Source organism: Acinetobacter sp. FY731, from assembly GCF_059515905.1.
Map to the genome: position 1 here is coordinate 115,344 of NZ_JCAKNB010000005.1, position 57,671 is coordinate 173,014.

The window sequence follows — 57,671 nt, forward strand, 5'->3', positions numbered from 1 at the left end:
TGATGACTTAAACCAAATTCATCATGAAAGCGTTGTAATGCCATCGCTTGATCAATTGGGTTTAAATCTTGGCGTTGAATGTTTTCAATTAACGCCAAAGCAATTGCAACTTGATCCGTTAAATCACGAACAATTGCAGGAACTTCCGTTAAACCTGCAAGTTGGGCTGCACGCCAACGACGTTCACCTGCAATAATTTCGTATGGATGTTTTTCATCATCTGTAGGACGAATAACAATAGGCTGCATAACACCATGTTTTTCAATAGATGCTGCTAGCTCTTGTAAATCTTGCTCATTAATAAAACGACGTGGTTGGTATTCACCACGCTTAAGCAAATGCACATCAATTTGTTTTAGCTGACCATGATCGATCGATTGAGCTTCAAGTTGCAATTTTTCTTTTTGGATTGACCCAAGTAAGGCATCCAAACCACGACCCTTGGCTAATCCGCGTTTTTTTGTGGTCATGCTTTACTTCCTTTTTTGACTTTGCTTTTCTTTAACATCTCAGCTGCAAGATTTAAATATGCAACCGCACCCTTAGAACTTTTTTCAAAATAGATAATTGGTAAGCCATGAGCTGGAGCTTCCGCCAAACGAATATTACGCGGAATTACCGTATCGTATAGTTTTTTTCCAAAATATTGTGATAATTCTTCAGAGACATCTTTGGTTAATGCGCTACGTGCATCATACATTGTGCGTAAAACGCCAATAATTTCTAGGTTTGGATTTAAGGCTTGCTGAATTCGATCAATGGTTTGTGTTAAATCGGCCAAACCTTCCAAAGCATAATATTCACATTGCATTGGAATCATCACCCCCTGAACTGCTGTAAGTGCATTCACGGTAATAAGGCTTAGACTTGGCGCACAATCGACAATAATATAGTCAAATGAGTTTTCTACTTCTTTTAATGCATTGCGTAAAATAAATTCACGTCCTTCTTGTTCTGCAATAACAAGCTCTACGCCAGCCAAATCTCGGTTTGACCCTAAAACTTTATAACCAACTTCAGATTTTGCAATTGCAGTTTCAATAGGCACTTCACCAAGTAACACATCAGTTACTGAATAAAGTAAATCATTTTTTTGAACGCCAGAACCCATTGTGGCATTACCTTGAGAATCCATATCCACAAGGAGTACACGTTTTTTTAATACCGCCAAAGATGCAGCTAAGTTTACCGCAGTCGTGGTTTTACCTACGCCACCTTTTTGGTTCGCAATCGCAATAATCTGCGCCATAAGTTTCCCCAATCCTTTGAATTTTTAAATTTGCTTTAAAATTAGTAAATGACGTTGCTCATCTAAACGTGGCACTTTTAGCTCAATAATGTCACAACTAAATTGATCTTTTAAAGCAATAATTTCTTCTTCTGGAATTAAACCTTTCATTGAAGCAATGATACTTTGCTCATGCATAAATGGTTTTGAAGCCGTTACAAAGTCTGTAAGCGATGCAAATGCACGACTTGTAATGATATCGAACTTACCTAACTCGTTAATACTGTCTTCATTTTCTACACGAGTTTGTACTGCAATTACATTTTGTAGTTTTAAATCTGCAATAAATTGTTTTAAGAAACGAATCTTTTTACCATTCGAATCTAAAAGTACGCATTGGCGCTCAGGCTGACATAACGCAATAATCATACCCGGCATACCACCACCTGTACCAATATCGAGCAAGCGACCCTGTGGTAAATCTTTTAAAATACTTAAACTATCTAAAAGATGTTTAACCAACATTTCTTTCGGATCACGAATTGCCGTTAAGTTATATGCTTTGTTCCACAACACCAAAGCATCTTGGTATTTTAGTAATAAATTTAAAGCTTCTTCGCTTAGCTCCAAACCTAAAGCCTGACTACCTTGCTTCAATTCTTGATAAAACGTATGCATAGCAAATAACAACTCGATTAAATTAAGTGGAAGTATACCGATTTATACCAATAGACACAGTATTATGTGCTTAGTGAATATTCAGTTAAGCAAAAACACCCTCTCTGATTTGTAAGTCCAATGCAGTTAAACGCTCAGGCGTTCCAACATCTACCCATGCTGCTTGCATTTTTTGAGCTGAAATTTGTCCATTTAACATGGCTTCTTTCAAAAGTGGCGCAAGCGGACGCTTACCCTGCTCTAAACCATCAAACATTTTAGGATCAATAACAGAAACACCACTAAAAGTTAGATTTTCACCTTCAACGTCCTGATCTAAAGTATAAACACGATTATCTTTTAACGTGAAATCACCTTTTGGATGCTGCGTCGGATTTTCAACTAAAATCAAATGTGCCAAATCATCTTGTAAATTCACTTGCAGCAAATCAGCAAAATCGAATGTTGTCCACACATCACCATTCACCAAAATAAAAGGCTGATCACCTAATAATGGTAAAGCGTTGATAATGCCGCCTGCGGTTTCCAAACCTTCGTCTTCTCGAGTCCAACGAATATTCACACCAAACTGAGAGCCATCACCCAATGCACCAATCAGCACATCAGCTAACCAAGCACTATTGATGATAATTTCCGTCACCCCTATGCTTTTTAGCTTTTCTATATGCCAAACAATTAGCGGTTTCCCACCAACTTCTAATAAAGGTTTTGGCTTATATAACGTTAATGGACGCATACGATTTCCCAATCCCGCGGCCAAAATCATCGCTTTCATTTATGCAACAACCTCATATTTGCCATATTTTTCTTCAAATTTAGGCATTACTTTTTCTTCGATATACTGCATAAATGGTTTTAACTCATTGTATGCTTTACTTTCTTCAATTAAATACCACATAACACGCGGTAAGTCTTTCAAATATCCAGATTTTCCATCACGCTCAAATAATCGAACAAAAATGCCTAAAATTTTAAGATGACGCTGAATTGCCATCATGTCTGCATCTTTTTTGAATTGTTCAAAATCACGATTTTCTTTAGATGCTTCTGGCAACATGTCATAAAAAACTTTAAACCATGAGTAAACACGATCTGCATTCCATTGCACGTATGCATCACGTGTAATTGAGATCAAATCATAAGTATCTGCACCAATCACAGCATCTTGAAAGTCGATAACACCAAGGTCTGTTTCGCCCTCAACTTTCATTAAATTACGACTGTGATAATCACGATGAACAATCACTTGTGGTTGAGCCACAGCAGCATTAGCTAAAATTGCAAACGTTCGCTTAATTAGCGCAAGCTCATCTGAAGTTGGCTTAATTTGTAAAGATGGAAGCATCCAATCTGTTAACAACTCCATTTCAGAAATCAGTTTATCGTAAGAGTATTCAGGAAAACTGGTTGATCCATCTATTTGCTGTAATTGGATTAACTGTTTAAAACTCTGTTCATAATAGGTATCTACAGTGGCATCATTTAACAATGTAGAAAGCAATACATCACCAAAATCCTCTAGCAATAAGAAGCCTTGAGTAAGATCCTTGAAAATAATTTGCGGTACTCGTACTCCATTTTCATGGAAAAACTCATCTATTGTCACAAAAGGTGCACAATCTTCTTTATCAGGTGGTGCATCCATGAGCATAAATGATTTATTATTAAAATGGATTCGTGCATAACGACGGAAGCTTGCATCGCCTGCTAAATAATTAATTTCAAATTGATCTGAACCGAGTACAGATGTAATCCATGATTGTATCAATTGTTCGCGTTGTATATTCATTTGCAATAAATTCTAAGACAGGCAGAGTTTTTTTGAAGTCTTAAGTGTAGCTACTTATAAACTTTTTCTCTATGATGCAACAATAATTAATTGCGATTAAGCACTCTTGGTTAATGAGACAAATGAAGCATCAGTTTAAATTTAATCCTTTAGCGACTGCGATCTTAACCCTTTTATGTGGCAGTACTGTCACGAGTTATGCTTCATCAGTAGATAGCACATCATCTTCGACAAATGAACAATTAAAAACTGCAATAAAAGACGTTTATCCAGGTCAACAATTTTTTGAACAATATTATGTAGATAAGTCTTCACCTGAAGCTCAGCAAAGGTTAGGTGGCAAACCAAGTTCTGCTTTTTGTAAAGGTACTTGGATTACACCCATCACGCCTGAAACAAAAACAGGTGATACAAGCACCGATAATTCAACGATTACTGCTGACTACGGACACTACAACCCTAATGGCGATTCTATATTAGAAGGCAACGTTGTTATTGAACAACAAGGTCGTTTAATTAATGCCAATGAAGTGACTATTGATAAAACACAAACTTTTGCACATGCAAAAGGTAATGTTCAAATGGCGCAAGGTGGTTTGCTATCTAAAAGTGATGAAATTAACTACAACTTAAAAAGCCAACAAGGTGATTTAAGTAATAGCTTATATATCTCAGAAACACAGCATGCGCATGGTAGTGCAGAAAAAATTGAAAGAACATCTAACAATATTACCGTACTTAACAACGCAAGTTACACAACCTGCCCACCAAGTGAATCACCAACTTGGAATATTAAAGCCAAAGAAATTACACTCAATCAGGCAACTGGTCGTGGTGAAACAAGAGGTACAAAGCTGTACGTAAAAAATGTACCCGTAATGGCTGTGCCTTATTTCAATTTCCCAATTGATGACCGCCGCACGACAGGTATTTTAACCCCTAGTTTTGGCTTTGCAAATAATAGCGGTTTAGAGCTTGCTGTTCCTATTTACTTAAACCTTGCGCCTAATTACGATGCCACGATTACACCTCGTTACCTAAGTGATCGTGGTAGTATGCTCCAAGGACAATTTCGTTACTTAACAGAGAATTTCGGCTCTGGTTTATTAAGTGGTGGATTCCTCGGTTCAGATAAAAAATATGATGACAAAGATCGTAAAGAATTTCACTTTGAACATTTCTGGCAAATTAACAACCAGTTTTCAACCAAAGCTGAATATAACTACGCTTCAGATAAAGACTATTTCTCTGATTTAAATAGCAGTCCAGATTCACGTACAAATTTAAATTTACGCCGTGCTTGGGAATTAAACTATAACAATGGTATTCCAGGCTTAAAAGCAAAACTTAAAGTAGAAGATTTCCAAACACTTGATCGTAGTGTTCCCGATGTCGATCGTCCTTATGCTCGTTTGCCACAATTTTTACTCAACTACAAAACAGGAAACCCTCAAGGCTTCCAAGTCGAGTTCAATAACGATACAGCTTATTTCAAGAAAAATATTTCAGACTATTCAGAGTCTGACAACACTGTTGAACCAAGTGGTACACGTATTTATAATGATTTTACTGTTCGTTACAACTACAGCAACCAATGGTCTTATATTCGCCCAGCAGCATCTATTCGTAACATAAGTACATTTTTCGATAAAGATACGAAGAATCTATACAACACAACAAGCGATAGCCAAAGTATTTCTGTAACTGTTCCTCAATTTACATTAGATACGGGGCTTATTTTCCAAAAAGAAGGTAAATACCTACAAACTATTACCCCTCGTGCATTCTATGCTTACGCACCATACAAAAATCAAAATGGAAACCCAAATTTCGACTCCATTTCTGCCTCGCTTGGTTATGATCAACTCTTTAGTCCTAACCGCTTCTATGGTCACGACCGTCTAGAAGACAACAACTTCGCATCTTTAGGTGTAAGTTATAGCATATTCGATGAAATTGGCTTAGAGCGCTTACGTGCAAGTGTCGGGCAAAGCTTCTTTTTTGAAGATCGTCGGGTAGTTTTAAACAATTCATACGATCAACTTGATACTCAAAAACGTACAGGGCCCGTTGTTAGCCTTTCTAGCCAAATCACACAAAACTTTAATGTAAGTGCAAATGGAACTTGGCTAGCCAATGGTGATAGTGCTCAACAAAGCATCTACTCTTACTACAGCAATGACAATGGTCAACTTTATAGTTTAGGTTATATCAATCGCAAAAAGTTGGGTGACCAACAATATGCATACGATCAAGTAGTCGCATCCTTCGCTCAACCTATTCACAATAATTGGCGTATTTTAGGTCATGCGCAATACGATATTGATAATCGTGTTACGCGCGATCTACTATTAGGGATTAACTACGAATCTTGCTGTTGGGGTATCTCTGTTTACGGTCGCTCATACTACAACGATCTAGACAATGTAAATTTACCTGATGTGAAACCAAATCGCGCTGTAATGGCCGAGCTAACCTTCAAAGGTCTAGGTAGTTTCAATAATAAACTTGCATCTTTACTAGAAAGCCGTATTTTAGGATTTAATAAAGTAAATCAATCTTGGACACAACGTTAATGAAGACGACAAAGATAAAATCATTATTTAAAGCAAGTGCACTTGCGATCAGTATTTCATTTGCAGCACCTGTATTTGCTCAAAACTCAAATGAGGTTGTTGCTGTCGTCGACAACAATATTATTTTAAGAAGTGATTTAGCTCAAAGTGTCGCTGAAATTCAACGTCGCTTTCAAGCACAAAAACAAGAACTACCTCCTCAACAAGTTCTAGAACAACAAGCTTTAGAACAACTGATTATTCGTCAAGCTCAACTTGAACAAGTTGCACGCTATAACGTCAAACCAGATGAAAAAGCTTTAAATGATGCTGTTCTTAGTGTTGCAGGTCAGTCTGGTATTAAAAGCTTAGCAGCATTCCAACAAAAGTTAGATGCTCAACATCCAGGTACATATGCTGCAATTCGTAGTCGTATTGCAGAAGAGTTGGCAATCAGCACTTTACGCCAACAAGTTGTTATGTCACGCATTAAAATTAGCGACAAAGATGTGGCAAACTTTTTAAAAACACCTCAAGGGCAAGCTGCTCTTGGAAACCAAGTCCATGTACTTCACATGCGTATTTCAGGTTCTGGTGATCTTCAGAGTGTTGCCCAACAAGTTCGCCAAGAACTAAGCAATAACAATGATGTAAATGCTATTGCTAAACAGTTTTCAAAAAATGATACAAAAGTTGATGGCGCAGATATGGGCTTTAGAAGCTTATCGAACATCCCTGCCGAACTAGCAGCCCGTGTTAGTCCTCTTAATGTTGGACAAACAACAGACCTAATCACAGTTCAAGATGGTGTTCATATCTTAAAACTGGTTGATCGAAAATCTAGCGAACAAAAAGCAATCGTTCCTCAATACCAAACACGACACATCCTTATTCAACCATCAGAAGTGGTTAGCCCTGAAAATGCTAAACAAAGTATTGATAGCATTTATAAGCGCTTAAAAGCAGGGGAAGATTTTGCTGTACTCGCTTCAACCTTCTCAAATGATACAGGTTCTGCACGTGATGGTGGTAGCCTTGGCTGGGTAACACCTGGCGTAATGGTTCCAGAATTTGAAGCGAAAATGAAAAACACTCCAAAGGGTCAAATTAGCGAACCATTCCAAACTCAATTTGGTTGGCATATCCTAGAGGTCACTGATACACGTCAACAAGACATGACTCAACAATATCAAGAACGCATGGCACGCCAAATTCTTGGAGAACGCCAGTACGATACAGAGCTAGATAGCTGGTTAAGAGAGGTACGTAACAATGCCTTTGTTGATATTAAAGATCCAAGTCTAGACCGTAAGAATAACGGAAAATAAACCAAATCCTCATAAACATAGCTTCATTATCGTAGCTATGTTTTGATTTAAGTTTGCTCTAGACATAAAAAAGCCTCTCAATCGAGAGGCTTTTTTACAATTCAAGAATTAACGATTGTTGTCATCTTCTTGAACATCATCAAATTTAGTTTCGCCAGCTTCAAAGCCACCTTGACCACCGAAGCCACCTTGACCACCGAAGCCACCTTGACCACCAAAGCCACCTTGACCGCCGAAGCCGCCTTGTTGACCGCCGAAGCCGCCTTGTTGACCGCCGAAGCCACCTTGACCGCCAAAGCCACCTTGACCACCGAAGCCACCTTGACCACCGAAGCCACCTTGACCACCGAAGCCAGCACCACCTTGTTGACCACCGAAGCCAGCAGCGCCACCTTGAGCACCAGCAGGAGCACCAGCAGGACGTGGATTACGCGCAGGAACAACTGTAGAAATTGCATGTTTGTAAACCATTTGGCTTACTGTGTTTTTCAATAAAACAACGTATTGGTCAAATGACTCAATATGACCTTGTAATTTAATACCATTTACAAGAAAAATAGAAACTGGAATACGTTCTTTACGGAGAGAATTTAAGAACGGATCTTGTAACGTTTGACCTTTAGACATGTTATAACTCCAAAAATTTTAAAAATATCAGCGCAAAAAACTGTCTTTATTTTTCAATTAAAAATTATAAAAAAGACAGTGGTGTAAATTCTGCTTTAATCATAAAAGTTTCGCAAGTCTTCTTGTGCTTGCTTTACTGTACAGAATGTTTGAATTTTATGCGTTTTTTGCAAAGAACGTAACCAAGTGTATTGACGTTTTGCAAGTTGTCGTGTCGCAAATAAGGATTTATCCTCCATCTCGGTCACCTTAGTGTGAGATTCATCACCATTTTTTAGAAATTCTAATACTTGGCGATATCCTACAGATCTCATTGAGGGTAAATTTTCATTTAAATCGTATTTTTCAATTAAGGCCTTAACCTCACTCAAAAAACCGATATCCCACATTATTTTCAATCTTTGCTCTATTCGCTTATGCAATTCTACACGATCAAGCATCAACGCGTAGTTATGAAAATTGTAACGATATGGTAAATTTTTAGGTTGTTCTGCTTGTAATTGCGTAATAGGTTGCCCTGTTAACTTATAAACCTCCAATGCTCGAATAATTCGCTGTTTATCACTTACATTGAATTTTTCACCTGCTAAAGGATCTATAGCGCACAATTCTGCATATACAACATCCCAACCTTCAAGTGCTGCCTTTTCTTCAATTTCATCTCGAATATCTTGATTTGCATCAGGCAAATTACTCGACAACCCCTCAAGTAAAGCTTTGAAGTAAAGCATTGTTCCACCTACCAATATAGGTGTTTTTCCTTTCGCGTGTATTTGGTCAATTAACAATGAAGCATCATCTACAAATTGCGCGGCAGAATAAACTTCTAGAGGAGAAATAATATCGATCAGATGGTGCGGATATTGCTCCTGTTCGGCTTTTGTAGGCTTTGCTGTACCAATATCCATATCTTGATAAACAAGCGCAGAATCAACAGAAATAAGCTCAAAACCACCCTTCTCATATAGCTCACATGCCAAAGCGGTTTTACCACTTGCAGTTGGTCCCATTAAATTGATGACCGGCAATTGATTTGACATGTACAGCTACTCTCCTCGAGCAAAAAGTTTATCTAGTTGAGCCAATGGAAAAGCACGCCAAGTTGGACGCCCATGATTACATTGACTTGCAAATTCTGTTTGCTCCATTTGACGAAGCAATGCATTCATTTCAGAAAGACTTAACAATCTATGTGCTCGTACCGCACTATGACATGCCATTCCTGCCAAAATTTGATCTCGCTTTTGTAACAAAGTCTGTGCTTCATCATTTGGATCTAAATCATTTAATAATTCAGGAACAAGTGATTCAAAGTCCGCCTTATGTAAAATTGCAGGAACCCCTCGAACAATGACTTGATTATCACCATATTGATCTATTTCTAGCCCTAAACGTGCAAGCTGTTCTTTTAAATCATCAATACGCATGGCTTGCATGCGGCTAATACTAATAATTTTAGGAATAAGCAATTGTTGCGATGTCCAAAACTCTGGCTTATCCCAAGCAGATTTCATTTGTTGCAATACAATACGCTCATGAGCTGCATGCATATCAACAATAATTAAGCCTTCAGTATTTTGAGCAAGAATATAAATCCCGTGTAATTGAGCTATAGCAATACCCAAAGGATGTTCATCGACCTTTGGTGATACGTCAAAATTACTCAATGCTTGATCTGAGGATATTTGATCTATATTTTCACGTAATGGTGCTAAATAGGTTTTAAGTACATTATTCAGTTGCTGAGAACCTGAATATGGTTCACGCATGTGTGTTGCATAATTTACTGTTGGTCGACTTGCATTAAACTCTGTCAATAAATCAGTAGATGCTTGTACAACTGAATGTTGTTGTGGCTCAACAACAGACTTATGTAAATCGAATTGTTCTTGATAACGAGGCTGAACTTGGTAAGGTTGTGCTTGTTCAGCAGCATCTAATTTCATAGCAGATGATAAATCTGCCGTAGCCGTTTGAAATTGAGCTAATGTATTTTTTGCATAATGACGTACAAACTCATGTACTTCACGCTGATTTAAAAAGCGAATTTCATGTTTTGTCGGATGCACATTAACATCAATATTTTCAGGTTCTACTTCTAAAAACAACAAATATGCAGCATGTTGATGCCCATGCAAAATTCCATCATAAGCCATACGAAGCGCATGAGAGATTGTTTTATCTTTCACAATACGCCCATTCACATATACATATTGTAAATCTGCTTGTGAGCGAGCATCCGACGGATGCCCCAACCAACCTGTTAAACGCATTGAAATACTATCTGAATCAATCCAGTATGCATTTTCAGTAAATTGACGCCCCAGTAACTGCTGAACTCGTTGATAACGTAATTCACCACTATCTGCGATAGGTAAATTCAATTTGATCGAGCTGTTATGTTCAAGCACAAATCGAATATCAAAGTGTGTTAGAGCTAAGCGTCGAACGATTTCTTCAATATGGCTAAATTCGGTACCTGGTTTTTTTAAAAACTTGCGACGTGCAGGTACATTAAAAAATAAATCTTGTACACGAATATGTGTGCCTTTTGGCGTTGCAACAGCCTGAATTTCTTGATGATCAAAGGCTGTTCCATTCACTTCAACTTGATAACCAATACCCTCATCATTTTGACTACTGGTTAAAGTTAAGCGAGAAACTGCAGCTATAGAAGCAAGTGCCTCTCCACGGAAGCCTAAACTTACAATTGCATGTAAATCTTCCGAGGTTTGAATTTTACTTGTCGCATGACGCATAACCGCCAAAGATAAATCATCGGGATGAATCCCCTTACCATTATCCATGATTTCAATAAGCGTACTTCCGCCTTGCTCAATACGAATAATGAGTTCCGTTGCTCCAGCATCAATAGCATTTTCAAGTAATTCTTTCACTACCGATGCAGGGCGTTCAATCACTTCACCTGCTGCAATTTGGTTGGCTAATGCAGGGTCTAATGTTCGAATACGACGTACGCTTAATTCATCACGCATGCTTAAAAGCACTCTCTAAGGCTTGTTGTAATTCAGAAGACGATGATGTAAGAGTCACGATACGTGTTAATTCATCCTCAGACTTTTCAATATTAATGACAAGTTCTGCTTCAGGAATTTCTTCACCACCTTTTGATGGCCATTCAAATAAAAATAACGCATTTTCAGTTTCTAAATAATCACGAATACCCATCAACTCTAATTCATAGGGATCATTTAACCGATATAAATCGAAATGAAAAACATCTTTACCTGAAATACTGTAAGGCTCAACCAATGTATATGTTGGACTTTTCACAGAACCTTGATGCCCCATACTTTGTAGTAAGTATCTCGTGAGCGTGGTTTTACCCGCACCCAAATCACCAATCAAATAAACCACACCTTTGTTAAAATGGGCTGCCAAAATTTGTGCTAAATTTTGGGTATCATTTTCACTATTAAGCTGTAAATTAAATGAATACTGCATAATACTCACGATATGAAACAAAAGAATAATTATGATAGCATCGCACCGCTTTAAAGCCTATGTAAACGAAGCGAAATGTATAATTTTAATACGTTATATTTTAACCAAACCCAAATAGTTTAATGCCAAAATGATGAAAACTCTCGAATTCTCACCACCCATGATCAATGGCGTGAGCGCAAGCAAGGCTTTTTTACCTAAAATTAAACCTAGCCCGATCAGTATTTTTCAATATTTATGCCAAGAATTCCAACATATTTCATCTATTGAATGGCAACAACGCTTTACAGATGGTTTAGTTTACGATGCTTCAGGTAATCAACTCACAATAGATTCAACATATATTGCAGAATCTCATGTGTTTTATTACCGTTTTTTGACGCACGAAATTCATGTGCCTTTTGAGCATCAAATTTTATTTGAAAATGAACATTTACTTGTTGTCGATAAACCACATTTTTTAACCATGAGCCCTACAGGAAAATATGTTCAGGAAACACTTTTAGTTCGTTTAAAAAAACAAACAAATAACGAACTTTTAACGCCTATTCATCGTTTAGATCGAGAAACAGCAGGTGTAGTTTTATTTTCCAAAAAAGCTGAAAGTCGAGGGATCTATCAACAAATGTTTGCAGAGCGTAATGTCCAAAAAACATATCATGCTATTGCACCCTATAACAAAGAACTCAATTTTCCATTAAATATTCAATTGCGCATGGAAAAAGGCGAACCATTTTATACAATGAAGACGGTTGATGGCATTCCAAATAGCGAAACTGATATTCAACTTATAGAACATAATAACAAGTGGGCAAAATACCAATTACAACCCAAAACAGGTAAACAGCATCAACTACGCGTTCATTTAAACTCACTTGATATTGCAATTAAAAATGACCCATTTTATCCCACATTAAAACATAAAGATGATGCCGACTTTTCTCAACCACTACAGCTTTTAGCTAAAGAAATATCCTTTATAGATCCTATATTATTCACACAAATGAACTTTAAGTCTCACTTTGAGCTTACATTGTAATTTTACTGTCATTACAGTGTTTAAAAATAAATCCTGTATATTTATTGAAATTACACTAAGTTCCTTTACAATAAACGCATAAAATTTAAGTAGTTTAATGTTTAAAAAAATCATGAGAAAAACTGAAGTTTATCAAATTCGCCTAGATTCCCAAGAAAAGAAGCAAGCATTTGCTGTATTTAAGCAGCTAGGGATTACGCCAGCTCAAGCGGTACGTTTGTTTTTTAAACAAGTCGTATTAACTAAATCTATCCCCTTTTCTATTGAAAATCAGAACATCAATCTTGAACAACTCATTAAGTTAAGAAAATTAAAGCAAGAACAAAAAACTTCAGAACAAGATGTTACCAATGGTACATCTGCAAATAATCATGAACTTATGTTAGATGATGATGACAGTGATCTATTTGAAGAGCTGAATGCTTTATTAGGCGATTCTGACAAAGTGTAATACTGGCTTATTTTACAATTTTTCTCATATTATTTTTATTGCACGTTATCTATCGAGAAATTTCATACATGGAGTAATTCAGAACTATTCTGAACCCTCCATATTTTCTATTATTAGATTTTCATATCTAGTTTCAAATAACAACGTAATCCACAGATTATTCATCTCTTTGCTTAGCAAGTTGAATTTGTGCTTCCGTCAAATAAATCCATTCACCTTCTGCAATACCACCCAAATCAAATTGCCCAATTTGCTGTCTGTGTAAACTTTCAACTTTATTTCCCACAGCAGCAAGCATGCGCTTCACTTGATGGTAAACACCTTGATGAACTGTCATTTGCAATTCATTTGAACTTAAACGCATAACATCTGTCGCCGCAAAAATACCTGTTTCATTACGCAGTTCTACCCCTGCTTCTAATTGTTGGATTTGCTCATTTGTAATTTCATCTGCGGTTAACATTTTATACACTTTAGGTACATGCTTTTTAGGATGAGTTAATGCTTGAAGAAATTGGCCATCATCAGTTAAAAGCAATAAACCTGTCGTATCTTGATCTAAACGACCAACGCACTGAATACCACGATTTAACAAAATATCATCAAATAAATCGAATACACTAAAATGATGCGTCGCCTGATGAGAACATTCATAGCCTTTAGGCTTATTGAGTGCAATATACACTTTCTCTCGGTAAGTATATTTCTCTTGGTAAACTTCAAACTCTAAATTATCGAGTTTTAATTTTTCTTTAGGATGATTAACCACAACACCGTTTATTGACACAGCACCATTTTTAATAAGTTGCTGACAATGTTTTCGTGCACCAAAACCCTGTGACTGCAGCATTTTCTCTAAAAACATAATCAACACCCAAACGTACATCAACATAAAATTTTGAGCATTTTATACCGAAATAATTTTTTAATCTTATCTTTCCACAACAATACAACTTCCTTAGTTAAAAACGGCTACAATTCAATTTCAACTTAAAGCCTAAACTATTTTTATGCTATCTCATTTAGATCTAAACTTAATTGTTTTACTTATATTATTAGCATGTGGCATTTTCAGCCATAACTCTGCTGTGACCATTGCAGCTGGGGTTCTCATCGTATTTAAAATTACCCCTTTAAGTGAATTCTTTCCTTATTTGCAAGCGCATGGTTTAAACATTGGTATTATTATTTTAACAATTGGTGTTTTAACCCCCATTGCGAGTGGCAAAATTTCAGGGGAAGCCATTTTACAATCTTTTATGAGCTGGAAGTCTTTAGTTGCTGTAGCAATTGGGCTTTTTGTTGCTTGGTTAGGTGGTCGTGGCGTTAGCTTAATGACGCATCAACCCAATGTTGTTGCAGGCTTACTTATTGGTACTATTGTAGGTGTCGCATTATTGCGTGGCGTACCTGTTGGCCCTTTAATTGCAGCAGGCATTCTCTCGCTTTTAATTGGAAAATCATAAAACATCTGCCTTATGATTTTCTTTTTCTAGCGTTTACTGCAACCTCAATACCCTTAAGATGAGTAATAGTGATTGCGCTTTTGTGAAAACTTCTCAAGTTGCTTTAAGAAACCCTCAAAATAGCTCTTATCTTTTTCATCTGTTCTAAATCCTGCATATAAAGTACGGCGTAAACCAATCTCAGATACGCAGTTTAAACGCTTTGAAGTCACCCATCCTTTTTGTTCATACTCATTCACCACCCAATCGGGTAATGCAGCAATACCTCGCCCACTTGCAACAAGCTGAATTAACATTTGCGTTAAGTCCGTAGTACGAATAGCTTTCGGCATAATATTCGCAGGAAGAAATAGCTTTGCCATAATATCTAAACGGTGCTTATCTACTGGATAAGTAATGAGCGTTTCTTCTGCCAACTCTTTCACTGTGATATTTTCTGCCCGTACCAAAGGATGCGTATTTGAAAGCACTAAACGAGATTCATATTCAAAAATAGGAAAATATTCAATTCCTTTTAACTCAATGGGATCTGCGGTAATAAGTAAATCAAATTCAGAGTTTTGTAATAATTCATGCGGATTGGCTTCAAAACCTGAGGCAAAATCTAGATCTACATCTGGATATTGCTGTCTATATTGATTTAATAGTGGCATTAACCAATCGAAACAACTATGACATTCGGATGAAAAAATAATGCGTCCCGTTTGTCCATGAACGATTCGAGTAATATCAGATTGTGTGAGCTGAATTTGCGGCAGAATATCATCTGCCAATTTCAACAACCTTTGCCCAACATTTGAAAACGTCACAGGACGACTACGTCTATTTACAACCTCTACGCCATACCACTGATCTAACTCTTTAAGTTGATGTGAGATTGCAGACGGTGTTAAACACAAGTCACTTGCAGCAGCAACCAATGAACCATGCTCTCGTAATGCTACTAGCGTTTTTAAATGACGAATTTCTAGCATTCAGTGATCCTATCCATATTACACTTGATGTGAATTTATCTCATCTTATCATAATTTTAATTAATTAAATTCATTTAAAAAATAATGTCATTTAAGGAATAAAAAAAGCCCCTATTTAGGAGCTTTTTTTATTTAGACTCTTACAATCTAAAAATTAAGAGACAGCAACAAATTTTGCACGTGCTGCATGTAATTTCTTATAGCTATCAATTAAACGTAAATGACGCTCTAAACCTTCAAGTTGCATATTAGTTTCCGTTAAACCATAGAAACGAATGCTTCCTTCCATTGACCCAATCACAGCATCCATACGCTCATCACCAAACATACGGCGGAAATTTGGTTCAAAATCATTTAGGTCTAATTCATCATCTAATTCCACTTCTAAGACAACATTCATACACTGATAAAACAAACCACGTTCAACTGTATTTGTATTGTATTGAAGGAACGTTTCTACCAACTCTTTTGCTTCTTCAAACTGTTGCAATGCAATATAAATGAGTAATTTAAGTTCAAGAATGGTCAACTGACCCCATACCGTATTATCATCAAACTCAATACCAATGAGCGTTACAATGTCGGTATAATCATCTGCTTCAACTTCTTCTAAACGCTCAACCAAAGCTTCTAACTGTTCATCTTCTAAACGGTGAATATTTAAAATATCTTCACGGAATAAAAGCGCTTTGTTGGTATTATCCCAAACTAAATCTTCTACTAAATAAATTTCAGAATAATCGGGTACTAAAATACGACAAGCCGTTGCACCTAAATGCTGATACACCGCCATGTAGGTTTCTTTGCCCATTTCTTCAAGAATTGAGAATAATGTAGCCGCTTCTTCTTTATTGGCATTTTCACCTTCACTTGAAAAATCCCATTCTACAAATTCGTAATCCGATTTTGCACTGAAGAAATGCCACGACACCACACCACTAGAATCGATAAAGTGTTCTACATAGTTATTTGGTTCCGTTACCGCATTTGAGCTAAAGGTTGGTTTTGGAAGATCATTTAAACCTTCAAAACTACGACCTTGTAGCAATTCCGTCAAACTACGCTCTAACGCAATTTCAAGTTTAGGATGTGCACCAAATGAAGCAAATACACCACCTGTACGTGGATTCATGAGCGTTACACACATTACAGGGAACTGACCACCTAAAGAGGCATCTTTCACCAATACAGGAAAACCTTGCTCTTCTAAGCCTTTAATGCCTTCAACAATACTAGGATATTTCGCTAAAACGTCTTCAGGAACATCAGGAAGGGTGAGTTCGCCTTCTAAAATTTCACGTTTTACAGCACGTTCAAAAATTTCAGACAGACATTGAACTTGAGCTTCTTCAAGTGTATTCCCTGCGCTCATCCCATTTGAAAGGTATAAGTTTTCAATTAAGTTTGATGGGAAATAAACTGTTTCATTATCTGACTGACGTACAAATGGTAATGAGCAAATACCACGTGCTGTATTACCTGAATTGGTATCGTATAAATGCGTACCTAATAATTCATCTTCAGGATTATAAATTTCTAAAGTGTATTCATCTAAAATTTCTTTTGGTAATTCACCATTTGGACCTGGTTGGAACCATTTTTCATCTGGATAATGAACAAATTCTGCATTGGCAATTTCCTCACCCCAGAATTGATCGTTATAAAAGAAGTTACAGTTTAAGCGTTCAATAAATTCGCCTAAGGCAGATGCCAAAGCACTTTCTTTAGTTGAGCCTTTACCATTGGTAAAGCACATTGGCGACTGAGCATCACGAATATGAAGCGACCACACATTTGGCACAATATTACGCCAAGATGCGATTTCAATTTTCATGCCCAAACCTGCCAAAATTGCAGACATATTGGCAATGGTTTCTTCTAATGGCTTATCTTTACCTAAAATATAGGTACTATTTTCAGAAGTTAGACTTGGCATAAGCAAAGCTTGAGCATCTGCATCGATGCTTTCTACTTCTTCAATAACAAATTCGGGACCTGTTTGAATGACTTTTTTAACCGTACAACGATCAATTGAACGTAAAATCCCTTGACGATCTTTTTCTGAAATATCAGCAGGTAATTCGACCTGAATTTTGAAAATTTGTTTATAGCGGTTTTCAGGGTCAACAATATTATTTTGAGATAAACGAATATTATCTGTAGGAATATCGCGTGCAGCACAATACACTTTTACAAAATATGCTGCGCATAATGCAGATGAAGCAAGAAAATAATCGAATGGACCTGGTGCTGAACCATCCCCTTTATAGCGGATTGGTTGATCGGCGATTACTGTAAAATCATCGAACTTTGCTTCTTGTCGAAGATTGTCGAGATAATTAACCTTTATTTCCATGCATGCACCTAAATATTTCTATATGCCCGCATAGACACATAAAAATTTAAATTTTGTAACTTAAGCCTATTCAAATAAATGAGTTTGACTTAAAAAAGATGTGATTTAGCCACTTTTAGTTTATGGCTTTCATCAAATTGGTGAGTATTATAAAGGGATTTGGAAAGATATATAACCGCTGTCTGGTATGATAATCGCCACGAAAAATATAAATACTTAATTCTATGTATCACGCTCATCACACTAAAAGCGTTGTTGAGCTTATTATTTTTATCCTTAAATTTAGTATCTAAGTATCATTTTAGTCGATGAAATAAAAATTGCTCAAACCTCATACAAGCGTTTGAGCAAAATATGTTTCCTTGTTATTTAAATCAGCATATTTAAATAACATCCCAAATACCTACAGTACTAGTTTGCAGGCATATTTGCTTGAATAAAGTTAACTAAACGCTGATTTTCTTGCACAATCGCTTCTGAATGGCTTGCACCTTTTACAGGAATAAACTGCACATCACTACCTAAAGCGACATACTCATTTTTAATTTTTTCAGTCATATAGTACGGAACTGCCATATCTTCCGTTCCCTGAATAATCATCAAAGGCACATCAATTTTAACAGAACCAGGATTACTGCCTTTCACAGCTTCAACAAACTCAGGGCTACTATAAAATACTTTGCTATTTAAAGTCGGATAGTCTGTAATGCTCTTGGTTGGATTTTCTTTTAAGAAATGTTTTATATCTTGAATGAAATGATAACGCACTCCTTTTTCAGGTTTATTCGCATTATTACTTTCTAGACATAAACCATTTTGACCATTTGTACCTGCTGAAAGTTTAGCAATATTTTTAACACGATCCGCTGGAAAAACATTTAAGTAGTCAAAATCAGAATGTTGTGCCTGAATTCCAATACCATAAAATGAAGCATAAGATAATAATGTCGCTAAAGCATGAATTGACCCATGCTCACGCTGATCAACATTTAAGCCCGCCAATTTTTCCTTTTTCTCAGCAGCTGCCAATGCTTGAGGTGCAATTTCAAAAATAATTTTATCTAAATTTGAAGCTGGTGCTGCAGCTACTGCGCCTTTGTAGTTTGGATCAGGATTCTTTGCAATATACTCAGCTGTTGCAAGTGATGCTTGTCCTCCTTGCGACTGACCTACAGACATCCATTCTGGACTAAGCAAATTTTTATATTTTTGGTGTGCCGCTTTTACTGCATATATACTCGATTTTGCCTCACTATCCATATTCAAGTATGGATGGATCCCTTCTCCACCCAAACCTTCATAGTCTGGTGCAACAATTACATAACCCGCTTGAAGTAAGCTTATTGCTAGTGGATTTTTAAAACGCGCATTTAATTTATTTTCTGTTGGTGCACAATCGTTTGATACACCTAAAGTACCATGTAACCAAACAACAACTTTATAACCGTTTTTTGGCTTTGGTGTTTGCGGAAATAAAACCAAAGCAGAGGTTTCTACTGTTTTACCATTTACATTGGGCATGTGGTAATTAAGTACTTTAATTGAGCCTGCTTCTGATAACTGTTCAACTTGATAAGGACGATCTAACAAAGCAACATTAGTCGCGACTGCATGCGAATCTACTTTAGATTGTTGATTTGTTGCACAACCAACCAAACCTAAAGCAACAGCACAACACAAACTTAGAATTTTCTTATCAAAATTCAGCATAACTCACCTCTAAAATATGCGATAAATATAATTTTTTATGCTGATTAGAGCAGCATACTGATTTACATGAATAGTGTTTTAAATATTTTATTTATCATAAAGCAAAAATAAAGTTAAAAACAATTCAGGAACGCATTGGAATTTGACAATACAAACACCATTAACAATATTTTCTTAATAAAACAAAATCAATATTAATATAAATTAAATGATTAATTTTGTATGCTCGATGCTGATAATTTTTAAAAATAATATTTTAAAAAATTAAATAGACTTGCCACCTATAATCATTTCTAGGGATAGCTAAAACATATTAAACCCAAATATTCTCGACTTCTATTCAGCTTTGTTTCACATCCCCAACTTGCTCAATAATACTTATTTTCTAGGAGGAACATATATTGTGAATCCTATTTTTTGAAGCTCTAACACATCAACATAAACTATTCCCAACTTAACTTACCATTTTAATATTTCTCAATAAAAAGACTTTGTGAGTATTTATAAAAACAATACAATAATATTATCCAAAGTGAAGTTGATATTCATCTGTAGTTACTTTTAACTTTAGACCTTTATATTTTCTTTTGGTAGAACTAATCGCTGACTCTGTAACTTCAGTATAAAATTTTGAATCATTCATAAGCTCAAAAAACAGCTTATACCCTATCCACAACTTACTAGAATCCTTATTTTCTTTAAAATTGGCTTCTATTAACTTATCTAAGTCTTTTACAGAAAAATTATGCATCATTATCCTCTATATTATCTTTCTGATAAAACACCATACAGGCTTAGCAAAAAAAATTAAAGATTTATTATATAATTGATATTTAGGTAATTAGTAAAGGTTAACCAACCACAATTATCCCAACTTATAACACATGTAATCGTAAACTAAATAGAATTACCAAAGCATTCCATGCTGATCTAGTAAAGGATAGCTTCAATCAATAATCTTAAATTTTGTTTGAAGTAAACATTAAAACTAACGAAAAACAGATTTCAGTTTAGATAAGCATTGATCACTCAGAATTGTTTAAATTAAATTTTTTTGATATTAAACCTAGTTTTATTTGAGTAGCAAATGCCCTCCTATTTTAATTTTAAAAATAAAGTCATTAACAGCATAAATGATTGCAATGCTTATACCCCATTAATGCATTTTCAAAGTATAAGTAATACATAAAAAAATATTAAGATAATTAATTTCAAGTAGGTTCAAACATAAACAAGTTAAAAATTATAGGGCTGTTGCAAATTTCAAACAAAATATTTTTCACATAATAACTATTTGTATATCCAAACAATCTAATAGCTGTAATAATGATCTTGATGTTTTATTAATAACCAATACTTTATCAAAAAAATCAAATCATTCATCCTATTAACAGTTCCATTGATCATAGGTCGTGAATCATTTAAATAGCAGAATATCAGCTGTAAATAACGAGGATGACAATATGCAGCCCATAGAAAGTAAGCCCAATAAAGTAACCTCTAATAATCAACAAACGCTACATACATTAAATGATGACGAAATTAAACAACAGTTGCTCACTCTAAAAACATCCGAGCAAGGTTTAAGTGAAGAAGAGGCTCAACAACGGCTAAAGCAATATGGCCTAAATGCCATCGAAGCACATGAAGAAAGTAAATGGAAAAAATTATTAGGTTATTTTTGGGGACCTATTCCATGGATGATTGAAGCAGCAGCAATCATTTCATTTTTCCGCCAAGATTGGCCCGATTTTATCGTGATTAGTATTTTATTACTCTATAACGCGATTGTCGGTTTCTGGCAAGATAATAAAGCAGCAAATGCTTTAGCTGCCTTAAAACAAGGTCTCGCTGCTAAAGCACACGTACTCAGAGATGGGCAATGGAAAGCAGTCGAAGCAACTCAATTGGTTCCTGGTGATATTGTTACTATTGCAGGTGGAGAAATTTTACCTGCCGACTTAATTTTAACATCAGGCAAATATCTATCTGTTGATCAAGCTGCTCTAACTGGTGAATCACTTCCTGTCTCTCGAAGCATTGGAGATACTGTATATTCTGGCTCTATTGCTCGCCAAGGCTCTATGACAGGTGTAGTTACTGCAACAGGGAACAAAACTTTCTTTGGACAAACAGCAACCCTTGTTGCCTCTGCAGGAAGTAAATCACATGCAGAAGAAGCTGTCTTAAAAATTGGTGATTTCCTTATTATTCTGGCCGTTGCTCTCGCAGTGATTTTAATTGGTGTACAAGTATATCGAGATATTATTACGGTTGGGCATTGGGAATGGAGTGAAGCTGGAAGCATTGCACAGTTTGTTTTAGTACTCTTGGTTGCCTCTGTACCAGTTGCTATGCCTGCGGTTATGTCTGTGACGAAAGCACTTGGAGCTATTACCTTATCCAAGCAAAAAGCAATTGTCTCTCGATTATCTGCTATTGAAGAATTAGCTGGTGTTGATATTCTTTGCTCGGATAAAACAGGTACATTAACGCTCAACCAACTGACACTACAACAACCGATTGCATTCAATCAAACACCTAACGATGACATTATTACAGCCGCGTGCTTAGCTTGCCAAAAACAAAGTACAGATGCTCTTGATCTAGCTGTACTCAAAGCACAAACCGATCCTAAACAACTTGAACAATACAGCAATGTTGACTTTGTTCCTTTTGACCCTGTGAATAAAAAAACCATTGGTATTGTTAAAGATATTCATGGAAAAATAATACAGTTTTCCAAAGGTGCTCCTCAGGCAATTGGACAAATATGTGGTCTTGGTGATCAAGCAAATGATGCACCTAATTCAAAACAGTATTATGACCAAGTTAGCCAACTTGCCGCACATGGTACACGTGCTTTAGGTGTTGCTCGCTCGGATGATGAAGGTAAAACATGGACTTTATTGGGGATCTTGGCATTACTTGATCCACCTCGCCCAGATGCAAAAGAAACAATTGCACGTGCAAAAGAACTAGGCTTATCAGTCAAAATGGTGACGGGTGATGATGTCGCAATTGGTTCAGAAATTTCACGCCAATTAGGACTTGGACAACACCTTTTAAATGCAAGTGATGTATTTAAAAAAGATAAAGATCCTAATCATATTCAAATTGATACTGCACGTGCTGTAGAAAATGCAGATGGCTTTGGTCGTGTATTCCCAGAACATAAATATGAAATTGTTAAAGCATTACAACAGCAAGGTCATATCGTGGCAATGACTGGTGATGGCGTGAATGATGCTCCTGCACTTAAACAAGCAGACTGTGGTGTAGCTGTCAGCGGTGCAACAGATGCTGCTCGTTCAGCTGCAGCAATTGTTCTTACAGCACCAGGGCTTTCTACTATTATTAGTGCCATTACAGAATCACGTAAAATATTTGAACGTATCACATCTTATGTGTATTACCGAATCGCAATGACCATTGCGATTATGTGTGTTGTGGTCTTATCTTATATTGTTTTTGATTTAAAACCATTAACAGCCATTATGATTGTCGTGTTGGCATTATTAGATGACATTCCAATTATGACCATTGCTTATGACAACGTCAGTGTAAGTAAGCAGCCTGTTCGTTGGAACATGCATCGTATTATTTCCTTCTCTTCAGTGATGGGCATTATTGCTCTTGCACAAAGTTTTGGTATGGTTTTACTTTGCCAGTATTGGATGAATAATCCAGCACTTATGTCTGACTTACCAATGACTATTGATCATCTACAAACAATGGTCTTTTTACAACTTGCAGCGGGTGGTCAATTACTCATTTTTGTTGTCCGTAATAAAGGCTCTTTATTTGCAAGACCTTTCCCACATCAAAAATTATTATGCGCTATTTTCTTAACGCAAGTCGTTGCCATTTTAATCTGTGCATTTGGTATTTTTGTCCCAGCCTTGCCACTTGAAATGATTGCTGTCGTTTGGATTTATGTATTAATTTGGCTCATTATCGCGAATTTAGCCAAAATTGCATATTACCGTTTTATGGATCGTCACCATTAACAAAAAGGCTGAAATCAATATTTCATTGGTTTCAGCCTTTTTTATTGAATTTCAATTGATAACATACTGTAGAGAACAAAAAACATGAGCTTATATAACGAACTAATTGTTAAACCGAATAGTAAAATCAGCCTTAAAAAAATTGATCCTTCATATCATGGTCAATATGAAAATGAAGAACATGCGAAAGCAACACTCGAAAAACATGTTCAAAAAATTGGAGAATTACAACGTAAATTATATGGTGAAAAAAAACATGCTTTACTAATTGTGTTACAAGGGATAGATGCTGCAGGGAAAGATGGTACATGCTGGCATGTTATGGATGCTATGAATGCCCAAGGAACTTCCGTACATGGTTTTAAACAACCTACATCAGAAGAAAAATTACATGATTTTTTATGGCGCATTCACCCCCACACCCCTGCTTTAGGTGAAGTTGCTATTTTTAACCGTTCACACTATGAAGATGTGCTGATTCAACGTGTACACAATATTGTGCCGAAAAAAGTGTGGTCTCAGCGCTATGAACATATTAACCACTTTGAAGAATTATTAGAAAATAGTCAGGTTACTATCCTAAAATTTTTCTTATACATTAGCCCAGAAGAACAATTAGAGCGCTTTAAACAGCGTCTAGATGATCCTGCACGTCAATGGAAAATTAGTGAATCGGACTATACTGAGCGCCAATATTGGGATCAATATATATCAGCTTACGAAGATATGCTGAATAAATGTTCTACTGAAAAAGCGCCTTGGTTTGTTATTCCATCCAATCATAAATGGTTCAGAAATTTTGCTATTTCAGAGATTATTCTTAAAACACTAGAAGGTCTAAAACTTAAACTTCCTGAACCTGAAGTGGATTTAGAAAAAATCCGTAGCGAATATCATCAAATCGCCGATGTTGAGCAACAACCCGTTGTTCGTAAAAAAGTGAAGAAAGCTTCAAAAAAATAGTTTAAGAATATCGCAACAAATCATTGGAGTGGTGTTTCAAAAAACCTTACACATACTTTTATACTAAATAAGTCTTCTTGGGGTACATTGAGCATACAAGTATTTGTTTAGTTCATTTTTGAAATACTGCTCCTACTTTATCCAAAGGTAATGTAAATGCAGATTACGCTTTTCATATTTTTATTAGTTTACCTTGCAATGGGGTTGGGTAAACTGCCATGGCTGAAAGTAGATCGAACAGGTGCAGCACTTGTAGGTGCTCTAGCAATGCTTGCTATTGGGAGTATCTCCCCACAAAATGCTTGGAATGCTATTGATTACAAAACAATTTGGCTACTCTTTGGACTTATGGTTGTATCAGGTGCTTTTGCTGTATCTGGATTTTATGCTTGGGCAGCAAATAAAGTAGCAACTTTAAACATTAGCCCACCTAAGTTACTTGCCGTTTTTATTGTTGTTAGCGGCATATTATCTTCAATCTTAACCAATGATGTTGTTGTTGTTGCTATGACACCATTATTAGTTTCAATTACATTAGCACGTGGATTAAATCCAATTCCATTTTTATTGGGTTTCTGTTTTGCTGCCAATACCGGTTCTGTTGGTACGCTCATCGGCAGCCCTCAAAACATGATTGCTGCACAAGCTCTTGATGTTTCATTTATTGAGTTACTTAAAGTTGCTGGGCTACCTGCTCTCATTTCACTGCCTATTGTTTGGGGAATTTTGGCATATTTATTCAAAGGCAAGTGGACAATAACAGCAACAAAAGTAACAACAAATACTCAAGCAACTAAACACCCTCAACTCGATATCCTTGAAACTATTAAAGCGCTGGTAGTGACCATTGCTATCGTTGTCTTATTTATTATAGATATTTGGCCTCAAGAGATCGTTGCACTTACAGCAGCAGGGATTTTATTACTCAATCGAAAAGTTGCTTCTGGTGATGTTCTAAAAGAAGTTGATGGTAATTTATTACTACTCATTATTGGCTTATTCATTGTCAATGCAGCTATGGCGACAACTGGCCTACCTCAAACACTACTCGGAGAACTAAATACATTGGGAGTTAATCTCAATGATCCATTATCTCTATTTTTCACTAGCGCATTACTCAGTAATATCGTCGGAAATAATCCTACAGTAATGCTATTAGTACCTTATTTAGAAGCGGGCTTACATAGTGATGTTTTATGTGCAGCACTAGCTCTAGGAACTGGCTTCTCAAGTAATATGGTGATTTTTGGTAGTTTGGCAGGAATTGTGGTTGTAGAACAGTCTAAAGCCTGCGGTGTTCAAATTTCGTTTATGGATTATGCAAAAGCAGGTTTTCCAGTTGCTATGGTCTGCTTAATTCTTTCTGCATTTTGGATTTATTGGCTTTAAATTTTAAGCACTTTGTTGCGTAAATTTACCTGTAAAGGCTTCTTCAAGAATACAGTTTAGAAATGAAGAAGCCTACCCCTAAAACCTATCGTACAACCAGTTTTAACCCTAAATGAGCAGTAGATGACACAAGCTTAATTAACTGAGAAAATCTTTTCATTTGGCTCAAAAAAAGTAAAAAGATCAAGAAACTCTAATACAAAAATGTGCCTACAAATTTTATAATGATTCCATTACTATAGTATTTCTATACTTTTAGATTAGCTAAGCCATGATTTTAAAATATAAATTTAGCTTAAACTATTTTCAAAAAAAACATCTAAAAAGAAAATATTACAGTTCATTTTTCTACGGACTATGCATTTTTCAATTAAGCACATTGACGACTGCTCAAGATAGCTTCCCACCTTATTCTTTTAATTATAACTCTGCACTTATGTCACAAATTGAAAAATTTGATACAGCTAAAAAAAACCAAGAAAAAATTAAAAAAATGCGCATTATGCATATTGATCTAGATTATTTGTATGATTCAGATAAAGCACAACAAAAACGTAATATTTCCGCACTTATACAACGCATACAACAGTTACAGCCCAATACAATTTTTCTTCAAGCTTTTGCAGACCCCGATGCAAATGGCTCGGCAAATTTAGTCTATTTTAATAACAGACATATTCCTGTTCTTGAGAACTTATTTGAACCCGTTGTGCAACAAATTAGAAAACAAAGCACTGTGCGTCATATTTATGCTTGGATGCCTTTACTCGCATGGGAACTTCCAAATTCTGAGCAAGTGCAATATGTAGAACATAGTCAGGGTAAAAAAGAGGGCTATATTCGACTTTCACCTTTTTCTGAAAAAAACCAACGTATTATTGCGGAAATATTTACCGATTTTATTCAAAATAGTTCCGTCGATGGTGTGCTCTATCATGATGATATTACATTAAGCGATTATGAGGATTCCTCTGAAACGGCGCTTATAATGTATAAAAAATGGGGCTTTAATAGTACCGATTTATTGAATAATCCATCACATCCAAATCAAATGGCATTTGCTCAAGCTAAAACAGCCTATTTAGATCAATTTGCAAATCACATTAGTGAAATCATGCACCAAACAAAACCTGAATTATTTATCGCACGTAATATGTATGCGCCTGTAGTGCTCAATGCAAAAAGTGAAAAATGGTTTAGTCAATCTATGAAAAGTACATATAAATACTATGATTACAATGCAATTATGGCTATGCCTTACATGGAAAAGGCACAAGATCATCGCAAATTTTATTTAGATTTAATTCAACAAGCAAAAAAATACGACCCAGATTTGAGTCGTACTATTTTTGAATTACAAACAACCAATTGGTTAAATCAAACACCTATTCCAACAGAAGAATTGGCAAATACAGTGAGTCTTTTAAAACAATACGGCGTTAAACATATTGGCTATTATCCAGATGACTTTATTCAACAACATCCTGATATTAAAAAACTTAAGCCTGCTTTTTCACCCTATCATCATTGATATCATACTGTTTAAGTAACCCATCATCTTGATAATGTAAGGTAATATTATTAGATTGATGTAGTGCTTCAATATCACTTATCGATAACTTAAAGCTCATCGCAAGCTGCTCATCACTCAATGATGCTAGGCTTTTACGGCGGTCTAAACCACGAAAGCGCGCCCAGTTATAACTTGCCCAAAGCCATAAAGATAATACCAATAAGCAAATAATTAATGCCATATTCAACAAGCTTAGTCCTTTCGATGATTGCTGTTCGACTACAATCAACTGCTCATAAATAACACTACCTTCAAACCACCAAAATATAAGTGTTAATACTGGTAAAAAAAGCCATATCCACAATATCCAACCTGCAAACAATAAACCATAACCTACGCTTTTATTTCTAACGTATTCAGGTTTATCAATATACTGAGGAAGTTCAAGCTTTGAAATATCGGTAATCAGTTGATTTTTTTGATTATTCATCATTTTCAATCGCCGCTCTAAAACCACGATCTGGGCTAACCCAACGTGCACGCTTTTGCGTTTTCATTAATGTTTTTGGTACCGCAAAAACCGTCGTGAGCATTGTTAATATCCAGAAAAATAATGGATACCAAATTACCCAAAAATAGTTACGTACCATACGTGAGCCGTCATAACGACGATCAATCATTAAACTTACAAAAAATTGTACAAGACAAGTACCGCCCAAAATTGCACCATACCACTGCGGCATTAAAGTCTGAATTGCCCACTCACCTGGTAATGAGAAAAATAGTCCGTAAAAATATAGTATGAATATGCCAAACATAACATAAGCCCAAACAACACTAATTACAGACTCAAAAACAACTAACCACATACGGCGTAAATGCCATTTAAAAAGTTTAGGAATGTATGCAAATAAAACTTCAATACCACCTTGTGCCCAACGTAACCGCTGTTTCCATAACCCATTTAATGTTTCAGGCATATAAATATAGCAAAGTGCTTGAGGTACATATTGAAGATCCCAATGATCAAATTGCAAGCGCCACGAAACATCAATATCTTCTGTAATCATGTCATCACGCCAATAGCCAATTCGATCTAATGCAACTTTCCGAAATCCAACAATTACGCCTGACACTGTATAAATACGACCATAGGTTCGTTGTGCTCGTTTAATTAAACCGATAATGGAAGAAAACTCACCGACCTGAATTTTACCAAGAATGCTAGAACGGTTGATAATTCTTGGATTTCCTGTAACCGCTCCAACACGTGGGAAGCGCGTTAATTGATTCATCATCCAAAGTACAGCATGTGGATGTAACAATGCATCACCATCAATACAAACTAAAAATTCATAACGACTTACCATTGAACCTGCACGTAAAGCATAAGCCTTACCCTGATTTTCGGCTAAATGCACAACCCGAAGTTTTGGATATTGCAATGCAAGTTGGTCTAAAATTTCACCAGTTTTATCTTTACTTCCGTCATTAACAGCAATGACTTCAAATTCAGGGTACTGACTTTGCATCGCATAACGAATGGTTTCATGAACCTGTGCTTCTTCATTGAAACACGGCACAATAATACTGCACCCTTCTGTGCTTGGTTCAGGCAAAGGTGGCTGCTTTAACTCACGTTTTAAATAAAACCAAATACCACCTGCAATCCAAACCCAAGCCATAAAAAGAGGATATAAAAATGCAAAACCAAAGAAAATATCACTGAACTGCATTATTTGCTCCCCCCAAGGTCATAAGGATTTCGATAGGTCAATGGACTATCATTTAGGCTCAAATTTTGATAAAAATAATGTTGAATTTTATCCCCTTGTCCAACGGCATAATTATTCACTCCAATTTTTTGAACCGATGCTTTGCGCAAACTTTGATAAATCTGTTGATACCTTTGCCACTGCTACTCTGTCATATCAGGCTGAACATCTAAACTTACAATGAGTCGCTGAACTTGTAATGGGCTCAACTGTTTTAATTGCTTTAACAGTGCATCAACCGATGATGGATAAAGAATCGGATTAATACTTAAATAAATAAAATCAGAGTTTTTTAAGCCTCGCTCAACAAGTGGTTTAAAACCATTTAACCGATCTGTTTTTAGCTCAAATTTAAGAGATGTCTGAGTTCTATTACTCACATTGGCATGATATTTTGCTGGTTTTTCACTCTGCTTCTTAATATCTAAAACTTGTTGAACTTTTTGTTCGCAAGGTATTGACCACGTTGCATTTTCCAATGCACAGGTCAACACATCTTCCGTATCAAACATTATTCCTTCAAGTGAACTGTTATTCTTTAACAAGTCAGTGCTGAGTTTTACTAACGAAACCCCTTGTTTTAATTCAAGGTTAATTGGAAGCTCCGCATACACACGGTTATTAATACGTGTACGCCCCTGCCACACCACTCTATTAACAATATCGTGCTGCAGTTTTATTTGAGTATTTGGGAAATATGCTAAATCATATAGACCATCACCATCGCTGTCTGCGACAACAGGAATTAACAAAGTATTAGTCTTTAAAGCCTGAATTTGATTTAACATTTGCCCCAATTTTTTATCAGACTCTTCCATAGAAGATGCCTGTAAATCATTTGGATTTATACGTAAAAAACTTTTGCGTTGTTTAAACGGTGCGCTTTCATCTTCTACAAAATTCTCCATGAGCTGATGAATTTGTTCAGCATTTGGATTATTCACAATTAATGCACGCTGATAGGTTTGTACCCGATCTGCTAAGCTCGCAACATGCCCTAAACTAAAAGACATCACTAAACCTGCTCGACGTGCTAATTCTTCGGCTTCCTGAGTCACTGCACCATAAGGCCAAAAAATAGCTTTGGTATGAATGCCTAACTCTTGATCCAAAATTCGTTTTGATGTTTTTAAATCGTCAACTATGCGTCTTTCATATTCAGCATCTGTTTCATAGCGTTCTTGCTGTGGTAGATACTCTCGAACAATTGCAGCGGGTTCCATATTTTTCTGAGGATTCGCTTGAATTCCGCGATGTAAATTATCCGAATGGGAAACAAATTCAACTAAATTGGACTTCTGCATCTCACGCATCTGATTCCAATTCATTAAATTACCTTCCCCATAAGCCTCATAAGCAGCTTGGGTATTACCATTAATCCAACTGGTAGGAATGGCAAATACAGCGGGAATATCATACTGTTTAAGTAAAGGAAATACTTTTTTGTAGCTACTGAGTGCACCATCATCAAAAGTCAATAAAACTGCTTTTTGAGGTAACGGTTGTTTATTTTGACGTGCTGCCAAAACATCTTCTAAACGAATAGGCTGCCACCCTTCGGCTTTAATCCATGCAAAATATTGTGCTAATTTTTTGGTGCTAATAGCATACATATCTCGATCAACTATGCCATCCACATCATCACGAACGTCATGAAATGTAAGTGTCACGAACTGATTTTCTTGTAAATTAATCACCGTTTTTTCAATTTTGACTTCGGCAGAACTTAATACTGGCAAAGCCAAAGTCGCCACCAAAAGTAAGGGTTTTAGGCTGTAACTCAATATTTTTTTATTCAAAACATTCATTAGAAACGCCCCTCAAATCCTGCCACTGCATAGGTTTTTTCTTCATCTTTACCATCGTAAGGATGTGAACCCCAGCCAATGCCATAATTCAGCTTCCATATTCGAGACACTTGCCATTCATGTTGATAAAAAATATTGTAAAGCGGTTTATTTGAATGATCCGTTTGTCCAAACGTTCCAATGGTGGCTTCAAAATATTGATTAAAATTACGATCATAACTGCGCCAAGTCATCCAGTTATGTTCTAACGTTAACTCTACGCTGTGGCTTTGTTTTGGGTTGAAATAAGGAGTATCAAGCTCTTTGTTTTGACTAAAATAACCACGCAATGTTGCATCGGTAATATGATGAGGTGCGACTTGCAAGCGCTGTCTAAAGTATGTACCAACTTCATGGCGAGTATTACCATCATCTATATCGGTTAACTGGTAACTTAATCCTGCTTTTCTAGATTCGTTAGCTTGCCAATTCACACCAAACTGATAAGACTGACCTTCATTGTTTAGTCGAACAGCTTGTAAAGGGATATCTGCTTGGCTGTTATACGCTACGCCATAATTCCAATAATCATTCAACCATTGAGACCAATTTAACTGCACACCAGAACGATTCCCGTGACTGTCTTGAGAAAAAAGGATGCTTCCTGCTTTTCTATCCTTTTGCCATTCAGTACCTAAACCAATCCGTTGTTCACGAAGTGTACCTGAATCATATTTAGCCCAACGATATTGATGATCTGCAAAGGCACGGAAATTATCTGCAAACCAAGGAGAATTTAGGCGCGTATGACTTTCTTTCTCACTAGAGCCTTTTAACTGTCCAAGCAACTCAGGACTATCAGAAGTACTTTTAGAGAAATTACTCTGATGTGTAATTGATGCATGATTTCGATCATTTAATTCCTGACGACTACGTTTAAACCCACTATCATCTGATAGAATTTTCTGTAAGCGTAAATCATCCGACTTCCAAGTTGAAATATCATTAAGCGCTTGTGCATTCTGCATTTGCCCTAACTGAATACCAAATTCTCTATCTGTTAGACCATTCCATACAGCCAAGTTTTCCTTAGAGATTTCTGGTTTTTCTCTCCAGCGCTGAATAAGTGCTAAATTATTTTGATAACTCGCATTACTTGGTGCCTCTGCAACCAATTTCTCGAAGTATTGTTCTGCTTTTTCATGTTCATTTCTATAAGCATAATTGAGCCCTTTAAGACTCAAAAATTCAATCCAATCTGGATGTGGCTCACGATCTACCCCTTTCGCTTGACTATAGCGATATTTTGGTAAAGTCTGCTCCATCTTTGTAATTAATAAGTTTGCTTCAGAAAATTTTTCTTGTTCAATGAGGCTATAATACAACCCAGCATACACATCATATTCTACAAACTTAGGTTCACTCAAAACACTTTTATAGAGTACTTCTGCTTGTTTAGGCTGTTCCGTTTTTAAATAACTTTCTGCTAAAACTAATCTTATGTACGTTGGCATATCTTGCTCATCTTTTTGCAGATGGGCACGCTCTTTTAAAACTTGCTTTGGTAAATTTCTGGCATTAAGCGCATACATATAATCAAATTGAAAACGCTCTTTTAAATCTGAAAAGTTTTCAAATTGAGGCGCATAATTTTGCATTTCTTGTAGCACTTGATCTAACAAAACATACGACTCAGCATGACGATTATTATTGTTTTTATGATATTGAATGCCAGACTGAATTTTCTGAGAAAACTGATTCAATTGAATAATAGCGGTCAATCGATTTTGTTGCTCAGTTTGTAAGCTTTCAGGCACATCATTAAAAATGCGCTGTGCTGCTGCATAGTCTGAAGTAGCCATTAAAGCTAAAATGGTTTGTTCACGGCTATCGAATGTCGGACTCTTTTGAAGTGCTTGTTTTGCTACCTGTAAACTTTCTACAGGCATATCAACTATTCTATAAACATAAGCCAACAAATTTAACGTATCCGCTGACAACGGATTCGAATCAATGTTTTTTAAAGTTTTTTTGATTTAACTATTTCACCCGATTCAGCTTGCAGTAATGCTTGCCACACCATCCATGATGTATCTGGTTGAATTGCATTAAATTGCTCAACCCATTTTTCCGCATCGTTATATTGTTTTAAATCCCGCAAGGTCTTAATTAAGCTAATACGACCATAATCTGGATACTGAGAAGCATTAATATTTTTTAGATACTTCTGATCTGATGCTAATAATTTTCCATTATAATAAGAACTTACAACATAGTCTGCGATAATATTTTGATCTTTTGGATACTGCTCTAATAGATGTTTTAGCTGTTGTAAACCTATATCAACCTGACCAGAACGAATCAATAAAATACTTTGCTCGCGTTGTTGATCTAACTCTGTTGCCATAACCATTGTTGGCCAACCAACAAGTACTGTCACAGCATAGCGTTTTAATAGAATGCTAAATTTTTTCATCAAAGATCACTAAAATCACATTAATTAAACAAAAAAAATGTGATAAAAATCACATTTTTTCAACATGGCGTTTTATTAAAACAATTCGCATTTAAAACTTTAAACACACACCACCTGTTCTTATTGATACTTAAAAAATAGCTAAACTATTAATAAATTTAAATAATATGATTAATTAAAAATTATTAACATCCCGATCAATTCAATTTTTTTTACTCTAAAATAAAATTTATTAAATTGACAAAAAAAATCATGGAGAGTATTTAGTACATATTTAAAACAATAATTAACATTAATTGTACGCTTTATGATCCCGGAAAACAATCACTTGATATTTCCATTTTTTATGAAAATAAGATCGCACGAATAAAATGGGGCATTTTTCAAAAAGTATGCTGAAAAAAGTAAATTAGATTTTGCAGAAATAAGGTATCGAATTAGACGTAACTTTAGAAGAAGCTGTAATTTTTTAAAAAGATTGAAAACCATTTTAAAAAACTTTCGATTTAGCCTTCTTTTACATCAATAATGGTTTCATTTAATGTCAGCATACTTTTACACCACCAAGATTTTAAAACATGACTTAGAGTTTCTAGCAAATTACAATTCAATCGACAGTGTTTTCACATTATATTTATGCACCATTGAGGAGTAATGATTAAACAGCACTGCTCTTCCTATGATTGCTGTTCATTCCGCTTACCATGTGCTAACTAAAATCTAAAAATAAAAAAACCTTACGATTAGTACACGTAAGGGTGTTTTTATAACGTTGTTTTTTCAATCAAATGACGTATTTAGCACCCCGACTCCATACCAGTTTTTTATTCAATTTTTACAACAATTTATCTTTTATAAACATCTTTATAATATCGTAGCGAGCTTATTATTAGCGAATACAAATTCTCCCCATATTAGGATTCATATTTTAAAACATCTCATCAAATGGCTGAGAATTTTATCAATTAACAGCCTAAAATCGACTAAGTCAGAGTTTCCTACTAATTCAGCACACATCAAAAAGTTTATGCATCAAACTTATGAAAGTGGAAATGAAATATCTTTCGACAATATATTTCAACACTTCTTACGGTACCCTGCTATATTTAGTTTTCATACACTCCTTAGAGTTTCTTACATGAAAAAAGTTATTACATTTATGTCAGTTTTAATTGTATTATCAGGATGTGCCGTAACTAACGATTACACTAAATTTAAAGGTATTGGATTAACATTTAACTCAAATATTCAAGACTTAGGTGATGGAAAATATTTAGCAGCAGTAGAAGCCGCTCCAGCAGCAGGTCGTAAAAGTGGTGCTCAAGGTTATGCGTTAGTGAATGCTACAAAATTCTGTGATGAACATGATAAAAGTGTAAAAGTTTTGGAGACAAAATTAAGCTCTCATTTACAAAATGGTGTTGCACACTTAACATTCTCTTGTATAGCGAACTAATAAAAAACAATGAAAGGAGGCTAAAGATGCTTCCTTTTTCATATCAAAACACTGCCCCTAATTTCCTATAAAAATATTAAAAAAGCCTCTAAATTTCTGCGTGCGAAGGCTTCGTTTTTATAATCTGTTTAGAAAATTATCAAATTTCACATTAGTAAGGCTTTGTTACACAAAGCCTATTACTTTCTAAATATTTCGCTTAAAACCAAATACTCCCCACTTCTGCACTTTTTTGTCGTGCTTTCGCCTGCTGATAAAAACGGAAAAATGCCAATGCAAAAGCAATCGCGATGAGATCAATCCACCACAGTAACATCGTAGTTTGATTCATTAAGCTTAGAATTAAACTCACAGGTGCAAGCGAAACCAAAATCAATGCAATACCCATTAAATATTGGGGCAATGCTTTTGCCGTACCAACCACAAAGCTATAAATCAGACAAAGGATAAATATCAGATAATAACTATATACCAATACGTGATTCATACTGTTTAGATCAAGAGTGATCAAACTACTCCATCGTCCAATGGCCATACTTGCAACAACAGCAAGAATACAGCCCAAACAAGCACCAATGGTTAAATTAGCAATAAACCGCACATCCTTACGCTGTCGAAGTACAGGCTGTTTAGCGTTTTTTTGGCGTTTAATACGAGATTCAATCCATAAAATATTGCCAGAATAAAATAGGAAAGCCCCAGCAATTCCAAAGACAAAATATAACCAACGGGTAAAATCCCCACCATAATTACCAAAGTGTAGACTAAACATCGAACGGATCACTTGATCCATTGCCGTTGCATGAGTATTTAAATTATTAGTTGCATAAGGTTTATCTTGATATGGATTAAAAACCATGACATCAAAATTATCCCCTCGTAACATTTGATCAGCACTATATAAATTGGCACGTGCAGATGCTTTCGATGGATTATCTAAATTATTAAAACTAATTGAACTAATTTGGTATTCAGGTGCTTGTTGTTGAATTTTAGCAAAGACTTTTTCAACATCAAGTGGTGCAACAGGTTCTACAATTTTTGTAGCAGTAGGTCGTGCAAATAAAGGTTTATCTTTTGATACTAAACCACCAAGCGCACTATAAATCACATCATGATATGCAAAAGAAATAACAGTGATACAAATAATAATATGAAATGGAAAACTAGTAATGCCAATAACATTGTGTGCATCAACCCAAAACCGTTTTTTATTTTTCCCTGTTCTAATGGCAAAATAGTCTTTCACCAATGTTGGTAATAATACGATCAACCCTGTCATCAATGCTAAGAAATATAAAACAGCAACAATTCCCATGATATACATACCAAGCGTATGATCACCTAGAGAGCCAGGAATTCCAGCAGTTTCATGTAGCTGTTCAATTAACCATCCCAATTTAGATAAATTGTCTTGTTCAACATGTATAGTTCCATCATCATTCAATGTCGCCAACATTGCATTTTGATGAATATCAATTCCATGCTCACCATCTTTTACTTGCTCTTTAGCTTTCCATTGCATCGGTGCATAGTGAAACTCTTTAGAGTCTAAGTTTAATTGAAAGCTTTTCAATGTCTCAGGATATTCAGTTTGAACTTGTTGAACTAGACTATTGTATTGCGTACTTGGAATGGCACTTAAACTTTGCCGTTCTGGTGTCGCCCACTTACTAAGGTCATGTTGAAACATACTTAAACCACCTGCAAAAAAGCAGATGAATAGTAAAATACCTGAAGTAATACCAACCCATGTATGTAATTCTTTGGCATGGCGAATAATATCGGTACGAACTTTCACAAATTTTATCCTCGAATGCCAAATAAAATGCTATAAGCAATTACATTTAAAACACTATAAATGAATAATGCTTGCCAACCTTTAGGTATAAAATAAGCAATAAAAATTAAAGGTAAATATAACCAAGGTACTGACCACATACCCACTTGTGGTGCTAAAGCTTTATCTAAATGATTTACTCCCCAAATGGTAATAAATGATGCACAGGCAATGGTCAAACTTAAACCCAAAACCCACCCTGTAAAACTTTTCAACCACCAATCAGGCTGAATTTTTTGTTGAACAAGAAGTTTCATGTGAGATATTTTTCTTAAATAAAGCAATAAATGGAAGTAATGACCATGTCACTATTAAAGCCATACTCCACATATAAATTGCGACAAGTTTCGGTACACTATAGAACAATAAAATAATCGAAATGATGAGTAAAAATAGGCCCATCAAAGCATAATATTTAGATAAATGTTTCTTGAATAAACTCTGATGATGATGGCTACAATATATAAATATACAACCAACTAGACATATCAACATGGCAATAATTTTCATTGAAAATTGCCTCTCCAACTAACGATAAAAGCTATGAATATTCTGAAAAAACATCATCAGAAATAAAAAACTTGGTCAAATTTTTATGAAATATTCATTGAATATAAAAATGAGACAGTCCCAATAAAAAGAACTGTCTCAAGTAAATTTCATATCATTGTTACAACATGAAATATAAATTTAGAAATCAAATGTCACGCCTAATTTATACGTACGACCTGCACCAATTGTTGTGAAACCGCTGTTAAATACACCCGCCCAATATTTTTCATTGGTCACGTTGTCCACATTGGCACGGAAAGTTGTTTCTACACCACCAACATTAGTTTTGTATTTCGCACCCAAATCAAACACGGTATAACTCGGTAATTCTAAAGTATTAATATTGTCTAAATATTGACTATCGACATAAGTACCGCGAGCATTCACACTTAAGCCATCAACAACAGGGAGTTTATATTCAACGCCTAATCCTGCAGTCCACTCAGGCTGCCCCTCGACAGTGTTCCCCGTAATATTTGTGACTTTCTTATTTATAACTGCAGATCCCTTTGTATATTTAACATCGATATAAGCAAGGTTACCCCAAACAATTACATCATCAGTAATATTACCTGAGAATCCATATTCCACACCTTTAGATTTCGTCTTACCACCATCAGTTGTAATTTGAGAAATACCATTCACTGTTGTTGGATAATTTATTGTAATTGTACTTGGCTTATCAATTTGGTAAGCAGCTAGAGTATGTAACCAAGAACCTTTTTGATACTTTGCCCCCACTTCATATTGCTTTGTTTGGAATGGTGCAAAAGTTGTACCGTTATTTGCATCTAGAGCATTATCGACGGTACTACCTTGAGATAAACCTTCAACATAGCTCGTATAGAAAGATAAATTATCTCCAAATGGTTTCACAACAACACCAACTGTTGGAGATAATTTATTTTCACTATATTTCACACCTGTATACGGATTTTTAATATCCATATCTTGGAATCTGGCACCTAGTATTAATTGTAGCTTGTCATCCAACATTGAAATTTGGTCTGTTAATGAGTAACTCAAGAAATCGTTATCTGCTTGCTTATACATCTTTGGTGCATCAGCAGGCATTGATCCAGTATTAGTAGGGCTATACAAATTAGTATTAAATGTCACAGGTGTAGAGCCTTGTCCTAAATGCTTTCTCGTTTCAATATTTAAAAAGTCAGTGCGTAAACCAACTTTATGTTCAAGTGCTCCTGTATTAAATGCCCACTCTAAACCTAAATTTGCAGACGTATTATGTTGTTTTAGTTTCACATGATAATACTGAGAAGTAGCATCACCAGCATCATTGCTCACAATCATACGTGTACCAAAAAGATGCCCTTGATACTTTTGTTCAACTGCACCAATACCTGCAATCACTTTTAAATTATCTCGTAACTTGTACTCACCAGAAAGACCAATATATTCCGCAGATTGACGACCATGAAGATTTGGGAAATAGTTGTTTTTTCCATCTGGTGCATCAAGTACTTTACCCAATTGTGCAAATGACACCATTGCAGGTGAACCACCTTCACGTTTATCATTGGTCACATAACTATCTAAATTAATTTTGAATTTATCTGTCGTCCAATCTAAACCCATAACGGCTGAAATATTTCGATCATCTAAACCGTCAACAATGTGTTGACCTTGACCCAAATTAGCACTAACTCGTGCACCATATTCTTTATCTTCACCAAAACGACGTGAAACATCAAAACCAGATTTATAATAACTACCATCTTCAAAATTGGCTGTTACACGTGTTAAATCCTTATCTGCACGTTTGGTATTTGCAATAATTACACCACCCACACTACCACCAGGTGCCATCCCAGCGACCAATGCATTTGGACCTTTTAAAACAGTAACTGAACTTAAAATATCTGTTGGAATACTCCCAGTTGGAGCCATACCATAGGCCCCATTTAAATTAAAATCTTCCCATGTAATACCAAATCCACGCATACTAAAGTTTTCATTAAGATGTCCAGTATTTGTTGTTGTCCGAATACTCGGATCTATTTTAAGAACATCCATCATTGATGATGCGTGGGAATCTTGAATTGCTTGATCACTATAGTTTCGAATCGTAAAAGGTGTATCTAATACGTCTTTTTCACCCAAAATATTCAGCGTTGCTTTAGTTTTTAATTTACCAGTCACATCAGTTTCTTGTGAATCTGCCTTGATGACAATCGTTGCTAATTGTATAGGTTCTTGAGCAACTGCGAAAAATGGGGTGGAAATTAAAGATAAAAATAATAGATTTCTTTTCAAGGGAATATCTCACATATTTGTGGTATTAATTTTGAACACATCATACACTGTATTAATGATAATGATTTCCATTAAGCAAACAATTATTATTTAAATTTACTTTTATTATTTTAAATTTCACAGTCAAATTCGATTAAAAAATATCTACTTATCCCAAAAATCAATTTGATAGAACTTTGTATAATCTTTTTTGCAAAAAGCTATTCATAAGGTCTAATTCAATAATATAAAGCCTGCCCCAAAAAACGATCGTATAAGCCATTAGCCTATATACAACCAAGCTCTCATTAATCGTGAGAATATTGTTATTCGGTTTAATCCTTAAAACTCAATGGCATGCTCAATCAAAAAATAAACATGGTTGAAATCAAACTTATTCTGATGCAACCATCCAGTGTTACTTAATGATTAAATTCTGTCGATTAGATTAGACAGCTCCGAATATCAGCGATATTCGTACACTACGCTTTGTAGAAGACAAGAGCATATTAATATTGCAATTAGCTATCAAAAAAGTGTAGAGGGCTAGCTTGCACAATATATTGCTATCAATGCTTAAAATCTGTACATACGTGCTGTATAGCTCATCACAAATAATGTTGGAAATTCGCAAGTACTCGGTGATTTACGCTCTCAAATTCTCTTAGATAAACCAATTAATTTACTCTACACCAATGGTACTGATGCCACGAAACACTGCAGACAAATCATTTTAGATCTAAATACACATGCGGTAATATAACCAAGAAAAAAATGCAAAATTCAACAAATAAACTAAATTCAACATTCGTAATAATGAGCACAATATCGAGTGATTTGAAGATATATAGCCGCTATTGACGACTGAATATTTGACAACTTTTAGAAATAACTAAAGAGGATTGTTCACATTTAGCATATTGCTCCATATTTTATGAATAATAAAAATACTTCATACCCTAAAGATGGTGCTTTTAAATTTTAGTACACACTTTATTTTCATCTCTTTTTTAATCCTAAAACATCAAACTTAATAATTTTCTTAAACTAAATTTACATCTCCTAAAATACAAAAGTCGCCCAAAATTAATTTCAATTTTGAGCGACTTAAAGTAATTTTTACTTCAATACTTATGCAATAAAATAATTCATTATGTTAAAAATTATATATTGCTACAGCATTTAAACGATTGTCTTCACCAGTTTTACTGCCATTTGGCACCACGGACTGAATTGCATGACGTTCACCATATACATATTCCAAACCAAAACTTACTGGCTTAACAAGACTATAGAAGACATTTGCCCAACCTTGCCAAAGTTGTTTATTCACCTCTGTCTTATTGGCTATGTTAGCTTTATAGCGATCACTGATTTCAGCATTCATATAACCAAAACCTAAAGTACCACGCCATTTTTCATTAAAGCTTTGCGTTAAACCTACAGTAATTGAGTCAAATTCATTTTCATCTACAATTTGACCATTCACATCTGTACTTAAACCAGGGTTTGCCCAAGATACAAAGCTAGCATCGCCTTTAACATGGTAATAGTCTGCTTTTAAAGTAGTACTAGGTGTGAGTTTATATTGCAAACCTAAGCCCACACCCCATGCTAAGGTCTTATCTGTATCCGTTTTTTTCTCATTGATCATTGCACGTAAGCTAATACGACCATCTTTATTAATTTGATGATTTAACCGTGCCGTAACAGCAGGAATACGCATTTTAGAAGTTGTATCATTTGGGTCTTCTGCTGCAAGCACTAAAGTCGTAGATGGGTTGAATGCCAAACTATAACGTACTTGCGGAGTACGTTTAACAGCACCACCTACATAGCCCAAGGCATCAATGGTTTCGGGCATATAATCAGGTACTGCAAAGTTTGACCATGTTTGACCAATCAACCAGTTTTCATAATTAATATACGCATGACGAATACGTAGAGTATCGAGATTCGCACCACCTAAAAAATCTGCTTCAAGTTTAGCAGTCACATCTTTGCCACTTACCTGACTTTTTAAATCAACCCCCAAGCGTGTTGCAGACAATGTAGACTTAAGTCTATCTCTTGCTTCACCATTTCCCTGTAGTGGTACTTTATTTATATTATTGTAAAGTCGTGATGCTGCACTCCCCTGCACCTGATAAGAGGCGTCCATACGAATATTGCCATAAAAGTTCACTTCCGCATTTGAAGCTAATGTTGGATTTGCAGATCTAGCTAAATTTTGATTTTTTGCTGCTTCTTGAATGTTTGAAATATCTAATAATGTTTGTTGTTGACTGGCTTGCTGTTGTTCAATAAGTAAACGTAATGCTTGTACTTCTTGACGTAACTGCAAAATTTCAGCGCTACCTTGTTCTTTAGCAGCAATAGCTGGCATAGCAGATATCATTGCTAAACTTAAAACACTAATTTTAAAGGTGTTTTTTAACGTGATCATCCTAATCTCACTTTTTTAAAGTTAAGTTTATAGGGAGATAGCTACACTGTAGTTATCTCTGCTTATAAAATTTAATGTGTTTTTATTTAAAGTATTATTCAGTGATTGGCGTTGCTGGTGCTGTTTTTTCCGATTCAACAGCTCCTTCAACAGACGTTTTTAGGTTCACTAAGAAAATTGCAAAAGCGGCAATAACACCAGGTATTGCAATTACAAGGAAGTTCATTTGATGTGGCAATTCCATTGTTAATAATGCTCCTGTTAATACAGGACCAACAATTGCACCAATACGACCTATACCTGAAGCCCACCCCATACCTGTCGAACGCACTGTTGACGGATAATATTGAGCTACGAACGTATAAAGTAGAATTTGCGAACCAATTGTTGCTGCACCAGCGACTGCAATTAAGCCATACAATACAAATTGCGGACTATTAAAGCCAAGTAAAATAAGTGCTGTTGCTCCGCAAATGAACATAATTGTAAGCACTTTTTTAATGTGGAATCGATCTGCTAAGTAACCGCCACCAATCGCACCAATCATTCCACCAATATTCAAGGCAAATAAGAAAATCATACTTGCACCTAGCGAATATCCTGCTTGAATCATAAGCTTAGGTAACCAGCTACCTAGTGCATAAACCATTAGTAGACACATGAAGAATGCAACCCAGAACATGAAAGTACTGAATGTACGACCCTTTTGGAATAACGCTTTTAATGGTGCTTCATCGCCTTTTTTCACTTCATTTAGAACAAATTCAGTTTTAGCATCAATTTGTTGTTCTGGTGACATTTTATTAATAATTTCACGAGCTTTATTGGTTTCTTTTTTCACCGTTAAATACATTAACGATTCTGGTAAAAACTTCCAAATGATTGGTAATGCAAGTAATGGAATACCTGCTATGTAGAACATAATTTTCCAACCAAATTGTGGTACTAACCATGCACCTAAAAGTGCTGAAGTCATACCGCCAATTGCATAGCCACTAAACATCAGTGCAACTAAAGTACTACGAATACGTTTTGGCGCATATTCTGTCATTAATGCCACAACATTAGGCATTACTCCGCCAATACCTAAGCCTGCTAAGAAACGTAAAATCCCAAATTCAACAGGTGAATTTGCAAATGGTCCTAAAAAGGTAAATCCACTAAAAATTGCTATACATAGCATAATGGTTTTTTTTCGACCAATCTTGTCCGATAAAGTACCAAAACTCATGGCACCAAACATCATGCCAAATAACGCAGTACTTGCGAGCATACCTGCTTGCACAGCCGATAAAGACCATTCTTGCATAAGTAAAGGTAGTGCAACACCATAAATAACCAAGTCATAACCATCAAAAATAATAATGATTAAACACCAAAGTAAAACACCCCAATGAAATGGCGTAAATTTAGCTTCATCGATGAGTGTATTTATATTCACCTTATTTGTAGACATCTCCACCTCCTAATTGTGAAGTTCAATTTATGAACACAACAATGAGGAAGTTATAAATAAATGTCCAAAACTGAATAGGCATGCCTTCATACCTATAAAGTCTAAGAATACATAGGTAATTGTTTTTTAAATTATTATTTTTAGTTAATTAATATTAATAATATTTTTAGAGCATTTAAAAGCAAATAGGGAGATAAATTTAAAATTTTATCTCCCTATTTAAACTTTAGTATAACTCTATGATTTTAAAAGACAGATCTATCAAACCTTATGCCTTCTAGTTCATAAACTTGATAAACACAATCGAATAACCAACGTAAATCTTCACTGTCATCTAAATTTCGAACCGCCATAAACACAGGGCTTACAGCCGATTCATCTAATAAAGGTATAAAGTTTAAATGTGCTAATTGAATTGTTCTTGCACTTTCTGGAACCAGTGAAATACCTTCACCTGCCGCAACAAAACCAAGAGCCATCTGTAATTCACGTACTTCTCTGAAATTTCTTGGCTCTAAACCATATTCAGAAAACACCCCTTTTATCTGTGTAGCAAAATTTGCTTTTCCCGTATTTGGGTAAATAAAAATTGTATGATCAACCAACTCAGACAAATATATACCATGCAAGCGATGCGCTAATGGATGACTTGAATGAGCTGCAACCATTAAACGCTCTTCACGAAGTAGTATTCTTTTTACAGCAGGATCTGAGATTCTTAAACGTCCAAATCCAACATCTATCCGCCCTTCTTTTAATGCTTGAATTTGTTCATGCGTAGTCATTTCTTGCATTTCAATTTTTAAATGTGGCTGTTGTTGTTTGAACAAATAAACAATTCTAGACAATAAACCAAATAATAAAGAACCCACAAAACCTATACGGATCGTTCGATCCGCCATGCCAATTCGTTTAGTCATGGACTTCACTTCTTCAGCATTAGATAGGATTTTAACGGCATGCTGATAAAAGAATTGCCCTGCTTCTGTCGTCTTTAAAGGACGACTTCCCCGTTCAAATAATTGAAGCTCTAGCTCTTGTTCTAAATTTTGTATCTGACGACTTAAAGGCGGTTGCGCTATAAATAGTTTTTCAGCTGCTTTGGTAAAGCTTTGTTCTTCTACAACAGCAACGAAATATCTTAAATGTCTAAGTTCCATGAGCTTCCATACCTTATATGTATATTAAAATGCAAAAATGGTCTTCGACACGCTTTTTACATTCTTTTAAGGTATACCACATGAAATAGATAAATCAAGAATGCGTAGAGTCCAAATGTATAAATCAATAGAAACTTTGCTCGTCGAAATTCCAACAATTCGCCCTCATAAGATGGCGGTTGCGACTATGCAAACCCAGACCTTAGTTCTTATTAAAATTGAAACTCTTGATGGTTTCATTGGCTGGGGTGAAGCGACTACGATTGGTGGACTTGGGTATGGAGAAGAAAGCCCAGAAAGTATTAAAGTTAATATTGATACTTACTTTACCCCTCTATTGAAATCATTATCAACCTTTAATGTTGCACAAACATTACAAGTTCTTGACAAAAATATTAATGGTAACCGTTTTGCTAAATGCGCTATTCAAACTGCGTTATTAGACATTCAAGCACAACGCTTAAATCTTCCACTTTCTGAAATTCTTGGTGGTCGCTTACGTGACAGCATTCCTGTTCTTTGGGTGTTAGCTTCAGGCGATACAGAGAAAGACATTGCTGAAGCACAAAAAATGCTAGCAGCAAAACGTCATAACTTTTTCAAATTAAAAATTGGTTCTCGTGCTGTCGAAGCAGATGTTGAACATGTTCTTGCCATTAAAAAAGCTTTAGGTTCAGAGGTTTCTATTCGTGTCGATGTGAACCGTGCTTGGTCAGAACTAGATGCAATTAAAGGTATTCAATTACTTCAAGATGGTGGAATTGACCTTATCGAACAACCTTGTGCAATTGACAATGTTGATGCAATGGAACGCCTTACACGCCGTTTTGATATCGCAATTATGGCTGACGAATCACTTACAGGCCCTGCAAGTGCTTACCAACTAGCAAAACGCAATGTTGCCTCTGTTTTTGCGGTGAAAGTTGCCCAATCTGGTGGCTTGATTGAAGGTCGTGATGTTTCAACTATCGCCAATCTTGCAGGAATAGATTTGTATGGTGGAACGATGCTTGAAGGCCCTGTAGGAACAATTGCATCTGCACATTTATTTTCCACATTCAAAAATTTGGCATACGGCACAGAATTATTTGGCCCGTTATTACTCACAGAAGAAATATTAAAAACACCACTTCAATACCAAGATTATGCACTACACCTGCCAAAAACGGCTGGTTTAGGTATTCAAGTTGATGAAGACAAATTAGACCGACTTCGCCGTAAATAATATTTTTGAATCAAGGAGATATAAATGCTGTTTCACGTACGAATGGACGTAAATATTCCACGCGACTTGCCTGAAGCTCAAGTTAATGAAATTAAAGCTGTAGAAAAAGCATATTCGCAAGAATTACAACGCCAAGGTAAATGGCGTCACATTTGGCGCATTACAGGCCAATACTCAAATATCAGTATTTTTGATGTTGAAAGCAATGAAGAACTTCACAACATTTTGCAAGGTCTTCCGCTTTATCCATTCATGAACATTGAAGTGATGGCGCTAAATCGTCACCCATCATCTGTTAAGGAAGATGACCGTTAACTCAAATAGAGATTGAGCTAAATACATTTGGCTCAATCCATTCTGAAAGCTACAGGCATTCAGAGGGTAATTAACAAGGAAGTGGCAGCAAAGTCTATCTAAAAGATATAGCCACCATTTATAAGCATACTTAAGGAGAAATAGTATGAATCGCCAAGAAATCGATGCATTAGTTAAAAAGATGAATGTAGACACAGCAACTGGTCCAGTTGATGCACGTACACAACAAATTGTGGTACGTCTTTTGTCTGATCTTTTCCAAGCGATTGAAGATTTAGATTTAAGCCAAACTGAAGTTTGGAAAGGTCTTGAATACTTTACAGATGCAGGTCAAGCCAATGAACTTGGTTTATTGGCAGCAGGTCTTGGTCTAGAGCATTTCTTAGACCTTCGTGCCGATGAAGCAGATGCAAAAGCAGGCGTTACTGGTGGTACACCACGTACCATTGAAGGCCCACTTTATGTAGCAGGCGCTCCTGAATCTGTTGGTTTTGCACGTATGGATGACGGCTCTGAAGTAGACAAAATCCCAACTTTAATTATTGAGGGGGTTGTTCGTGATGCTGAAGGCAACACGATTGAAGGTGCAAAAGTAGAAGTTTGGCATGCTAACAGCCTAGGTAACTACTCGTTCTTCGACAAGTCACAATCTGACTTCAACCTTCGTCGTTCAATTTTTTCTGCAGACAATGGTCAATACACTGCATTAACAACAATGCCTGTAGGTTATGGCTGTCCGCCTGAAGGTACAACTCAGTTTGTTTTAGACAAACTTGGGCGTCACGGTAACCGCCCTTCACACGTTCACTATTTCGTAACTGCACCTGGTTACCGCAAGCTAACCACTCAATTCAATATTGAGGGTGATGAATACTTATGGGATGACTTTGCATTCGCAACACGTGAAGGTTTAGTTGCAACTGCTATTGATATTACTGATGAAGCTGAAATTGCACGTCGTGGTTTAACAGATCCATTCAAGCACATTCAATTTGATATTGAACTTGTGAAAGACCTTGAAGGTACACCTTCAACTGAAGTTGAACGTCGTCGCGCAAGCGCTTAATTATGTGAAGCGAACTGATTGAGCTGAACAAGACGTTCAGCCTTTCAGGGACTTCCTCTCATTTTTGGAAAGTCGGAGAACGGATATGCCACGTATTCCAGTAATAAATACCAGCCATCTTGATCGTATTGACGAATTACTTGTAGATAACGCTGAAACAGGTGAATTTAAGCTTCATCGCTCTGTATTTACAGATCAAGCCCTTTTTGACCTAGAGATGAAATACATTTTTGAAGGTAACTGGGTTTACTTGGCACACGAAAGCCAAATTCCAAATAATAACGATTACTTCACTACGCATATTGGTCGTCAACCGATCATTATTGCACGTAACCGTAATGGTGAACTAAATGCAATGATTAATGCATGTTCACATCGCGGTGCTCAACTTTGCCGTAATAAAAAAGGCAATAAAGCAACATATACATGCCCTTTCCATGGTTGGACATTCAATAACTCAGGTAAATTACTTAAAGTTAAAGATCCAGCAGAAGCAGGCTATTCAGATTGCTTCAACAAAGAAGGTTCACACGATCTTAAAAAAGTGGCGAAATTTGAAAGCTATAAAGGCTTCTTATTTGGTAGCTTAAACCCAGATGTACCATCACTTGAAGAATACCTTGGTGAAACCTCAAAAATCATCGACATGATTGTAGGTCAATCTGACCAAGGTCTTGAAGTACTTCGTGGCGCATCTACCTATACATACGAAGGTAACTGGAAACTCACTGCTGAAAATGGTGCAGATGGTTACCATGTATCTGCGGTGCATTGGAACTATGCAGCAACAACACAACAGCGTAAAGAAAAAGAAGCTGGTGATGATATTCGTGCCATGAGCGCAGGCTCTTGGGGCAAACAAGGTGGTGGTTCTTACGGCTTTGACAATGGTCATATGCTGCTTTGGACACAATGGGCAAACCCTGAAGATCGTCCAAACTTCCCAAAAGCTGAAGAATATTCAGAAAAGTTTGGCGCAGCAATGTCTAAGTGGATGATTGAACGTTCACGTAACCTTTGTCTATATCCCAACGTATATTTGATGGATCAATTCGGTTCACAAATTCGAGTTTTACGTCCTATTTCAGTCAATAAAACAGAAGTAACAATTTACTGTATCGCGCCTGTAGGTGAAGAAGCAGAAGCACGTACACGTCGTATTCGCCAATATGAAGATTTCTTCAATGCTTCAGGTATGGCAACTCCAGACGATTTAGAAGAATTCCGTGCATGCCAAGCAGGTTATGCAGGTATTGAGCTTGAATGGAATGATATGTGCCGTGGCTCAAAACATTGGATTCATGGTCCAGATGAAGCTGCGAATGAAATCGGTTTAAAACCACAATTATCAGGCGTTAAAACTGAAGATGAAGGTTTATACCTTGCACAGCATCAACATTGGTTAGAAATGATGAAAATTGCAATTGCCAATGAAAAAGCACTTGCAGTGGCAGTAGCAGAACAAGGAGAAAATGCATGAGCACTCCAACAAACTTAGATGTCAATTTAGAAACGATTTCACAATTTTTGTTCAAAGAAGCTCGTTTTCTTGATGATGAACAATGGGATGAATGGCTTTCATGCTATGCGCCTACCGCTTCTTTTTGGATGCCAGCTTGGGATGACGATGACAAATTAGTGACGGATCCACAAACAGAAATTTCACTAATTTACTATCCAAACCGCCAAGGTTTAGAAGACCGCGTGTTCCGTATTAAAACTGAACGCTCTTCTGCAACTATGCCAGACACACGTACTTGCCACAATGTAAATAACATTGAAGTGCTTGAACGTGATGGTGACAAAGTAACGGTTCGCTTTAACTGGAATACCTTAAGTTTCCGTTATAAAACAGCGTACAGCTACTTTGGTATGTCACGTTATGAAATTGATTTTTCAGGTGAAAAACCACAAATTCTAAGCAAATACGTGGTGCTGAAAAACGATTACATCAACCAAGTCATTGACATCTACCACCTATAAACACTCCTGTGCCTAAACTCAGCCAAATGGAATTTTGGCTGAAGTTTCTCCCAAGTTTAAAAGATTTCAAAAGGATATTTAGCCATGTCTAGCCATAATATTGCACTTCAGTTCGAAGATGGTGTTACTCGTTTTATTAGCGTTACCCAAGGTGAAACCCTTTCGGACGCAGCTTATCGCCAAAAAATCAACATTCCTTTGGACTGCCGTGATGGTGCGTGCGGAACTTGTCGTGCATTCTGTGAATCTGGCTCATTTGACATGCCTGAAGAACTTTATATTGAAGATGCACTAACACCTGAAGAAGCAGAACAAGGCTATATTTTGGCATGCCAATGTCGCCCAACTTCCGATGCTGTTTTCCAAATTCAAGCTTCTTCTGACGTATGTAAAACTGAAATTCATACCTATCAAGGTACTTTGGCTCGCGTAGAAAATTTATCTGAATCTACTATTACCTTCGACATTCAGTTAGATGAAGGTCAGCCAGATATTAATTTCCTTGCAGGTCAATATGTAAATATTGGCATTCCGAATACATCTGAAACGCGTTCTTATTCATTTAGTTCTAAACCTGGAAGCCGCTTAACAGGTTTTGTGGTGCGTAATGTACCTAATGGGAAAATGTCGAGCTTCTTAAGCGCGAATGCTAAAGCAGGCGACAAAATGACTTTTACAGGTCCATTTGGTAGCTTCTATTTACGTAATGTTGTCCGCCCTGTCCTCATGCTTGCTGGTGGTACAGGTATTGCGCCATTTATGTCAATGCTACAAGTATTAGAAGAAAAAGGTTCTGAGCACCCTGTTCGTTTAGTGTTTGGCGTAACCAATGATTTCGATTTAGTTGCAATTGAACAACTCAATGCACTACAAGCCAAACTCCCTTGGTTTGAATACCGCACTGTTGTAGCAAGCCCTGAATCTGCACATGAGCGTAAAGGCTATGTGACAGGTCACATCGAAACTGAATGGCTAAATAATGGCGATGTCGATGTTTACCTATGCGGTCCTGTACCAATGGTGGATGCAGTTCGTGGTTGGTTAGATAGCGAAGGCGTAAAACCTGCAAACTTCTTATTCGAAAAATTCTCAGCAAATTAATAGAGGCGATTAACCATGTCAGATCGTCAAAGATTTTTAAATAAAGTGGTGATTGTCACTGGTGCGGCTCAAGGTATTGGACGCGGTGTTGCACTACAAGTTGCCAATGAAGGTGCACAAGTTATTCTTGCAGATCTTTCAGATTATGTACAAGAAACATTAGCTGAAATTGAAGCAAATGGTGGCGATGCCATTATTGTCAAAGCCAATCTTGAAACCTTTGCAGGCGCACAATCTGTTGTAGACAAAGCTATTAAAACCTATGGCCGTGTTGATGCTCTCATCAATAATGTAGGCGGTGCAATTTGGATGAAACCTTTTGAAGAGTTTTCTGAAGAAGAAATCATCAAAGAGGTTAATCGTTCACTTTTTCCAACATTATGGTGTTGCCGTGCTGTCCTTCCTGAAATGATCAAAAATCAGCAAGGAACCATTGTAAACGTATCTTCTATTGCAACTCGCGGTATTAATCGTGTGCCTTATTCAGCATCTAAAGGTGGTGTAAATGGCTTAACTGCATCACTTGCTTTTGAACATGCGAAAGACGGTATTCGTGTGAATGCAATTGCCACTGGTGGTACAGAAGCACCACCTCGTAAAGTCCCACGTAATACCAATCCATTAAGTGACAACGAAAAACAATGGATGCAAGAAGTAGTTGATCAAACCATTGATCGTACTTTCTTAGGTCGTTACGGCACGATTCAAGAGCAAGTCAACGCAATTGTATTTTTGGCTTCAGATGAGTCTTCATATATCACAGGTACTGTAGTTCCTGTAGGTGGTGGTGATCAGGGTTAATCCTGATCACATTTCAGGATCATTGCTGCAAGGAGGCATACACAATGGTAACCCTGTTTAAAACCTTAAAAGAGGATTGGTCGATTTCAGCTACTGTCGCAGGATTTTTGGCGGTGCTGATCTCATATTCAGGTCCTCTCATCATCTTTTTCCAAGCAGCGCAACAAGCCCAAGTTTCTTCAGACATGATGATTTCATGGATTTGGGGAATATCAATTGGTGCTGCTGTCGCTGGTATTTTACTGTCTATTAAATTCAAAGTACCTGTAGTCACCGCATGGTCTGCACCAGGTACAGCCTTACTCGTTACCCTGTTTCCACAACTTTCACTCAATGAAGCAATTGCAGCGTATATCGTTTCTGCTGTCGTTATTTTTATTATTGGTGTGAGCGGTTACTTTGACAAATTGCTCAAGTTTATTCCTCAAGCCATTGCAGCAGGAATGATGGCAGGTATTTTGTTTCAGTTTGGTTTAGGGCTATTTAACGCAACAGAAAAAATGCCTTGGATTGTACTAAGCATGTTGTTGATTTTCTTAATCAGTAAACGTTTATCACCACGCTATAGCATGCTTTGGGTTTTACTTACAGGTGTGGCTTTAAGCTTTATTTTGGGCAAAATGAATGCGACAGATGTCAGTTTTCAACTGGCAATTCCACAATTTATTGCCCCTGAATTTACATGGAATGCCATGTTAAATTTAGCCGTGCCTCTTACTTTAGTTAGCTTAACTGGACAGTTTTTACCAGGCATGGCGATATTTAAACTCAATGGTTATGACGTTCCTGCTAAACCCATTATTGCCACTACTAGTATCGCTTCTCTTGCAGTTGCTTGTGTGGGTGGTATTACCATCGTTTTAGCCTCTATTACAGCAGCGCTCTGTATGGGAAAAGATGCCCATGAAATGGCGAATAAACGCTATATCGCAGGCATTGCAAATGGTCTTTTTTATATTTTAGGTGGCTTGTTTGCCGGCAGCATTGTCATGCTGTTCAGCATGCTACCTGCAGAACTTGTGGCAGCCCTTGCAGGCTTGGCATTGCTTGGTGCAATTGGCACTAACATTTCCATTGCCATGAACAATGAATCTCAACGAGATGCAGCACTCATCACCTTTTTAGCCACTGCTTCAGGCATGCATTTTTTAGGTTTGAGCTCTGTATTCTGGGGGATTTGTATCGGGATTATCTCGCATTTGATTTTAAGCAAACGCGAAGCTCGATCATCTACTTTGCCTCCAACTCAACGTTCCAAAAGTTAATGGGCAAACCTTAGTCTAGGACATAATATGATTGATAAGAGCACAGCGTCTTTAACCGAAGCGCTATCACAAATTAAAGACGGTTCCACCATTATGATTGGTGGCTTTGGCACAGCAGGACAACCTGCCGAACTGATCGACGGCTTAATTGAACTGGGTATTAAAGATTTAGTCATCGTTAATAATAACGCAGGCAATGGTGACTATGGCTTGGCTAAATTATTAAAAACTGGAGCTGTTCGTAAAATCATCTGTTCTTTCCCACGTCAGTCAGATTCTTGGGTTTTTGATGAAATTTACCGTGCAGGTAAAATTGAATTGGAACTTGTTCCACAGGGTAACTTGGCTTGTCGTATTCAAGCGGCTGGTATGGGTTTAGGCCCAATTTACACACCTACAGGTTTTGGTACTTTGCTTGCTGAAGGCAAACCAACCATGAACTACGAAGGTAAAGACTACGTTTTAGAAAATCCTATTAAGGCTGACTTTGCACTAATTAAAGCATCTCAAGGCGACCGTTGGGGTAACTTGGTTTATCGTAAATCTGCTCGTAACTTTGGTCCAATTATGGCAATGGCTGCAGATGTGACCATTGCCCAAGTTGCAGAAGTGGTTGAGCTTGGTGCGTTAGATCCTGAACACATCATCACCGCAGGCATTTTTGTACAACACGTTGTACAAGTTAAACCTGCACAGTAATCACGGATTAGGAGAAAAGATATGAGCTATACAAAACTAACCCGTGACCAAATTGCTGAACGAGTTGCGCAAGATATTCCAGATGGTGCTTATGTAAACCTAGGTATTGGCTTACCAACTAAAATTTCCAGCTACTTGCCATCAGATAAAGATGTATTCTTACATTCTGAAAATGGCTTGCTTGCTTTTGGTCCACCACCTGCGGAAGAAGACCGTGATCCTGAGTTAATTAATGCAGGTAAAGAGTTTGTGACTTTGCTTGAAGGCGGTGCTTTCTTTCATCATGGTGACTCATTTGCCATGATGCGTGGCGGTCACTTAGACATTGCTGTACTTGGTGCATTCCAAGTGGCTGAAAATGGTGATCTTGCGAATTGGCATACAGGTGCACCTGATGCTATTCCTGCCGTTGGTGGTGCAATGGACTTGGCTGTTGGTGCGAAGAAAGTCTTTATTACCACAGATCATGTCACTAAAAAAGGCGAACCCAAAATCGTTGCAAAGCTTGACTACCCTGCAACAGGTCTGAAATGCGTAGATCGTATTTATACTGACCTTTGCGTAATTGATGTAACAAGCGAAGGCATGAAAGTCATTGAGAAAGTTGCAGGTTTGTCATTTGAAGAATTGCAGTCTATGACGGGTGCAACGTTGATTGATGCGACTCAAGGCTAATTTATCAATCCTCCCTAAATCCCTCCTTTATTAAAGGAGGGACTTTCCACCCAATTAATTTGAGGATTGGGATCTCCTCCCTTTTTTAAAGGGAGGTCGGGAGGGATTCAAAGATTTAGGACATAAATAAATGAAAAATGCATATATTATTGATGCCATTCGCACACCTTTCAGTCGTTATGCTGGTGGTTTAGCACCTGTACGTGCAGATGACTTAGGCTCATTACCAATCAAAGCCCTCATGGAACGCAACCCAAGCATCAATTGGGAAAAAGTTGACGATATTATTTTTGGCTGTGCCAACCAAGCTGGTGAAGACAATCGCAATGTAGGACGTATGTCAGCACTGCTTGCAGGCGTACCGTACCAAGTGCCTGCAACGACTGTGAACCGTCTTTGTGGTTCATCTTTAGATGCAGTTGCCATGGCAGCCCGTGTAATTAAAGCCGGTGAAGCTGACATGATTATTGCAGGTGGTGTAGAAAGCATGTCACGTGCACCTTTGGTGATGGGTAAACCAGAAAGCGCTTATGGCCGTAGTCAAAAACTTGAAGACACGACTATGGGTTGGCGCTTCATTAACCCGAAATTGAAAGAAATGTATGGTGTTGAAACCATGCCTCAAACCGCTGAGAACTTAGCTGAACAATTTAACATTAGCCGTGAAGACCAAGACAAATTTGCCTTCAACAGCCAACAACGTACAGCTGCAGCCCAAGCCAAAGGTTTCTTCAAAAATGAAATCGTGCCTGTGGTGATTCCACAGCGTAAAGGCGATGCTGTTGTTGTCGATACAGATGAACATCCACGTGCATCTACCACTTTAGAAGGCTTAACTAAGCTGAAACCTGTGGTGAAAGCAGACGGTACAATTACTGCAGGCAATGCATCAGGAATTAACGATGGTGCAGCTGCTATTTTAATTGCCTCTGATGAAGCTGTTCAACAATACGGTTTAAAGCCACGTGCCAAAGTGATTGGTGCAACTGTCGTTGGTGTTGAACCACGGATTATGGGCTTTGGTCCTGCACCTGCGATTGAAAAACTACTTGCTCAAACTGGTTTAAGTTTAGATCAAATAGATGTGATTGAACTAAACGAAGCATTCTCAGCACAAGCGTTGTCTGTAACACGTCATTTGGGCTTGGCAGATGATGCAGCACATGTGAATCCAAATGGTGGTGCAATTGCCATTGGTCACCCACTTGGTGCTTCAGGTGCTCGTTTAGTCATGACAGCACTGAACCAACTTGAACAAACAGGTGGCAAATATGCTCTCTGTTCAATGTGTATTGGTGTTGGTCAAGGCATCGCTTTGATTATTGAACGCATTTAATCCTTGATAGTCCCCCTTTTTAAAGGGGGATTTAGGAGGATTTATAAGATTAAGGATTTAAAATAATGCCAAAATTTACATCTCAAAATGCACAAATTAACTACCAAACTTTTGGTGAAATGTCAAAACCAGCCATTGTATTTTCAAACTCATTAGGTACGAAATACAGCATGTGGCAAGCACAAATTGATTTCTTTAAAGAAGATCATTTTGTGATTTGTTATGACACACGCGGTCATGGGGAGTCACAAGCTCCTCAAGGTTCTTACAATATTAATCAACTAGGTCAAGATCTTGTAAATCTACTCGATCACTTAAACATTGAAAAAACTGCATTTTGTGGGATTTCAATGGGTGGTTTAACAGGTCAATGGTTGGCTATTAATAGGCCTGAGTATTTTAGCCATGTTGTAGTGTGCAATACCGCGGCAAAAATTGGTCAAGAACAAGCATGGAATGATCGTGCTGCTTTAGTTCGTGAGCAAGGATTAGCACCCATTGCTTCAACAGCAGCGAGTCGATGGTTTACAGATTTATTTGTCCAAAATAATTCAAATGTTATTGAATCACTTTCAAATGATTTAGGCGCTGGTAGCCCAGAAGGTTATGCAAGTTGTTGTGAAGCTTTGGCAAAAGCAGATGTACGTGAGCAACTCAAAGACATTCGTATCCCTGTTTTAATTATTGCTGGTCAGCAAGACCCTATTACTACTGTTGTTGATGGTCAATTTATGTTAGAGCGTATTCCAAATGCTAAAATGTATGAAATCAATGCATCTCATATTTCAAATATTGAGTCGCCAAATGATTTTAATCGAGTATTGAAAGATTTTATAAGTGACTGAAATTATTTTACTTATTTAGATGAAAAGATAACACTTGTATAGATTTAAAAAAACCCCTTACGATTGATGCACGTAAGGGGTTGTTTTTATATGGTGGGCCCACACAGACTTGAACTGTGGACCAACGGATTATGAGTCCGCTGCTCTAACCAACTGAGCTATAGGCCCTATATATTGAAATTATTCATACAATAAGTTCAATCGCCAAGAATACTAACCAAGAAGAATATAAAACACAAGCTATTTTAGGAACAATTGAATATAAATAAACCAAGGATAAGACTATGAATTTCAATGATTTGATTAAACTTTAAGCATTTAATATTTTTTAGTTGGCATTAGAATTTTAAAATACATGAATCATAAAGTGTCTAATTAAAAAATAACTTACAACTTCAATATATTAAGACGGATATCTGTAAAATTATTATTAAATTTCAGGAGAATCTAAACATTCATCTTTACGGTTTTGTAAAGCAAATTCAACAACAGACCATAAAACAACAATAGTTAACATTGCTATAGCAAACACAAATGCTGGAAAATACGTCATTTACCACTCCAAAGAATGAATAGTCGAATTTAATTTGAACAGATAGATTTCATTTACGACAAAAGTCTAATAAGTATTTTTAAATTTGGATAGTAATAAATCACCACAACTAAGACTTATTTTATATTTAAAGTAATACTTTTTATATTAATTAACCATTCATGCTCCAAATTTAAAGCACAAAATTTCTCAAAACACTACTTTTACTACCATTCTATATCGCATTTATAAATTTAATGTTGACTGTTTTATTGAATAAGTAGAAATTAGGCATTTCGAGCTTACACGTTAAATTCATTCTTATGTTAAAAAAATTTCTTGGCGATACTGCATTCAAATTATCAGGCTGGACTTACAAAGTTGAAGACAATGTACTCGAAGATAAACAAGTGATTGTTGGCTTCGAACATACCTCAATGATGGATGCCGTACTTTCAATTGCCCTATTCCAAATTTACAATATAAAAATTCATACACTCATTAAAAAAGAATTATTTAAAGGACCATTCAAACCACTTTTAGATGCTGTGGGTGGTATTCCTGTCGACCGAAAATCGAGCAAAGATATCGTGTCACAAATGGTTGAGCATTTTGAAAAGAACGATAAGTTTAACTTAGTCATTGCACCAGAAGCGACCCGTGCAAAAAATGGTGAAGAACGCCGCCCTATTCGTACGGGTTTTTGGCATATTGCAAAAGCTGCAAATGTTCCTATTGTTTTAATGTATGCAGACTCAAAAAATAAGCGTGGCGGTATTTTAGGAAAAATCCATCCTACAGAAATTAACCATGACTTAGCCTTACTTAAACAGCTTTATAAAGATAAAGTGGGTCTAGATATCGTGATTCCAGAAGCAAAATAATAAATATGGGATATAAAACCTAAGCGCTTTATATCCCTTTTTCTTTTCAACTTTACATTTTCAAACCCTTTAACGATAAAAATAGCCGTTCATATTTTCTATTTTGTGTCAAAGGCACATATTTCAAAAAAAGTTTAACTAAACTGAACAAATCTTGATTTGAAACACTTTATCCGAAAAAACCGCTTATGGTAGAATTTGC

Annotated in this window: 49 protein-coding genes, 1 tRNA gene and 2 pseudogenes (1 of these 52 only partly in view); 25 read left to right on the forward strand and 27 right to left on the reverse strand. The window is 36.4% G+C overall.

Annotated elements, in window-relative coordinates:
- The 5 genes from AC5YC8_RS08630 to AC5YC8_RS08650 form a co-directional block, all read right to left on the reverse strand.
- Positions 1 to 470, reverse strand: partial view of a ParB/RepB/Spo0J family partition protein gene (locus AC5YC8_RS08630; RefSeq protein WP_496164225.1) — the 5' portion only. 418 nt of this gene lie to the left of the window's left edge; only the first 470 of its 888 coding nucleotides appear in the window; the start codon lies at positions 468 to 470; its stop codon lies beyond the left edge, outside the window.
- Positions 467 to 1,249 (reverse strand): ParA family protein, encoded by a 783-nt coding sequence (locus AC5YC8_RS08635; RefSeq protein WP_496119301.1) that lies wholly within the window; start codon positions 1,247 to 1,249, stop codon positions 467 to 469. Before AC5YC8_RS08635 ends, AC5YC8_RS08630 begins: the two co-directional genes overlap by 4 nt.
- A 24-nt stretch (positions 1,250 to 1,273) precedes the next feature.
- Positions 1,274 to 1,906, reverse strand: coding sequence for a 16S rRNA (guanine(527)-N(7))-methyltransferase RsmG (gene rsmG / locus AC5YC8_RS08640; protein ID WP_496164226.1), 633 nt, complete (start codon positions 1,904 to 1,906; stop codon positions 1,274 to 1,276).
- Between the two features lie 85 nt (positions 1,907 to 1,991).
- Positions 1,992 to 2,681 carry an N-acetylmuramate alpha-1-phosphate uridylyltransferase MurU gene (murU, locus tag AC5YC8_RS08645; RefSeq protein WP_496164227.1) on the reverse strand — a complete coding sequence of 230 codons (690 nt, stop codon included), beginning with the start codon at positions 2,679 to 2,681 and terminating at the stop codon, positions 1,992 to 1,994.
- Positions 2,682 to 3,695 (reverse strand): aminoglycoside phosphotransferase family protein, encoded by a 1,014-nt coding sequence (locus AC5YC8_RS08650; protein WP_496164228.1) that lies wholly within the window; start codon positions 3,693 to 3,695, stop codon positions 2,682 to 2,684.
- 122 nt (positions 3,696 to 3,817) lie between these two features.
- Here AC5YC8_RS08650 and AC5YC8_RS08655 point away from each other — a divergent pair, with 122 nt between their 5' ends.
- Together AC5YC8_RS08655 and AC5YC8_RS08660 are read left to right on the forward strand one after the other, a co-directional pair.
- Positions 3,818 to 6,271, forward strand: a complete 2,454-nt coding sequence (locus AC5YC8_RS08655) for an LPS-assembly protein LptD (protein ID WP_496164229.1) — start codon at positions 3,818 to 3,820, stop codon at positions 6,269 to 6,271.
- A complete protein-coding gene (locus AC5YC8_RS08660; RefSeq protein WP_496119291.1) occupies positions 6,271 to 7,578 on the forward strand; it encodes a peptidylprolyl isomerase in 1,308 nt (435 codons plus the stop codon). Before AC5YC8_RS08655 ends, AC5YC8_RS08660 begins: the two co-directional genes overlap by 1 nt.
- Before the next feature lie 108 nt (positions 7,579 to 7,686).
- Here the strand turns inward: AC5YC8_RS08660 and hfq are convergent, their stop codons facing one another.
- The 4 genes from hfq to tsaE all read right to left on the reverse strand — a co-directional run bounded on the left by hfq (position 7,687) and on the right by tsaE (position 11,670).
- Positions 7,687 to 8,205: an RNA chaperone Hfq gene (hfq, locus tag AC5YC8_RS08665; protein WP_496119289.1), complete on the reverse strand. Its 519-nt coding sequence runs from the start codon at positions 8,203 to 8,205 to the stop codon at positions 7,687 to 7,689.
- A 95-nt stretch (positions 8,206 to 8,300) separates the two neighbouring features.
- A complete protein-coding gene (gene miaA / locus AC5YC8_RS08670; protein WP_496164230.1) occupies positions 8,301 to 9,245 on the reverse strand; it encodes a tRNA (adenosine(37)-N6)-dimethylallyltransferase MiaA in 945 nt (314 codons plus the stop codon).
- Positions 9,246 to 9,251: 6 nt separating this feature from the next.
- Entirely contained in the window at positions 9,252 to 11,201 is a 1,950-nt protein-coding gene (mutL, locus tag AC5YC8_RS08675; RefSeq protein ID WP_496164231.1) for a DNA mismatch repair endonuclease MutL, read from the reverse strand.
- Positions 11,194 to 11,670 carry a tRNA (adenosine(37)-N6)-threonylcarbamoyltransferase complex ATPase subunit type 1 TsaE gene (tsaE, locus tag AC5YC8_RS08680; protein WP_496119283.1) on the reverse strand — a complete coding sequence of 159 codons (477 nt, stop codon included), beginning with the start codon at positions 11,668 to 11,670 and terminating at the stop codon, positions 11,194 to 11,196. The genes mutL and tsaE overlap by 8 nt, the downstream gene beginning before the upstream one ends.
- Positions 11,671 to 11,800: 130 nt before the next feature.
- Between tsaE and AC5YC8_RS08685 the strand changes: the two genes are divergently transcribed.
- Complete coding sequence (locus tag AC5YC8_RS08685; protein WP_496164232.1) at positions 11,801 to 12,709, forward strand: pseudouridine synthase; 909 nt, start codon at positions 11,801 to 11,803, stop codon at positions 12,707 to 12,709.
- 112 nt (positions 12,710 to 12,821) lie between these two features.
- Positions 12,822 to 13,160 carry a type II toxin-antitoxin system RelB/DinJ family antitoxin gene (locus tag AC5YC8_RS08690; protein ID WP_496164233.1) on the forward strand — a complete coding sequence of 113 codons (339 nt, stop codon included), beginning with the start codon at positions 12,822 to 12,824 and terminating at the stop codon, positions 13,158 to 13,160.
- Positions 13,161 to 13,317: 157 nt separating this feature from the next.
- Here AC5YC8_RS08690 and AC5YC8_RS08695 read toward each other — a convergent pair whose 3' ends face one another.
- On the reverse strand, positions 13,318 to 14,025 hold the full coding sequence (locus tag AC5YC8_RS08695) for a pseudouridine synthase (protein ID WP_496164234.1): 708 nt from the start codon (positions 14,023 to 14,025) through the stop codon (positions 13,318 to 13,320).
- A 145-nt stretch (positions 14,026 to 14,170) separates the two neighbouring features.
- On the opposite strand from AC5YC8_RS08695, the gene AC5YC8_RS08700 reads away from it, so the two are divergent.
- The gene (locus AC5YC8_RS08700; protein ID WP_496164235.1) at positions 14,171 to 14,626 is read left to right on the forward strand and encodes a DUF441 domain-containing protein; all 456 of its coding nucleotides are present in this window, start codon (positions 14,171 to 14,173) and stop codon (positions 14,624 to 14,626) included.
- A gap of 53 nt (positions 14,627 to 14,679) precedes the next feature.
- Here AC5YC8_RS08700 and AC5YC8_RS08705 read toward each other — a convergent pair whose 3' ends face one another.
- The 4 genes from AC5YC8_RS08705 to AC5YC8_RS08720 all read right to left on the reverse strand — a co-directional run bounded on the left by AC5YC8_RS08705 (position 14,680) and on the right by AC5YC8_RS08720 (position 20,417).
- Positions 14,680 to 15,600, reverse strand: coding sequence for a LysR family transcriptional regulator (locus AC5YC8_RS08705; protein ID WP_496164236.1), 921 nt, complete (start codon positions 15,598 to 15,600; stop codon positions 14,680 to 14,682).
- Between the two features lie 154 nt (positions 15,601 to 15,754).
- Positions 15,755 to 17,956 carry an OsmC domain/YcaO domain-containing protein gene (locus AC5YC8_RS08710; protein WP_496164237.1) on the reverse strand — a complete coding sequence of 734 codons (2,202 nt, stop codon included), beginning with the start codon at positions 17,954 to 17,956 and terminating at the stop codon, positions 15,755 to 15,757.
- 411 nt (positions 17,957 to 18,367) lie between these two features.
- Positions 18,368 to 19,666: an alpha/beta hydrolase family protein gene (locus AC5YC8_RS08715; protein ID WP_496164238.1), complete on the reverse strand. Its 1,299-nt coding sequence runs from the start codon at positions 19,664 to 19,666 to the stop codon at positions 18,368 to 18,370.
- Between the two features lie 523 nt (positions 19,667 to 20,189).
- Complete coding sequence (locus AC5YC8_RS08720; protein ID WP_496119268.1) at positions 20,190 to 20,417, reverse strand: hypothetical protein; 228 nt, start codon at positions 20,415 to 20,417, stop codon at positions 20,190 to 20,192.
- Positions 20,418 to 21,129: 712 nt separating this feature from the next.
- Here AC5YC8_RS08720 and AC5YC8_RS08725 point away from each other — a divergent pair.
- The 4 genes from AC5YC8_RS08725 (at position 21,130) to pgaB (AC5YC8_RS08740) (ending at position 27,559) form a co-directional block, all read left to right on the forward strand.
- Positions 21,130 to 23,676: a plasma-membrane proton-efflux P-type ATPase gene (locus AC5YC8_RS08725; protein ID WP_496119266.1), complete on the forward strand. Its 2,547-nt coding sequence runs from the start codon at positions 21,130 to 21,132 to the stop codon at positions 23,674 to 23,676.
- Positions 23,677 to 23,760: 84 nt separating this feature from the next.
- Positions 23,761 to 24,639, forward strand: a complete 879-nt coding sequence (locus AC5YC8_RS08730) for a polyphosphate kinase 2 family protein (protein WP_496119264.1) — start codon at positions 23,761 to 23,763, stop codon at positions 24,637 to 24,639.
- 156 nt (positions 24,640 to 24,795) lie between these two features.
- Complete coding sequence (locus tag AC5YC8_RS08735) at positions 24,796 to 26,028, forward strand: ArsB/NhaD family transporter (RefSeq protein ID WP_496119262.1); 1,233 nt, start codon at positions 24,796 to 24,798, stop codon at positions 26,026 to 26,028.
- 379 nt (positions 26,029 to 26,407) lie between these two features.
- Positions 26,408 to 27,559 carry a poly-beta-1,6-N-acetyl-D-glucosamine N-deacetylase PgaB gene (pgaB, locus tag AC5YC8_RS08740; RefSeq protein WP_496164239.1) on the forward strand — a complete coding sequence of 384 codons (1,152 nt, stop codon included), beginning with the start codon at positions 26,408 to 26,410 and terminating at the stop codon, positions 27,557 to 27,559.
- On the opposite strand, the gene pgaD is transcribed toward pgaB (AC5YC8_RS08740), so the two are convergent.
- The 5 genes from pgaD to AC5YC8_RS08765 all read right to left on the reverse strand — a co-directional run bounded on the left by pgaD (position 27,528) and on the right by AC5YC8_RS08765 (position 33,579).
- Entirely contained in the window at positions 27,528 to 28,034 is a 507-nt protein-coding gene (pgaD, locus tag AC5YC8_RS08745) for a poly-beta-1,6-N-acetyl-D-glucosamine biosynthesis protein PgaD (protein ID WP_496164240.1), read from the reverse strand. The genes pgaB (AC5YC8_RS08740) and pgaD overlap by 32 nt on opposite strands.
- Positions 28,024 to 29,277, reverse strand: coding sequence for a poly-beta-1,6-N-acetyl-D-glucosamine synthase (gene pgaC / locus AC5YC8_RS08750; RefSeq protein ID WP_496164241.1), 1,254 nt, complete (start codon positions 29,275 to 29,277; stop codon positions 28,024 to 28,026). Before pgaC ends, pgaD begins: the two co-directional genes overlap by 11 nt.
- Positions 29,278 to 29,459: 182 nt before the next feature.
- Positions 29,460 to 31,124 (reverse strand): poly-beta-1,6-N-acetyl-D-glucosamine N-deacetylase PgaB, encoded by a 1,665-nt coding sequence (pgaB, locus tag AC5YC8_RS08755; protein WP_496164242.1) that lies wholly within the window; start codon positions 31,122 to 31,124, stop codon positions 29,460 to 29,462.
- Positions 31,124 to 33,103: a poly-beta-1,6 N-acetyl-D-glucosamine export porin PgaA gene (gene pgaA, locus AC5YC8_RS08760; RefSeq protein ID WP_496164243.1), complete on the reverse strand. Its 1,980-nt coding sequence runs from the start codon at positions 33,101 to 33,103 to the stop codon at positions 31,124 to 31,126. Before pgaA ends, pgaB (AC5YC8_RS08755) begins: the two co-directional genes overlap by 1 nt.
- Before the next feature lie 20 nt (positions 33,104 to 33,123).
- Complete coding sequence (locus tag AC5YC8_RS08765; protein ID WP_496164244.1) at positions 33,124 to 33,579, reverse strand: hypothetical protein; 456 nt, start codon at positions 33,577 to 33,579, stop codon at positions 33,124 to 33,126.
- Positions 33,580 to 34,717: 1,138 nt separating this feature from the next.
- Here AC5YC8_RS08765 and yegR point away from each other — a divergent pair.
- Positions 34,718 to 35,035 (forward strand): lipoprotein YegR, encoded by a 318-nt coding sequence (gene yegR / locus AC5YC8_RS08770; protein ID WP_496164245.1) that lies wholly within the window; start codon positions 34,718 to 34,720, stop codon positions 35,033 to 35,035.
- A 199-nt stretch (positions 35,036 to 35,234) separates the two neighbouring features.
- On the opposite strand, the gene AC5YC8_RS08775 is transcribed toward yegR, so the two are convergent.
- From AC5YC8_RS08775 to AC5YC8_RS08785, 3 genes are all read right to left on the reverse strand, one after another.
- A complete protein-coding gene (locus tag AC5YC8_RS08775) occupies positions 35,235 to 36,836 on the reverse strand; it encodes a PepSY-associated TM helix domain-containing protein (protein WP_496164246.1) in 1,602 nt (533 codons plus the stop codon).
- 5 nt (positions 36,837 to 36,841) lie between these two features.
- The gene (locus AC5YC8_RS08780) at positions 36,842 to 37,132 is read right to left on the reverse strand and encodes a hypothetical protein (protein ID WP_496164247.1); all 291 of its coding nucleotides are present in this window, start codon (positions 37,130 to 37,132) and stop codon (positions 36,842 to 36,844) included.
- A gap of 433 nt (positions 37,133 to 37,565) precedes the next feature.
- Entirely contained in the window at positions 37,566 to 39,701 is a 2,136-nt protein-coding gene (locus tag AC5YC8_RS08785; protein WP_496164248.1) for a TonB-dependent receptor, read from the reverse strand.
- Positions 39,702 to 39,969: 268 nt separating this feature from the next.
- On the opposite strand from AC5YC8_RS08785, the pseudogene AC5YC8_RS08790 reads away from it, so the two are divergent.
- Positions 39,970 to 40,063, forward strand: a pseudogene (locus AC5YC8_RS08790) (IS5/IS1182 family transposase); the annotation flags it as partial.
- Positions 40,064 to 40,242: 179 nt separating this feature from the next.
- A pseudogene (locus tag AC5YC8_RS08795) lies at positions 40,243 to 40,440 on the forward strand (IS5/IS1182 family transposase); the annotation flags it as partial.
- A 396-nt stretch (positions 40,441 to 40,836) separates the two neighbouring features.
- Here AC5YC8_RS08795 and AC5YC8_RS08800 read toward each other — a convergent pair.
- The 3 genes from AC5YC8_RS08800 to AC5YC8_RS08810 all read right to left on the reverse strand — a co-directional run bounded on the left by AC5YC8_RS08800 (position 40,837) and on the right by AC5YC8_RS08810 (position 44,742).
- On the reverse strand, positions 40,837 to 42,126 hold the full coding sequence (locus tag AC5YC8_RS08800) for a DcaP family trimeric outer membrane transporter (RefSeq protein ID WP_496164249.1): 1,290 nt from the start codon (positions 42,124 to 42,126) through the stop codon (positions 40,837 to 40,839).
- A 94-nt stretch (positions 42,127 to 42,220) separates the two neighbouring features.
- Positions 42,221 to 43,582 carry an MFS transporter gene (locus AC5YC8_RS08805; RefSeq protein WP_496164250.1) on the reverse strand — a complete coding sequence of 454 codons (1,362 nt, stop codon included), beginning with the start codon at positions 43,580 to 43,582 and terminating at the stop codon, positions 42,221 to 42,223.
- A gap of 245 nt (positions 43,583 to 43,827) precedes the next feature.
- Positions 43,828 to 44,742 (reverse strand): LysR substrate-binding domain-containing protein, encoded by a 915-nt coding sequence (locus AC5YC8_RS08810; RefSeq protein WP_496164251.1) that lies wholly within the window; start codon positions 44,740 to 44,742, stop codon positions 43,828 to 43,830.
- A gap of 115 nt (positions 44,743 to 44,857) precedes the next feature.
- On the opposite strand from AC5YC8_RS08810, the gene AC5YC8_RS08815 reads away from it, so the two are divergent.
- From AC5YC8_RS08815 to pcaD, 12 genes are all read left to right on the forward strand, one after another.
- A complete protein-coding gene (locus AC5YC8_RS08815; protein ID WP_496164252.1) occupies positions 44,858 to 45,967 on the forward strand; it encodes a muconate/chloromuconate family cycloisomerase in 1,110 nt (369 codons plus the stop codon).
- A 24-nt stretch (positions 45,968 to 45,991) separates the two neighbouring features.
- Positions 45,992 to 46,282 (forward strand): muconolactone Delta-isomerase, encoded by a 291-nt coding sequence (gene catC / locus AC5YC8_RS08820; RefSeq protein ID WP_496164253.1) that lies wholly within the window; start codon positions 45,992 to 45,994, stop codon positions 46,280 to 46,282.
- Positions 46,283 to 46,427: 145 nt separating this feature from the next.
- Positions 46,428 to 47,348, forward strand: a complete 921-nt coding sequence (gene catA, locus AC5YC8_RS08825; protein ID WP_496164254.1) for a catechol 1,2-dioxygenase — start codon at positions 46,428 to 46,430, stop codon at positions 47,346 to 47,348.
- A gap of 85 nt (positions 47,349 to 47,433) precedes the next feature.
- Positions 47,434 to 48,828, forward strand: a complete 1,395-nt coding sequence (benA, locus tag AC5YC8_RS08830) for a benzoate 1,2-dioxygenase large subunit (RefSeq protein ID WP_496164255.1) — start codon at positions 47,434 to 47,436, stop codon at positions 48,826 to 48,828.
- Positions 48,825 to 49,331 carry a benzoate 1,2-dioxygenase small subunit gene (benB, locus tag AC5YC8_RS08835; protein ID WP_496164256.1) on the forward strand — a complete coding sequence of 169 codons (507 nt, stop codon included), beginning with the start codon at positions 48,825 to 48,827 and terminating at the stop codon, positions 49,329 to 49,331. The genes benA and benB overlap by 4 nt, the downstream gene beginning before the upstream one ends.
- 84 nt (positions 49,332 to 49,415) lie before the next feature.
- Positions 49,416 to 50,432, forward strand: coding sequence for a benzoate 1,2-dioxygenase electron transfer component BenC (gene benC / locus AC5YC8_RS08840; protein WP_496164257.1), 1,017 nt, complete (start codon positions 49,416 to 49,418; stop codon positions 50,430 to 50,432).
- Positions 50,433 to 50,447: 15 nt separating this feature from the next.
- A complete protein-coding gene (benD, locus tag AC5YC8_RS08845) occupies positions 50,448 to 51,233 on the forward strand; it encodes a benzoate diol dehydrogenase BenD (RefSeq protein ID WP_496164258.1) in 786 nt (261 codons plus the stop codon).
- A 44-nt stretch (positions 51,234 to 51,277) separates the two neighbouring features.
- The gene (gene benE, locus AC5YC8_RS08850) at positions 51,278 to 52,498 is read left to right on the forward strand and encodes a benzoate/H(+) symporter BenE (protein ID WP_496164259.1); all 1,221 of its coding nucleotides are present in this window, start codon (positions 51,278 to 51,280) and stop codon (positions 52,496 to 52,498) included.
- Positions 52,499 to 52,525: 27 nt separating this feature from the next.
- On the forward strand, positions 52,526 to 53,197 hold the full coding sequence (locus AC5YC8_RS08855) for a 3-oxoacid CoA-transferase subunit A (RefSeq protein WP_496164260.1): 672 nt from the start codon (positions 52,526 to 52,528) through the stop codon (positions 53,195 to 53,197).
- Positions 53,198 to 53,218: 21 nt separating this feature from the next.
- A complete protein-coding gene (locus tag AC5YC8_RS08860; RefSeq protein ID WP_496164261.1) occupies positions 53,219 to 53,872 on the forward strand; it encodes a 3-oxoacid CoA-transferase subunit B in 654 nt (217 codons plus the stop codon).
- A gap of 130 nt (positions 53,873 to 54,002) precedes the next feature.
- The gene (pcaF, locus tag AC5YC8_RS08865) at positions 54,003 to 55,208 is read left to right on the forward strand and encodes a 3-oxoadipyl-CoA thiolase (protein WP_496164263.1); all 1,206 of its coding nucleotides are present in this window, start codon (positions 54,003 to 54,005) and stop codon (positions 55,206 to 55,208) included.
- A 65-nt stretch (positions 55,209 to 55,273) separates the two neighbouring features.
- On the forward strand, positions 55,274 to 56,053 hold the full coding sequence (gene pcaD / locus AC5YC8_RS08870; RefSeq protein WP_496164265.1) for a 3-oxoadipate enol-lactonase: 780 nt from the start codon (positions 55,274 to 55,276) through the stop codon (positions 56,051 to 56,053).
- A gap of 91 nt (positions 56,054 to 56,144) precedes the next feature.
- On the opposite strand, the gene AC5YC8_RS08875 is transcribed toward pcaD, so the two are convergent.
- Positions 56,145 to 56,221, reverse strand: a tRNA-Ile gene (locus AC5YC8_RS08875).
- A 262-nt stretch (positions 56,222 to 56,483) separates the two neighbouring features.
- Positions 56,484 to 56,606 (reverse strand): hypothetical protein, encoded by a 123-nt coding sequence (locus tag AC5YC8_RS08880; protein WP_496118745.1) that lies wholly within the window; start codon positions 56,604 to 56,606, stop codon positions 56,484 to 56,486.
- Between the two features lie 302 nt (positions 56,607 to 56,908).
- On the opposite strand from AC5YC8_RS08880, the gene AC5YC8_RS08885 reads away from it, so the two are divergent.
- Positions 56,909 to 57,469, forward strand: a complete 561-nt coding sequence (locus tag AC5YC8_RS08885; protein ID WP_496164266.1) for a 1-acyl-sn-glycerol-3-phosphate acyltransferase — start codon at positions 56,909 to 56,911, stop codon at positions 57,467 to 57,469.
- The last annotated feature ends 202 nt before the right edge of the window (positions 57,470 to 57,671 follow it).

Coding starts and splice junctions, on each gene's coding strand:
- AC5YC8_RS08635 (WP_496119301.1), bottom strand. CDS start 1,249: ATGGCGCAGATTATTGCGATTGCGAACCAAAAAGGTGGCGTAGGTAAA.
- rsmG (WP_496164226.1), bottom strand. CDS start 1,906: ATGCATACGTTTTATCAAGAATTGAAGCAAGGTAGTCAGGCTTTAGGT.
- murU (WP_496164227.1), bottom strand. CDS start 2,681: ATGAAAGCGATGATTTTGGCCGCGGGATTGGGAAATCGTATGCGTCCA.
- AC5YC8_RS08650 (WP_496164228.1), bottom strand. CDS start 3,695: ATGAATATACAACGCGAACAATTGATACAATCATGGATTACATCTGTA.
- AC5YC8_RS08655 (WP_496164229.1), top strand. CDS start 3,818: ATGAAGCATCAGTTTAAATTTAATCCTTTAGCGACTGCGATCTTAACC.
- AC5YC8_RS08660 (WP_496119291.1), top strand. CDS start 6,271: ATGAAGACGACAAAGATAAAATCATTATTTAAAGCAAGTGCACTTGCG.
- hfq (WP_496119289.1), bottom strand. CDS start 8,205: ATGTCTAAAGGTCAAACGTTACAAGATCCGTTCTTAAATTCTCTCCGT.
- miaA (WP_496164230.1), bottom strand. CDS start 9,245: ATGTCAAATCAATTGCCGGTCATCAATTTAATGGGACCAACTGCAAGT.
- mutL (WP_496164231.1), bottom strand. CDS start 11,201: ATGCGTGATGAATTAAGCGTACGTCGTATTCGAACATTAGACCCTGCA.
- tsaE (WP_496119283.1), bottom strand. CDS start 11,670: ATGCAGTATTCATTTAATTTACAGCTTAATAGTGAAAATGATACCCAA.
- AC5YC8_RS08685 (WP_496164232.1), top strand. CDS start 11,801: ATGATGAAAACTCTCGAATTCTCACCACCCATGATCAATGGCGTGAGC.
- AC5YC8_RS08690 (WP_496164233.1), top strand. CDS start 12,822: ATGAGAAAAACTGAAGTTTATCAAATTCGCCTAGATTCCCAAGAAAAG.
- AC5YC8_RS08695 (WP_496164234.1), bottom strand. CDS start 14,025: ATGTTTTTAGAGAAAATGCTGCAGTCACAGGGTTTTGGTGCACGAAAA.
- AC5YC8_RS08700 (WP_496164235.1), top strand. CDS start 14,171: ATGCTATCTCATTTAGATCTAAACTTAATTGTTTTACTTATATTATTA.
- AC5YC8_RS08705 (WP_496164236.1), bottom strand. CDS start 15,600: ATGCTAGAAATTCGTCATTTAAAAACGCTAGTAGCATTACGAGAGCAT.
- AC5YC8_RS08710 (WP_496164237.1), bottom strand. CDS start 17,956: ATGGAAATAAAGGTTAATTATCTCGACAATCTTCGACAAGAAGCAAAG.
- AC5YC8_RS08715 (WP_496164238.1), bottom strand. CDS start 19,666: ATGCTGAATTTTGATAAGAAAATTCTAAGTTTGTGTTGTGCTGTTGCT.
- AC5YC8_RS08720 (WP_496119268.1), bottom strand. CDS start 20,417: ATGCATAATTTTTCTGTAAAAGACTTAGATAAGTTAATAGAAGCCAAT.
- AC5YC8_RS08725 (WP_496119266.1), top strand. CDS start 21,130: ATGCAGCCCATAGAAAGTAAGCCCAATAAAGTAACCTCTAATAATCAA.
- AC5YC8_RS08730 (WP_496119264.1), top strand. CDS start 23,761: ATGAGCTTATATAACGAACTAATTGTTAAACCGAATAGTAAAATCAGC.
- AC5YC8_RS08735 (WP_496119262.1), top strand. CDS start 24,796: ATGCAGATTACGCTTTTCATATTTTTATTAGTTTACCTTGCAATGGGG.
- pgaD (WP_496164240.1), bottom strand. CDS start 28,034: ATGATGAATAATCAAAAAAATCAACTGATTACCGATATTTCAAAGCTT.
- pgaC (WP_496164241.1), bottom strand. CDS start 29,277: ATGCAGTTCAGTGATATTTTCTTTGGTTTTGCATTTTTATATCCTCTT.
- pgaB (WP_496164242.1), bottom strand. CDS start 31,124: ATGAATGTTTTGAATAAAAAAATATTGAGTTACAGCCTAAAACCCTTA.
- AC5YC8_RS08765 (WP_496164244.1), bottom strand. CDS start 33,579: ATGAAAAAATTTAGCATTCTATTAAAACGCTATGCTGTGACAGTACTT.
- yegR (WP_496164245.1), top strand. CDS start 34,718: ATGAAAAAAGTTATTACATTTATGTCAGTTTTAATTGTATTATCAGGA.
- AC5YC8_RS08780 (WP_496164247.1), bottom strand. CDS start 37,132: ATGAAACTTCTTGTTCAACAAAAAATTCAGCCTGATTGGTGGTTGAAA.
- AC5YC8_RS08800 (WP_496164249.1), bottom strand. CDS start 42,126: ATGATCACGTTAAAAAACACCTTTAAAATTAGTGTTTTAAGTTTAGCA.
- AC5YC8_RS08805 (WP_496164250.1), bottom strand. CDS start 43,582: ATGTCTACAAATAAGGTGAATATAAATACACTCATCGATGAAGCTAAA.
- AC5YC8_RS08810 (WP_496164251.1), bottom strand. CDS start 44,742: ATGGAACTTAGACATTTAAGATATTTCGTTGCTGTTGTAGAAGAACAA.
- AC5YC8_RS08815 (WP_496164252.1), top strand. CDS start 44,858: ATGTATAAATCAATAGAAACTTTGCTCGTCGAAATTCCAACAATTCGC.
- catC (WP_496164253.1), top strand. CDS start 45,992: ATGCTGTTTCACGTACGAATGGACGTAAATATTCCACGCGACTTGCCT.
- catA (WP_496164254.1), top strand. CDS start 46,428: ATGAATCGCCAAGAAATCGATGCATTAGTTAAAAAGATGAATGTAGAC.
- benA (WP_496164255.1), top strand. CDS start 47,434: ATGCCACGTATTCCAGTAATAAATACCAGCCATCTTGATCGTATTGAC.
- benB (WP_496164256.1), top strand. CDS start 48,825: ATGAGCACTCCAACAAACTTAGATGTCAATTTAGAAACGATTTCACAA.
- benC (WP_496164257.1), top strand. CDS start 49,416: ATGTCTAGCCATAATATTGCACTTCAGTTCGAAGATGGTGTTACTCGT.
- benD (WP_496164258.1), top strand. CDS start 50,448: ATGTCAGATCGTCAAAGATTTTTAAATAAAGTGGTGATTGTCACTGGT.
- benE (WP_496164259.1), top strand. CDS start 51,278: ATGGTAACCCTGTTTAAAACCTTAAAAGAGGATTGGTCGATTTCAGCT.
- AC5YC8_RS08855 (WP_496164260.1), top strand. CDS start 52,526: ATGATTGATAAGAGCACAGCGTCTTTAACCGAAGCGCTATCACAAATT.
- AC5YC8_RS08860 (WP_496164261.1), top strand. CDS start 53,219: ATGAGCTATACAAAACTAACCCGTGACCAAATTGCTGAACGAGTTGCG.
- pcaF (WP_496164263.1), top strand. CDS start 54,003: ATGAAAAATGCATATATTATTGATGCCATTCGCACACCTTTCAGTCGT.
- pcaD (WP_496164265.1), top strand. CDS start 55,274: ATGCCAAAATTTACATCTCAAAATGCACAAATTAACTACCAAACTTTT.
- AC5YC8_RS08880 (WP_496118745.1), bottom strand. CDS start 56,606: ATGACGTATTTTCCAGCATTTGTGTTTGCTATAGCAATGTTAACTATT.
- AC5YC8_RS08885 (WP_496164266.1), top strand. CDS start 56,909: ATGTTAAAAAAATTTCTTGGCGATACTGCATTCAAATTATCAGGCTGG.